Here is a 57,671-nt window from a genome sequence, read left to right as displayed (position 1 = left end):
CCGGCCGTGGCATACAACCCGACACCCCTGCCCCCGGATAACTCCTGACACGGCGCCAGGAACCATCAAGAGCGCGCGCGGGGATTGTGCTCCGCGAGGGGTCGATGCTCAACCTTGTGGTCATAGTGTTCGCCGCCTTCCGCACGGAACTTCCCGCTCCCGGGCGCTTACCGGCCATCTTTTCCATTCGCTGAGAACGCCTGTTGCCGCAACGCCGTGTTGTGAAGAGACTGTGTGCGCACCAACTCCGAGCAGACCCTCACACAGCTGTTCGCAGTGTTGGGTGTGCGGCCTTCCGCCAGAGGCAACGGAATTGACCGCATGACAAGTTTCCCTGCACGAAAGAAAAAGAGGGTCTTCATGACACCCAAGATTTCCGCCCGTGCCGTCGTACGCTGCCTCGGCGGCTTTTCACTGGAAATGATGGGCCGCCCCGTGAAGCGATGGCGGGCCGGCAAGGCACGCGAACTATTCCTCTACTTACTCATCAACCGGGGCCGGACGGTCGACCGCGACGAACTGTACGCCGCGCTCTGGCCCGACCGCGCATGGTCCGCGCGGTCCAGCTCCGTCAAGGTCGCCAAGCACGCGGTCCACCAGATACTCAGCGGTCAGGAGTCGGCAGGAGACCAGCCCGCTGCCGAGATCGTGTTCAACGAGTGCGGGTACACCCTCAAGGTCTACGACGCCTGGCTGGACTTCGAGGAGTTCGAGCGGCTCTGCAACGACGGACACAGGGCGGCGGCCCGCGGGGACCGACCGATCGCCACGGAGCAGTATCGCCGGGCGCTGGAACTGCACGTCGGGGACTTCCTGCACGGCGAGACCGCCGACTGGGTCCGGGAGCAGCAGGACTGGGCAAGATCCCTCGCCCTGGGAGCGGCGTACTACCTCCTCCAGGACGCCCTGTGCCGGGGCGACATGCCGGAGGTCATCGACCTGTGCCGCCGGACGCTGGACATCGACCCGTATCAGGAGGACATCTACCGGACCCTGATCCAGGTCCACGGAGAGCTCGGTCAGCTGGGCCAGGCGAAGTCCTGGTACGACCTGTGCAGCCGCCGGATGTCGGGTGATCTGGACATCGATGTCAGCCCCGGTACCCAGCACGTTTTCGAGCGGATGATGCGAGTCCGCGACGTCTCGGTCCGAGCCTCTGGCCAACGCGTAACCACTCCGTAACCGGCCTTCCTAGACTCAGGACCTCGCCTGGCCAAGGAGGTTGGTGTGACCGTGCTGGAGACGGAACCGGGTCCCGGTCCCTCCGCGGAGAAGCCCGACGGAGAGGCACCGCTCGACGGCGGCCCCCTGATCGTCGGCATGGGCGGCACGATCCGCCCCGGATCCTCGACGGAGCGGGCGGTCCGGGCCGCACTGGCGGCCGCCGCATCCGCCGGCGCCCGGACCGTGCTGCTCGGCGCCGCGGATCTGCAACTGCCCCTGTACTCCCCCGGGGAGCACCGGCGTACCGAGGCGGCCCGACGACTGATCGACACCATCACCCGCGCCGACGGCCTGGTGATCGGGACACCCGCGTACCACGGAGGCGTGTCCGGACTGGTGAAGAACGCCCTCGACTACATCGAGGACCTGCGGGAGGACCACCGGCCCTATCTCCACGGCCGAGCCGTCGGATGCGTCGTCACCGCCCGCGGTGCACAGGCCGCTTCGGCCCTCGCCGGGCTCCGTTCGGTGGTGCACGCCCTCCGTGGCTGGCCCACCCCGCTGGGCGTGACCGTGAACACGGAGGAGGTCACGCTCGCACCTGACGGCACCAGCACCGACGTGCGGGTCGCCGCGCAGCTGACCGCTGTCGGGCGGCAGGTGGTCGAGTTCGCCCGGATGCGGACCCAGACCGGCTGATACCCGGTCCTGACCCTCGGTCCTCTCCCCCGTCCCTTCTCCCCTACTCCCCTTCTTCGGACTCCCTGGTTCCGGCTGCCCTTTTCCGGACCGTCCGCATGTCCCCGACCGACCGTGATCCCGAATGGAGCACGCACATGGAAGACACCACGCTGTCCACAGAGCCCGAGTCGCAAGCGACCGCGGCCGCCGCCCCGCAGTCCGCTGCACGGACCGAGGACATGCCCGCCGACACCGGTGCACAGGACACCGAGGCGCAGGACGAGAACGCCCAGGACATGGAGGCCGAGGACACCGAACTGGAGGGACTCGACGACCTGGACGACGTCGACTTCGACCTGGACGAGGTCGAGAACAAGATCGCTCCCCTCGCCCTCGCAGCCACCGAGCCCGCTCGATGGTGACGCGGGCGGTCGACGCGGGCCCCGCCTCCGGCAGCGCCGTCCGGGTCGATGTGAACACAGGTCCCGCAGCCTCCTACACAGGTCTGCGGGAGAGCATCGGCGCGCTGCGCGCCGATGGCGCCGACTTCAGTGAACTGGCCACGCGCCACGCCGCGGAATGGGCCGAACTCTTCCCCTCCGAGGCCGTCTCCGGCGTCGTCCCGCTGGAGGAGATCGCCCTCGCGCCCTCCGAACGGCGTCTGCACCGGGAGAGCGAGCAGGTCTACCGAGTGCTGTCGGTGGCAGCTGCTGCCCTGTGCTCGGGAACGGCGCAGCTGGGCAGGCCACTTGTCGTCAGTGGGATCGGCGGCACCGATCTGTCCTCGCTGCGCGGCTTCATGCGGGCCGTGGAGCATGCCCAGGTCGTCGAAGGCGCAGAACTGCTGCTGCACGCACCGACATCGGTTCGCGCACCGGTCGGCCGGTACGCCGACTACCGCGGAGAGCGAGTGCGCTGCCTGCGCCGAATGGGGCTCCTGGTCACCGAGGACGATCTCGTCATGGACCTGGGACCGGCCCGGGACACCGGCTTCGTCCCCGTTTCGGAGGAGGGAGAGCTCTACCTGAGGATGCGGGACGCCGAGAGCTCCGCCGTCGACCGGGTGGCGGCGGCCCTGGCGTACTGTCGCAAGGCGTTCTTCTCCGCGAACTGGGAGGGCATGGCAGCCGTCGCCGACGAGGCGATCGGCCTGCTGGCCGGCATACCCGAGTCCCGGATTCCCGAACTGCTGGCCAAGGCCGAGCGGGAGAAGGAACTCGTCCACGCCATCGAGTTCGAGACGGCGATCCTGCGGAGCACCGCGGACGTACGCGGCTTCCTCCTCAAGGTGCTCGGCATCCAGGCCGGATTCCGCGGCGACCAGGACACGGCCGTCGCCTGCTTCCGCGCCATCCGGGAGGACGCCGAAGGGCTCTCCCCCGAAATCCGTGCCCAGTCGCATCTGTACTCCGCGCTCACCCTCTCCAAGCGCAAGCAGCGGCTGGCGGAGGCCGTCGCCGAGGTGGAGCAGGGGTTCGAAGTCGTCAAGGAACGCCCGGACGAGGCCGAGAGCGTACGCCGCGAACGCGGATGGCTGCACAATCTGCGCGGACTCACCCTCTTCTCCGAGCGTCGGCTCGTCCCGGCCTTCGAGCACGAGAAGCAGGCACTGGCCTGCATGGCCGGGCTGACGGACGCCAGCTCCGCCCATCTGCGCATCAATTTGTACTCCAACATCAGCGTGCTTCAGGAGAAGGCCGGCAAGCACGGCTCGGCTCTTGCGACCTGGGAGAAGTTCAAGCAGGCCACGGGCTCGTCGAACGCAGGGTTCCGCAAGCACCACGCCTACCGCAGCGCGGGGCTGCGTCTGCTGGTCGGGGAGCGGGAAGCCGCTCTGCAGGATCTGGACACCACGCTCGTCAACGCAGCGGATCTGGGTGACCTCTTCCACGAGAGCGAGGTTCGTCTCGAGCTCGGGATGCTGCACGCAACAGGCGGGGACACGGAGGCCGCCAACGAGCAGTACGAGCGGGCGGAGAGCGCAGCGCGGCTGCTGGGTGACCCGTACCGCATCGCGCTGGCGCAAGCGGGGCAGGTGATGGCGACCGGATCCGCGACCGCTGCCGAGGCCGTGGGCCCGACCGCCGCGCTGAGTCTCACCCGGCCCGGAGACGCGGACACGCTCGCCAAGACCGTCGCCGAAGGCGGTGAGCTGGGAGAGCTGCTGCCCAAGCCACGCACCAAGCTCAACCGTCCGTTCGACCTGATCAACTTTCAGGACTGAGGCCATGGCGGACGAAGCGACTGGATGGCAGCTGTACCCACGGCTGCTGCTACGGAGGGCGGGCTTCGGCATCGAGCTGCTGACCGCCCTGGGTGACGGTCCCGCCCTCACGGCGGCGGCGGAGTACCGGGAGGCGGCGGGGCGGTTCGAGGAGAGCCGTACCCGACTGCAGGAGGTGATCGCCAAGACCGTCGCACGTGCCGACCGCGAGACGGACCGGGCGCAGCTGCGTGAACTCTCGAAGCTGCGCAGCCGGGTGGGCCGCAGGCTGCTCGTGGAGCCGGGTCCGTCCACCGGCGGCCTCGCCTCGGCGGTCTCGGACTACCGTGCGGCGCACTCGATTCAGCAGGAGGCCGCTCGGCGCATGACGGGAGCGCTGTCCGAGGAGGCGCTGCGGCGACCGGAGCGGGTTCGTGACCTGCTTCGTGACGAGCGGGTGTGCGACGCCCTGTTGCAGCTGTCGCCCTCGTTCCACACCGAGGTGGTGCGCTGGATCGACGGCTGGGAGCAGCGGGACGCCCCTGCGGGCCGCAATCGCGCCAAGGACCGGTCCTTCTACCGCCGGGTCTATCTCTACGGTCAGCGGCTCGGGGCGAAGAACGAGACGACCAGCTACTTCGGGCCGCTGGTCCACGGCAGGATCGATCACGCGGCCGCAGGGACGGCCCTGGGGCCGGAGACCGATTCCGGGTTCCACTTCCTGGAGGCCCAGACCGCCTTCTGGGCCGTGTGCGAGCTGGCCAGGCTCATCGGCACCGATCCGGATGTCCGGGACCGTCCGCCCGTGATGTGGCTCCCTTCCTGTCACAGGGAGCCCGCAGCCACCGGTTCGGGAACGATCCGGACTGCTGATGGCCGTCGGATCGGATTGTCGGGCGCTCGGTGGCGGCTCGCCGAAGGGGTGGACGGCCTGCGGTCCGCCCAGGATCTGGCGGCGCTGGCGGACATCGGCCTCGTGGAGGCACGCCGCATCCTGGACCGCCTGCGGCAGGCCGGGGCCGTACGGCTCTGGCCGGAACCGCCGTCCACCGCGGCCCGCCCGCTGGACTGGCTGATCTCCTGGGCCGAGCGGTACGCGGACGGCACCGACTGGCCCGACCGCCTGCGCGAACTGCGTGACCTGGCCGATGCGTACGCCGCGGCCGGGGGCCATCGCGCCAGGGCCGCTGCCCTGGCGCGGGTGGAGGAGTGCTTCACCGCGCTCACCGAGGTCGACGCCCGTCGCGCCGGCGGCCGGATGTACGCCGACCGGCTCGTGGTGTCCCTGGACGCCAAGGGCGACCAGAGCCCCGTGGTGGTCGGCGGTGACGTGGCACGACGCTGGGAGGACCAGCTCGGGCCCGTGCTGAACGTGGCCGCGCGCTTCGGTGAACTCCAGCAGCATGCGGCGGCCGAGCTGTGTGCGCAGATCATGCGCGCGGCGGGTACGGACTCGATGCCTTACGACGAGCTGATCCGCCGCGTCCACACGTCCGTCGAAGCGGGCGGACTCGATGCCCTGGCCGGCCCGCTCACCGCATTCGAGCGGACCTTCACGGAGCTGGTGGAGGCCGGTGTGCACGGGCAGGAGGCCCGGCTCACCCCGGCCGAACTGGCGGATCTCGGGCCGGAACCGGGCCGGCACCGGTTCGTCAGCCCGGACCTCATGCTGGAGACCCGGCCCGACGGCACCGAGCTGCTGGTGCTCGGCGAGCTGCACCCGTACGTCTTCGCCTGGGGCTCGCAGGGGCTGTTCAACGACGAACAGGACCGAATGCTGGACGACTTCGCCACAGGACTGGAGCCGTGGGGCGGTCGGGAACGACTTGCCACGGTGATCCGCCGGAGACGCCACAAGGGCCTCGTCGCCGACTGGTTCCCCGGACGCTTCGTCGAAATCACGTCGGTGGCCACCGACGACAGGGACCGGACCGTGCCGCTCACCGAGCTGACGGCCGTCCTCGTCGACGGTACGCCCCGGCTGCGCACCCCGGACGGCGAACTGACCCTGTACGCGGGTGAGGACGACCATGTCCATCTGCGGGCCTTCGCCGCCCCGGGAGTGGCACTGCCGCTGGTCAGGTTCGGGAACTTCGCGCCACGGATCAGGGTCGGCGATCTGATCGTTCAGCGGGCCCGCTGGTGGTTCGACCGCGCAGACCTCGGTGTCGACGCCGTACGCGACCCTGCCGCCGCCTTCCTCGCCGTGCAGTCGCTGCGGGCACGGACCGGCCTGCCCCGGTTCTGCTTCGCGTCCCTGGCGCACGAGCCGAAGCCGGTCGGGATCGATCTGGACAACCCCTTGGCCATCGACGCGCTGGTGGCGATGGTGCTGGCCGGCGAGAGCCCGACGGTGTCACTGGCCGAGATGCGGCCCGCGCCGGACGCGCTGTGGCTGCGCCACGGCGGGACACCCGTGACCTCGGAGTTCCGGATTGCCATGAAGAGAGCGTCGTCGTGACTGAATTCCCTCGTTCCTCCGGCTCCTCCGGTTCTCCCTGCTCCCCCGGCTCGGCGGATTCCAGTGGTGCCGCCGACTCCACGGTTTCCGCCGGTACCGATGCAGCTGCGACTTCGGGGCACGGCTGGGACCTGCTGCCCACCGTTGTGCTCCGCAGCGCCGGGTTCCCCTGGCAGATGGTCGAGGGACTGGCCTACGAGCAGACCCGCCTGCTCCTCGACGAGCTGTTCGCACTCGAGGAGCAGGCGGCCGAGGTGGCGTCACGACTGCACCCCTCGGGGCGCCTCACCCGGGGTCAGCAGAGCAAGCTGCGCAATCTGCGCGAACTGCCGCCCTCGGACACGTTCCCCGCCGACTGGCTGGCCGAGTGGAACGCCACGGCCGAAAAGGTGACCGCGGCCCGTGCACGCATCTCCTCCACGGTCGAGGCCGACGCCACAACCGTGGAAGAGGCTCTTTCGGCCATCCGCACGGACCCGCGCGTGAACGATGCCATCGTCTGCTCCTCCCCCGCCGTCCACCGCGATCTGGTCAGGGGCGCGACAGGCGGCCGCATCCGCCGACAACTCGCCTCGTACGCACAGCGACTCGCGTCCAAGAGCGAGACGATGAGCTTCTTCGGACCCATCAACTACGGCCGGATCAGCCCCCGGTCCGATGCTCCGACGACGCTCGTCTGGGAAGGCCACAGAGAGATCCGGGTCCGCCAGGCCCACACCGCCGCGCGTGTCAACGATGGTGTGCAGGCGATGCTGCTGGGCGACGAAGCACTGGCCGGGCACCTTGTGCCGGTGCGCAAGACCACGTCGCGCACGCCCCGGGGTACGGGACTCTCCGCCGTGCTGGTCCGGGAGGCCGACGGCACACGCACCGTGGCCGACATCGCGACGGCGGCCGGCGCCGGAACGCAGGAGGCGGTTGAGGCGTTCGTCGCTGCGGTGGCGAAGGGGGTGCTGACGCACACGCTGTGCCCGCCGGCGACCGTGGTCGATCCGCTGCGCTGGACCCTGGAGCGCATCGACGCCTCCGATGCCGAGACAGCCGGCCGCGCCGCCGCGGTGAGGGCTCTGCTCGTCAAGGTGCTCGAACTGCTCGACGGCTACCCGTGGGCGCCACCCGAACGGAAACTGACCGTCCAGGCGGAACTGGAGTCGCTGCTGCCGGTCGGCGAAGGCCCGGCGAGCCGCAGTCGCTTCTACAACGACCGCGTCATCATCCACGAGGCCGCCGTCGGCACGGCCGAGCTGGACGTCCGTGGACGGCTCGCCCATGACATGTGCGACGCGGTCGCACCCGTCCTCGGTCTGCTGGCGCATGAGGCCGAACTGACCCGCGCACGCACCAACCGGGCGGTCGCTTCCCGGCTCGGACCGGGCAGGATCCCTCTCGTGCGCGCCCTGCGCGACTGCGCCGGGCTGTCCATCGAACCGGGCGGGGCGCTCGGCGCCGAGCTCGGCAGGGTCGTCGCCGCTGCCGGCGAGGACCTGGACGAACTCGACGTGGCGGGACTGCTGTCCGTTCCGCCCCCGCCCTCGGCCCCGGTCCTGTGCTCCATCGACGTCCTGATCGCCGCGCCCGATCTGGCGGGGTACGTCCCGGGGTCGACCCCGCTCGTGCTCGGTGACATCCACGACGCGGCGCTGCTCACTCCCTGGGCGCTGCAGTTCCATCCTGACTCCGCCGAACTGCTGGCCGGGCGGGACGCAGCTGTGCGCCGAGCACTCGGTGACCAGGTGGCCGTCAATGTGATCTCGCGGCGCACTACCGGTCTGCCGCCGCTGGAGTTCCCCGGTGTGGTACTGGAACTGGGCGGCACGGCCACCGCGGACCGGGAGCGCATCGGCCTGGACCAGCTGTGGCTGGACAGTGACGGGGAACGCGTCGTGCTGCGCAGCGACGCCCGTCCGGGGCAGAGCCTCCTGTTCCACAACGGTGAGCTCGACACCGCCGTTCACACCGCGCTCGCGCTCCCCCGGATCCGTCGTCCCGTGCTGCCCGATCTGCCGCACGTACCGCGGCTGCGCTGGGGCAACGTGGTGTTCTCCCGGCGCCGCTGGACACTGCCCAGCTCCGTGGTTCTCGACGCCCACAGCAGCCGGCGGGAAGACGACCGGCTGCTGGAGTCGGCCCGACTGGTGCGTGCGCGCGGCCTGCCCCGGCGCTTCTTCGTGAAGTCGCCGGCCGAGCGCAAGCCGGTGTACGTGGACACCGCGAGTCCCGAGTTGCTCAAGGGGCTGGCCCGGCTGGCGGGCACCGCCGAACAACTGGTGGTCTCCGAAGCCCTGCCCGCGCCCGAGGACGCCTGGCTCCGTGACGGTGAACTGCGTTTCGCCTCCGAGCTGCGCTGTGTGTACCTGCGGGCCGGAGGTGAGCAGTGATGCGGCATGTGGTGATCCCTCCACTGTTCGATCCGAGTCTTGAACCGGAAACGGAGCCGGGGGACGAACTGCTCGACCTGAACGCGGAGTTCATCGACCGCATCGCGGGCGTCGACAGCCTCCGGGCACTGGCCGACGCATACGGCCTGGAGCCGCGCGCCGAGGACGAGGCCGCCGGGAGCCGTACCAAAGCACTGTTCGCGCGGGCAGCCGCTGTGATCACGGCTCGTGGGAGCCATGACGCGGGCCGTCTGCGGGCCATGGGCATGGCACTGCGGCTGGCCGGTGAGAACGACCCTGCGCTGCGGCTCGCGGCGGACGACGTGGAGATCGTCGACGGCACCACCGAGTCGGGCGCGGATGTGGTGTCCGCCGCCGCGCGAACCGCGCTGCTGGGGGCCGAGACCGTGCGGGCCCGCGCCCTCGCACCCGGGCGCCGTGTCCATCTGCTGGTCGAGACGGATCAGCAACTTCCTGCCGCCGCAGCCCTCATGAAGGCCTTCGGCCCCGAACGAGTCGTGCTGTGCGGACGGTTCGCCGCCGAGCACCGGGAGGCACTGCGAGCTCTGGACCCGTTCTCAGCAGCCGCAGGTTTCGACGACTGGACCCCGTCATGGCGACTGCGCAAGCAGTGGTCCGGCGACGGCACTCCGGTCGGCTGGGTGCGCCGCGCCGCCGACTGGCGGGCCGAGGGGCCATGGGCGGGGTGGCTGGAGCCCGAGGAGGCCGCGCTGCTGCCGGAAGAGGCGTGGCGGGAGTGCCGTGGTGCGGCGCTGACAGTGGCCCGGCTGTCGTCCTGGGACGCGGTGACGGGTACGAACGGCACCCGCACCGACCTGCGGCGAGTCCTGGAAATGGCCCGGGAGGAGAGACTGGCCGTCGAACTGCTCGTCGGCGCCCCCGGTGTGGGCGCCGACGAGGCCGGGGCCACCGCCCGGTGGCTGCTGTCCGGCCCCGGCCCGCGGCCGGCAGGACTGAGCCCGTTCCGGTTGCGTGCGGCGCGGGGCCATGACGTCCCGGACACCTGGGACGGAGTCCCGCTGACCCGCATCGGCTCCCCGGGCCATGACCTGCCGCGCTGGGACCGGTTCAGCGCCCCGGGGTCGCTCGACTCCACCGATCGCACCACCACGATCGGCGCTCTCAACGCCGAACTCGGCACACGGACCGAGCTGTATCCGGGCCGCTTCGCCTGCTGCGTCCTCACTCCTGCGTCCGAGCCCCCCGTATGGGAGCCGTCGGCCGCCGTGGTGGCCGAGGAAGGGCAGGGTCCGGACGGCCAGGGGGCCGGTTCCTTCGTGGTGAATCTGAGGACCGGCAGCGCCTTCCGGCTCCATCCGAAACTGACGCCCGTGGTGGAGCGGCTGGCGTCCGGCGACACCGCCGTCCTGGACCGGCTGAGCGCTGCGGTCCGTACGAAACTGACCGGCCGGCTGATCCAGGCCGGTGCGATGCGGAGGGACCAGTGAGCCGACAGTGGCGTATCGGGCGGGAGTTCATCCTGCGCCATGCGGGCATGCCGTTCGACTGGCTGGAGGACCTGGGCGCGCCCGGCTCCCTGCTGGAGCTCGCCGACGAGGTCCTCGACCACGAGCGCACCGTGCTGGAACTCGTGGAGACACAGTTCAGCGGTCAGCGGGCGCAGGCCCTGCGGGCCGATGTGCTGCGAGGGCGCGTGCAGCAGCTGCCGGCATCCGGCGGGCCGGGCTGGAGCGCGGCGGTACGCGCCTGGGGTGACGCGCAGGGGCGCTATGCACTCGCCTACCGGCAGGCCGACGACCGGGCCGGCGAACAGCTGCGGCAGCTGCTGGCCACCCCGGGCATCTCCGAGGCCGTGTTCCTGTCCAACCCTGACGCGTACCGCAACATGCTGCTCCCGCTGCTGGCGCACGACGGGGCGCTGACCTCCCGCTGGCGCCGGGTGCGGCGGCAGATGTACACGTACGTGCAGCGGTTCTGCGCGAAGAACGAGACGGTGAGCTTCTTCGGGCCCATGGCCTACGGCTCGGTGGGTCCCGGCGACGGGGCCGAACTGCGCGAGGACGTGCCCCGCGCGCGGAAGGTCTTCTTCTCCCACTGGGCGGCGCGTGCGCTCACCACCGCCATTGCCCGAGACCCCAAGATCCTGCCGCATCTCGCGTTCCACGCCACCGGCCGGGGCGACCCATCGGCCGAGCCGCTGCTGTCCCTGATGGCACCGGGCGGCACCTTCTTCCGCGATCTGGTCCGTACGGATGGGCAGCCGGCCCGCGAGGTGGCGCGGACACTGATGCGGCTGGTGGCCACGGAGGCCGTCACCGTCGGCCTGGGCGGGGGCGACTACGATCTGGAGCCTCTCGCGACCTTGCACGGACAGCTCTCCGCGCTGCCCAACTCACCAGCGCGCGAGCGGTGGCTGGGCCGAATCGGCGAACTGATGGCTCTGCTGGGCGAATTGGCGGAGCAGCCGCTCGAGCGCAAGGCCGCCACGGTCACCGCGCTGGAGAAGCTGTTCACGGAGGTCACCGGCAGGCCCGCCCGCCGGGGTGCGGGCGCCGCGTATGCCGACCGAGCCGTCTTCTTCGAGGAGTGTGCCTCCCCCTTCTCCCTCACCCTCGGCGCCGGGCTGATCCGCCGCTGGGAGGAGCAGCTCGCACCCGTGATGGAGGTGTGCGCGGCGCACGGTCATGCGACACAGGCCGCTGCGGCCGGAGCGGTCCGTGCCGCCTTCATGGACGGGCCGGACGGGCCGGCCGTGGAGCTGGATCTCCTCGCGTACGCAACCCGGGCGGCCGTCAGCCGGTCGGACTCCACGAGTACGTTCCAGGCGACGCACGCCCCCGGTTACCCGGGCGCCGACTGGCGGGCCGAGGTCGAACGGCTGACCAAGGAGGCCGAGGCCCTCGACGGCGACCGGTACGCGGTGGTCGACCTGTGCCCGGGCGCGCGGGACGCCGACGGACTCGACGGCGCCCCGCTCGTTCTCTCCCGCGCACATCACCATCTGCTCGTTCGCAGCTGGCTGGGCACGATGCACCCGGATCCGGCGCGCCTCGGTGCGGATGCCGCCGAGTGGACGGCGGGACAGGAAGGGGCCGTCGTCGGACTCGACTTCGGCCGCCGCAACAAGGGCTACTACCGCTTCCCCGGCCGTGAGGTTGCGATGCGCCCGCTGACCTGGTCGGACCACGGCTCTGCGGATCTGCTGAAGCCCGAGGACCTGCGGGTCCGCATCGGGCCCGACGCGATCACCCTGAGCGATCCGGAAGGCCACCCGGTCACCGCCTACGTGCCGTTGAGCGACTTCGTCAAGTACGCGCCGATCGCTGCTCTTTCGCATCCCCAGGTGCTGCACCCCACTTTCACCGCCGACGGTGCACAGCCCGAAGTCGCTCTGGGGGGTGTGGTGTTGCAGCGCTCACGATGGCAGGTGCCGGCGGGGACGCTGGTGGCACCGGAGCCTTCCGCGCGCTTTCTGGGACTGCGGCGCCTGGCGCGTCACACCGGTGGCCGGTTCGTCTTCTGCCGCAGTGCACACGAACGCAAGCCGTATCTGATCGACCTGGCCTCCCCCCTGGCGGCCGACCTGATCGGCCATGTGGCGCGCGGCGCGGACCGGCTCGGCGTGGAGCGCATGGCGCCCGGGCCCGAGGATCTCTGGCTCCGTGACGCCGAAGGACGGCGGTACACCAGTGAGTTGCGGATGCAGATCATCGGCAGGAGCGAGCAGTCATGACGCACACCACCCTCTTCGCCGAGCACTCCCTGCGGCTGCGCGCCGATGTCCTGCCGGACGGCTCCACCACCACCGGGCGGTCCTCGGTCCGGGGCATGAGTGTCGAGAGGCATCTCGGCGACGGCTTCACCGAGCACCGCTTCGCCGACGACGACGCCCTGCTGGGCTCCGGATCCGCCGAGGCCGGCACCGAAGCCGCAAGAACCCTGCGCGAGGTCCAGACGCGGCCCGTGTTCGACCTGACGCCGGAGCTCCGTGCCGAACTCGCCGCGATCGCCGCCGAGACCGGCGCCGCGCTCACCCTCGGTGTGGCCCAGCAGCATGTCGCCGCGGGCAGCCCGGAGCGCATCAGCACCGCGGAACGGATCGTCACGACCCTGGAGGTACGGCTGACGGGCGGCGACGGCACCGCCCACTCCCGGTCCGTCCTGTGCGAGCAGGCGGGAGGGGGTCCACGGGGACTGCGGGAGACAGCCGTGCGTACGGCGGACGCGATACGCGGCCGGCTCGCGCTGCCGCGCGTGAGTGAACTGCCCGAAGGAGCCGACCTCGTGCTGCTTCCGGGCCTCGCCGGGGCGTTCTTCCACGAAATCGTGGGCCACCCCATGGAAGCCGATGTGGTCGCCTCGGGCACCAGCTATCTCGGGGCTCTGGCCGGTCAGGACGTGGCCCCCGCATGGCTGTCGGTGCTCGACGGCGGTCGGCAGTCCGGGCCCGGGTACCGCAGTCCGTTCGACGACGAGGGCACGGTCTGTCGCACGGTCCGGCTGATCGACCGGGGCACCGTGGGGCAGCCGATGACCGACCTGGCCCTCGCCGCCCGGCTCGGCACGCCAGGCTCGGGACACGGACGCAAGCAGAGCTACCGGCATCCGGCCATCCCTCGGATGACCCACACCGCCGCCGTGATCGAACCCGGTACCGATGTCGAGCCGCCCGCGGGCGACTGGATCGCTCCCTATGGGCTGCGACTGGAGATGATGAACATCGCGTCGGGCGCATTCGTCTTCCACGCCCCCTTCTCCCTGCTGCACCGCGCGGACGGCAGCGCCGCCCGGCTCGGCCCTCTCCGGGTGACGGGCAACGGGGCGCGGGTGCTTGCCGGGCTGCGTCCGTACGAGCACCGGACCGCCGCATATCTGCGTGCGACCGGAGGGTGCGGAAAGCTGGGGCAGTTCCCGGTTCTCGTGTCGTTCGCCAACGCGGGGTTCCGGCTTCCGGCGGGGCTGGTCGATCTGCGGGCGGTGGCCCATGCATGAGACACGTGTGCGCGCCTCCGGTCTTCTGACGCCCGCCCCCGGCGCGGACCGGCTGACCGTATCGCTCGACAGCGTGCGGCTGAAACGCGACGCATCGGGCCGGGTCACCGGCTCCCGGCGGCCGGCCGCGCCCCTCGCCGACGAGGTCGGCAAGGACGCGGGGCTGCTGCTGACCGAGGCCGCCGCCCGGGCCGCGTCCGAGGTCACAGGGCTGCAGAGCGCAGTGGCCACGGTCCACGAATGGCGCGACGACGACGGCCTGTTGGTGGCGCGGCGGGCCGAGCTCCTGGCCCGCGTGGAGACGTCCGGCGGGCCGGTGCTCCTCGGGACGAGCGGTTACGGGGATCCGACCGGGCTGGGGGCTGCGCTGCCGTGGAACGGACTCGCCGCGCTGCCGGAGCCGTTCGACGACGCCGGGCCGCCGGACGACTGGAGGGAGAGGCCACTGGTGCTCCGGCCCTCCCCCGCCGCAGTGGTCGTCGCCGGAGCCGCCTTCTCGCTCACCTCGCGCGGGGGCCGGGCCACCGCTGAACGGCTCTCCGGCCGGCGTGTGCTGCCACCACTGACGCTGCGCGATCTGCCGGCGGCTCCGCCCGGGTCCGCACGGGACGACCTCGGCAACCCGGCCGGCGCCACGACGCTCGTGGACGCCGGCAGGATCTGCCCGCCGTCTGCGCTCAGCGAGGGGATCCCGCTCGGTCGCGCCGTCTGGGACCACGACACCGCCGCGTTCGGTCCGCCGCAGCTGGCCCGGCTCGAACTCACCGGACCGGCAACCGGGATGCCACCGGAGGCGGTGGAACTCGTCTGGTGCGTCGAGGGCCTTCAGCGCTACCACGGCGACGGCACCGTTCGCCTTCAGTGCCTGGCCAGGACCGCGGACCGCCCCGACGCCTGGTTCTCCGTCGTGCTGCGGGGCAAACCCGTCCATCTGCTGCGCCAGGCCCGGGGCCTGGCCGGCCCGCCCATGGCTGTCCACAGCGACAGCGACGTGACCACCCGCTCGCTGGTACTCGCCGGCGCAGCCGAACTGGAAGGTGCAGGACATGCCGTCGTCACCGTCATCACCCCATGACTTCGCGCTCGTCGGCGGCGGGATCGTCGGGGCCTGCCTCGCGGAGGAACTGAGCAGCCGGGGTGCTTCGGTCCTCGTGCTCGACTCCGGCGAAGTGCCGGGGCACGCCACCAACCGGGCTGCCGGAGTGGCCGTACCCTCACTGCGCTACCTCGGTGACCGGGAGTTCTACGACTGGCTGCGGACGGCGAAGCAGGATCTGGACGCCGATGTCGCCCGGCTGGAGCCCGAGTACGGCGTGTTCAGCGTCGCCCGGCCCATCCTGCGCGCGCTGCGCGAGACCGATGTCGAGACGTACGGCGAAGTACTGGACGGCCTGGGCGTCGGTGCCTGGGTCGAGGGGGACGAGCTCACGGCCGTCACACCCGGGCTCAGGCTTCCCCCCAGCAGGCGCTATCTCCTCGACGAGAGCGGTCTGATGATCGACGGCCGCCGCTATCTGGAGGCCGTGCGCCGCCGCTGTGTCGACCAGGGCGTCGACTGGCGGCAGGGCAGCACGGTGCAGGACGTGCGGGAGGACGGCACGGGCGTCGCCGTCGTGACCGGCAAGGGGACGGTCCGTGCCGACCGGGTGGTGATCACCGCCGGGGCATGGAGCTCCGGCAAGGGTCTGGCCGAGGCCACCGGAGTCCGTCCGCAGCGGGGCCAGATGGCCGTACTGCGTACCGATGAGAAGCTGACCTGCATCCTCTCCTCCGCGTACTACCTCGCGCCCGGTGTCGGTGACGACGTGATCGTCGGGGCGACGGAGGAGGACGCCGGCTTCGCCGAGCACGTGACCACCCAGGGCATCGCACAGTTGCTGAGGTTCGCGACCACCGCCATGCCCGGGCTCGGGGATTCCGTTCCCGTGGAGCTGCGCGCCGGACTGCGGCCGGTGTCCGGTACCGGGCGGCCGCTGGCTGGGGCGCTGCCCGGAAGCGAGAGGATCTTCCTCTCTGCGGGCCACGCCGGGCACGGGCTGCTGTCCGCACGATGCACCGGGAAGGGCATGGCGGCCGGACTGATCGGCGACGACTGGGAAGCCCTCCCGTACAGCATGTGCCCCTCCCATGCACTGGGTGGTGCCGCGTGATGCGCATCGACCATGTGATCCTGGGCGCGCGGACCGTCGAGCCGCTGCGTGAACTGCTGTGGGAGCAGTATGGGTTCGGCATCACGGACGGCAGTCCCAACCCGGACGGCACGGCGAGCTGGGTGGTGCCCTTCGACACGCCGGACGTCCAGTATCTGGAGCTGCTCGTCACCGACGACGAGGAGAAGCTGGCCGGAAGCGACTTCGGGCGCCTGTTCCTCGAGCGGACCGCGAACGGCCCGGCCTTCCTCAACTGGGCTGCTCTCACCAGCGACATCGACTCCACCGCACATGAGGTGGAGCAGGTCACGGGGACGGATCCGGATCTGTTCCGCGGCGAGTCCGTCCGTGCGGACGGTGGACGCGTGCCGTGGGCGGAGGCGGCGTTCGACCTGTCGTGGCGCAGCCGGGTGCTGCCGTTCTTCCTCAGCTACGGCAATCCCGAGGCGCGCGCGGCACGGGTGGCGGGCGATCTCAAGGCCGCGGGACACCGGGTGTGCCCGAGGGCGCTGCGACGCCTTGAAACGGGTCCGGCGCAGGAACAGGGCTGGGCGGAGCGATGGCCCGGCCTCGGAACACTGCCCGTCACCGTCGACCGGGCCGCCGGGCCACGGATCTCCGCGGTGCACATCGACACCGCCGAGGGCGAGACCGTGGTGCGGCTGCCGTGAATCCCGGTCATTCCGATCGTCATCGGGACGAGGAGTCCCCGCCGACGCTGCCCGGCCGCGCAGGCCGTGGCGCGCGCGTCGCCGGCGACTCCCGGCGACGCGGGTTCTCCCGCCTGTGCGGCCATGGGCGGCCGGGGGCCGGCGCAGCGTCCCTATTCCGGTGCGCCTTGCGCCGGTGCCCCCTCCGCACCGAGGCGTTCCCGGTGCCCTGCCAGGAGCCGTTCCCTGGTGCGGTCGTCCTGGGCGGCCTGCGCCGCGGTCCAGGCGAGCGCGACGGCTCCCTGCAACAGTGCACGGTCGGCGCCGGGCGTCACGCACGCCGCGGCGAACTCGGGCTGATGGTTGACCGCGTCCCCGCAGTCGATGGCGATGCTCGGATGCACGCTGGGCAGGGTCCGGCTCACATTGCCCATGTCGGTGCTGCCGGTGGGCATGGTGCGCTCCTCCTCCCTGGACACCAGGGGGCGGCCCAGTTCGACGGCTGCCGCCCGATAGGCCTCCACCAGGAAGGGGTCGTGCACCAGTTCGGCGTACGCGGGCGTGGACAGGATCTCGTGCGTGCAGCCCGTGGCGACGGCCCCGGCCTCGAAGCAGGCCTTGATACGGGCCTCGAGGCGACTCAGCGATTCCATGTCGGCTGCGCGCAGGTTGTAGAGGGCGCTGGTGTGGGCGGGCACCACATTGGGCACCTCGCCGCCCCGGGTGACGATGCCGTGCACCTGCTGCCTCGGCTCGAAGTGCTGGCGGCCCACACCGACGGCGACCTCGGCGACGGTCAGGGCGTCCGCCGCGTTGATGCCCAGGTGCGGGGCGAGCGCGGAGTGCGACTCCCGGCCGGTGTAACGGACTTCGAGCTCGACCAGCGCGAGCGGACTGGGGGCGCAGTTGTCCTCGGGGGCGGGGTGCACGAGCATCGCCATCGACACCTCGTCGAAGACCCCGGCCTCCAGCAGCGTTATCTTTCCGCCGCCCTCCTCCTCGGCCGGGGTCCCCACCACCAGGACGGTGATGCCGAGTTCGTCGGCCACGTCACGCAGCGCCAGGGCCGCGCCCACCGAGGACGCGGCGATGATGTTGTGTCCACAGGCATGGCCGAGGCCCGGCAGGGCGTCGTACTCCGCACACAGTCCCACCGTCAGCGGACCACTTCCGAAGCGGGCGGTGAACGCGGTCTCCAGGCCCCCGACGCCGGCTTCGACCTCGAATCCTTCCTTCCGCAGCAGGCCGCTCACCTTGGCCGCGCTCCGATACTCCTGAAATGCCGTTTCCGGCTCGGCGTGAATACTCCTCGACAGGGCGATCAGCTTTTCCTCGGCGCGGTTCACCGTGTCGCCGCAACGACGCATTGTCCGAGGCGAAATCCTCATCTGCACTTTTTCCTCCGGAATACCGGTAACAGGCTCGCCGGCAACTGTGGGGCCGGCAGCTGTGCGAGTCATCTATTTCCTACCGGAGCTGCGGGCGAAAAGCGAGACCAGTCAGGAGATTTGACATGGCTTCACTGACGTGGAACGTGCGCGCGGGAAGCGGGGAACTTTCCGTCGAGACAATGCCCTGGTCGCTGCTGCGGGCGACGGGTTTTCCGGTCGGTCTCCTGGACGGGCTCGCCTCCGCGGAGCTGCTCGACACCGCGGCCGGGGTGCTGGCGGCGGAGGACGCCGTGGCCGCGGAGCGCATGCGCTTCCTGGACGATCTCTGGCCGGGGCTGCGTGAGGCCGTACGCGACGTGGAACCGCGACAGCGCTCGCTGCGGGCCCTGCAGAGCTGCCGTCGGCTGGTCGAGGAGGGTGCACCCCTGGACGAGCGGTGCGCGGGGATTCTCGCAGCGACCGGGAGGCCGGACTGGGCCTCTGGCTGGAACACACTTGTTGCCGCCCTCGGCGAGCAACTGGAAGGAGCCCGGGACGAGTTCGGCGCAGCGCTGCACCGGGCCCGGCTGCGTACGGCGCAGGCCGCCGGCCTCGATGCCTTCGGGCACGCCGTGTTCGTGTCGAATCCGGCGTTCTTCCGCACCGCGCTCGAAACCCCGCCACTGGCCCATCCGGGGTGGGCCGACGAGCAGAACGGGGCCGTCCTGCCACGTGCTCTGCGCCGACGGGTGGACACCCTGCACCGCTATCTGCGCCGTTTCGCCACCAAGTGCGAGACGGTGTCGTTCTTCGGCCCGGTGCTCTTCGGCCGGCTGCTGCCGGAACAGGAGCAGGCCGTGCTCGTCGGCCCGCCGGGCCGGGAGAAGGTCGTGGTGGAGGCGAGTGCCTGGCTCGTGGAGCAGCTGCGGGAGACGGCCGCCCGCGAAGTCCCGCTGACGCTCCAGCACGTCTGGCCGAGCCCGCTCTTCCGGCAGCCGGATTCCTCCCGGGTACTGGAACGGGCCGTGGACGGCCGCAGGTTCAAGGTCGCCGCTCCCGCGCTGGCCCTGTGGCGCGCTGCCGCGGCCGGGCCGGGAAGCCGTCTGGACGTGCTCCTGGTCGCGGCCGGAGTCGCTCCCGGGCCCGGGTCGGCCGAGGCATCCGGGGAGTACGCGGCGAAGCTGGTGAAGGCGCTGGGGCCGGCCCTGGTCGTCTCACCCTGGCGCCTCCCCGCGACCGAGCTGCACGCACTGACCAGGCTGGCCGCCGATCACCCCACGGCGACGATCACCGAACTCGCAGAAGCCCGCGACAAGTACGCGGAGGCCGGTTGGCCCCAGCGTGCCGGGCACCTGTCAGCGGCACAGGGCGCCTGCGAACAGGTCGGCGGGGACGTCTCCCGCAACAGCGGTCAGCACTACGCCGACCGTGAGCTGTTCCACGAGGACAGGTCGAGCCCGCTGAGCGAGCGGGTCGGCTTCGGTGCACCCGTCGTCGACCGGATCCGCCAGGTCACACAGGCCGTGTTCCCCCTCTCGTTCCTCGCGGCCCTGCTGGCGCGGGAGGACGCCCGCGACGCGTTGCGTGACACGCTCCGGGGCGCTCCCGCCTCGCTGGCGGCGCTGGCCACCCGTGAGATTCCCGCACGCACGGACCGGCGGGACCGGCTGGATGCCGTGCTCCGCCGTCTGGTCGCACAGGCGGCCGAGGCAGTCGGCAGGGACGGTGGCCGTCCGCCCCTCGTCGAGCTGAGCCGGAGCGCACTGGAGGAGGCACTGGCGCCGCTGTGGGACACCGTGTCCTACGGTCCCGAGGACGCGTGCCTGCCCAGCCCGGACCTGATGGCCGCGGGTCCGGACCCGGCCACTGCCACCTGGGTGCTCTCCGAGATGCACGACGACTGCAGCTCCGTCTTCGGCGGTCTGGAACGGCCGCTGCACAGCGACCCGGACGGGCTGTGGGCGGAGTTCACCGGGCGGGTGGAACGCATCGTCCCCCCGGGGACGGCCGCGACCATCGTCTCCCGCCGGCGCAGCGCCCATGTGACCCCCGAACTGCCCGGCGTTGCCATTGAGTTGAGTGGTCTGTCGGACAAGGACCGTAGCGAGGTGGTGCCGATCGCCGAGGCCGTCGTCCCCGCCTCGGCGGACTCGGTGCTGGTCGGTGGACGGCGGCGGCTGCTGTACCCGGGGGATCTGTCGTCCACGCTGCACCGGGCCGTGTCCCGGCCCGCGCTGGTGCCGGTTCCGGTGGACCTCGGAACGTACACCCCGAGAATCGTGGCGGAAGGGGTCGTGCTGCAACGTGCGCGCTGGCGTGTGCCCATCCCGGAAAGAGCAGGCGACACGTTTGCGCAGTGGCTGGCCGTGCAGCGGCTTCGGACCTTCCACGGCATTCCCCGCCACGCCTATGTCAAGCACCCGGCCGAACCGAAGCCGCTTTACGTCGATTTCGCCGATCCGCTGTCGGTTCTCGACATCGCCCGGCTTCCCGAGGGGGAAGTCGTCGTATCCGAAATGCTGCCCACACCGGATGAGTTGTGGTGGCGGGTGGACGGCATGCCACATTGTGCCGAATTCCGTGTCGGCTGCCTTGTGCAGCCGACGGCGAACAATCCACTGAATCAAGAAGAGAGCGCATCATGACTGAGGACATCCGCATCACCTCCCTGGTGAGGGACGCCTACGACAAGTCCGCCGAGCAGTACGAGTCGGCAGGCCAGATGATCTTCCATCCGCTCGGCAAGATGGTGGCCGACCTGCTGGATCTGAAGCCGGGCGAGCGGGTGCTCGACATCGGCTGCGGGCGCGGCGCCTGTCTGTTCCCGATCGCCCATCAGGTCGGCCCCGACGGCCTGGTCCTCGGCATCGACCAGGCCCAGGGCATGGTCGACGCATGCGCCGCGGACATCAGTGCCCGCGGAGTGTCGGGCTGGGCCCGTACCGAGCTCGGCAACGCCCAGGACTTCGCCTTCGATGAGCACTTCGACGCGGCGAGCGCGGGCATGGTCCTCTTCCTGCTGCCGGAGCCGGAGAAGGCACTGGCCTGCGCCGCTGCCGCGCTCAGGCCCGGGGGCCGGTTCGCGGCCACGACGTTCCCCACCGAGAACGGCGGACTCGCCGCGGGCTGGGAGTCCGCGGAGATCCTCGCCGGGGTGCTGGCCGGGTACCTCCCCGAGGGCGTCGAGGACCCGTGGAAGGTCGTCCTCGGGCTCGGTGGCCCGCTGGTCTCGGAGGAGTCCACTGCGGCGGCCTTCCTGGACAGCGGCTTCAGCGACGTCCGGATACGTCATGTCCCGGCGAAGTCCCGCTTCGAGACGATCGACGACTACCTCGACTGGACCTGGACGGTCACCACGCGCATGCAGTGGGACCTGGTGCCCTCGGAGCGGGTGGCCGAGGCGACCGACGAAGCGCGCGAGGCACTGAGGGTCCTCGCAGGCCCCGACGGCTCCCTGGAGTTCTCCTGCCCGACCAGGACCGTTCTCGCCGTCCGCTGACGGCACGGCCACAACTGCCGACCAAGCACTGAGCACAAAGCCGAGAGGTGCGTTGACATGCCTACTGAGATGATCCGGCCGCTGTCCGAGCTGCTGGGTGGACACGCCGGCCGGATCGGGGACAAGGTCGCCTTCACCGACGCCCGACGCAGCGTCAGCTACCGCGAACTGGACCTGCGGACCTCTCGGCTCGCCGGGCATCTGGCCGCCCTGGGGCTGGAGAAGGGCGGTCGTGCGGCTGTCCTGATGGGCAACAGCGTCGAGGCTGTGGAGAGCTGTCTCGCCGTCATCCGGGCGGGCGGCGTCACAGTGCCGCTCAACCCGCAGGCGTCCGACGCCGAGCTGGACCATTTCCTGGACGACAGCGGGGCGTCGGTGGTGCTGTGCGATCCGGCGCGGCTGGATCAGCTGCTGCGCGTGCTGCCCGGCCGCCCCCGGCTGCGGATCGTGCTCACCGGTGATGCCCCACCACCGGAGCACGCGCCCCTGGACGTCGCCGGATACGAGGAACTGGCGACCGCCGAGCCGGAGGGACCGGCCCCCGAGGAGAATCCGCTCGACGCCCCCGCGTGGATGCTCTACACCTCGGGCACCACAGGCCGGCCCAAGGGCGTCCTCTACTCCCTGCGCAGCTCTCTGTGGCTGGTGGCGTCGTGCCATGTACAGGTCCTCGGGATGACGCAGGACGACCGGCTGCTGTGGCCGATGCCGCTCTTCCACGGGCTGGGCCAGAACCTGTGCGTCATGGGTGTGACGGCCGTGGGTGCCAGTGCGCGGCTCATGAGCGGTTTCGCCTCCTCCGAGGTGCTGGACGCGCTGCGCGAGGACGGGGTGACGTTCCTCGCCGGTGTGCCCACGACGTACCACTATCTGCTGGACCGCTCGCGCGAGGAGGACACCGCTCTCCCGGCGCTGCGGCTCGGATTCGTGGCGGGCTCGGCCGGCGGTGCTTCCCTGGGCACCCGCTTCGAAGCGGCCTTCGGAGTCCCCCTCGTGGACCAGTACGGCTCGACCGAGACCGGCGCGATCACCTCCAACGCACCGGCCGGTGCCCGGGTCGCCGGATCGGCCGGACCTCCCGTTCCGGGTGTGGGCATTCGTCTCGTCGATGCCAGGTCCGGCCGGGACGTGCCCACCGGGGAGGAGGGCGAGGTCTGGGTCAGCGGGCCCAACCTGATGCTGGGCTATCACGGACAGCCCGATGCCACCGCCGAGGTGCTGCGCGACGGCTGGTACCGCACGGGCGACCTGGCCCGCCGGGACGCCCTGGGGCATGTGACCCTGACCGGCCGGATCAAGGAGCTGATCATCCGGGGCGGCGAGAACATCCACCCCGTCGAGATCGAGGAAGTACTGCTCGGTGCGGCGGGCGTGGCCGACGTGGCAGTGGGCGGCGAGCCGCACGACGTCCTCGGCGAGGTGCCCGTCGCCTATGTGGTGCCGGGCCCCGAGGGCGTGGACGCGGAGGCGTTGTTCGCACACTGCCGCGGGCGTCTGTCGTTCTTCAAAGTGCCGGAGAAGCTGTACGCCGTCGAGCGCGTGCCCCGGACCGCCTCCGGGAAGATCACCCGGCATCTGCTGGCGGACGCGGGCCCCCGGCTGCTCGGTGTGGCAGCCGGTGCCGCGCCCTCCACGCAGTCCGGTGACGCGGACGAGGGTGACCCGGGCGAGTGGGCGCGGCGGCTGTCCGCCATGACGGCAGCCGAGCGGACCCGCACGGTCCTCGAACTGGTCCGCACCGAAGTGGCCGGCGCCCTCGGCATCGAGTCGTACGAACAGATCGCCCCCGCACGGCCCTTCGTCGACCTCGGGCTCGGCTCACTGGCCGTCGTGGCGGTGGGGCAGAGGCTGTGCGCCGCGACCGGGCTCCGGCTCCCGGCGACGGCTGTGTTCGACCACCCGACGCCGGCTGCGTTCGCGGACCGGCTGGTCGCGGAGCTGAACACCGCATCCGGCACCCGCTCGACCACAGCCGCTCCCTTGGCCACCGGCGTCGCCCGGTCCACGGACGAGGACGAGCCGATCGCGATCGTCGGCATGGCCTGCCGGTTCCCCGGCGGGGCGGAGTCACCGGAACAGCTGTGGGAGCTGATCGCCGAGGGACGGGACGTCACCTCGGACTTCCCGGACGACCGGGGGTGGCCGCTGGACACCCTGATCGACCCCGACCCCGACCGGCCGGGAACCAGCTATGCGTCCCGCGGTGGCTTCCTGACCGACCCGTCCGCTTTCGATGCAGGATTCTTCGGCATCAGCCCTCGTGAGGCCACCGCGATGGATCCGCAGCAGCGACTGCTGCTGGAGGTGGCGTGGGAGGCCTTCGAGCGGGCGGGCATCGATCCGACCCGACTCGCCGGCTCACAGACCGGCGTCTTCGTCGGTACCAAGGGTCAGACCTACAGCACGCTCGCCGCGCCCGGGTCCGAGTACGAGGGCTATCTCGGCTTCGCCACATCGGGCAGTGTGATGTCGGGCCGGGTGTCCTACACCCTGGGCCTTCAGGGCCCCGCGATCACCGTGGACACGGCCTGCTCCGCCTCGTTGGTGGCCCTGCACCTGGCCTGCCGTTCCCTGCGCTCCGGCGAGTCACGGCTCGCGCTCACGGGCGGTGTCACGGTGATGGCCACCCCGGACGACATGATCACGTTCAGCAGGCAGCGCGGCCTGGCCCCGGACGGCCGGGTGAAGGCCTTCGCCGAGGCGGCGGACGGGACGGCCTTCGGAGAGGGGGCGGGCGTCCTGCTGCTGGAACGGCTCTCGGACGCGCACCGGGCCGGCCACCAGGTGCTTGCGGTGATCAGGGGCAGCGCCGTGAACCAGGACGGCGCGTCCAACGGGCTCACCGCGCCCAACGGCCGCGCGCAGCAGCGGGTGATCCGCCAGGCTCTCGCCGATGCGCGTGTGGCCGCCACGGAGGTCGACCTCGTCGAGGCCCACGGCACGGGCACCACGCTCGGCGACCCGATCGAGGCCGAGGCGATCCTCGCCACATACGGGCAGGGCCGGTCCTCGGAGCGGCCGCTCTGGCTGGGGTCCGTCAAGTCGAACATCGCGCACACCCAGGCCGCGGCGGGCGTCGCGGGCGTCATCAAACTGGTGCAGGCGATGCGGCACGCGGTACTCCCGGCGACCCTCAATGTCGACCGGCCCTCCCCTCACGTCGACTGGACGTCGGGAGAGGTACGTCTGCTGACCGAGGCACGAGCCTGGGCGGCCGACGGGGCACGCCCGCGGCGCGCCGGCGTGTCCTCCTTCGCCATCAGCGGCACCAACGCCCATGTCGTCCTGGAGGAAGCGCCGCCCTCACCCGCCGCCCCGGACGAGGGTGTTCCCCCACGCCCCCACGCCGCCGTGCCGTGGCTGCTGTCCGCCAAATCGCCCGCCGCGCTGCGCGAACAGGCCCGCCGCCTGGAGTCCTTCCTGCGGGCAGCGCCCGAGTTCCGCCCCGCGGACGTGGGCCGGACCCTGGCGCTTTCCCGGGCCGGCCTGGAGCACCGGGCCGCCGTGGTCGCCGACGACCCGGAAGGGCTGCTGCGCGGCCTGGGCGCGCTCGCCTCCGGCAAGCCTGCGGCCGGGCTGACCGCGGCGCTCGCGGGGGCCGGCCGGACCACCGCGTTTCTCTTCACGGGTCAGGGTTCCCAGCGGACGGGCATGGGCCGCGGACTGTACGAGGCGTTCCCCGTGTTCGCCGACGCGCTGGACACCGTGTGCGAGCATCTCGCCCCGGAGGTGAGGGAGCTGCTGCTCGCCCCTGCCGGGGCGGCGGACGACGGCCGTATCCACCGCACCGCGTTCGCCCAGCCGGCTCTGTTCGCCCTGGAGGTGGCCCAGTTCGGGCTGCTGCGGTCCTGGGGGGTGCGCCCCGACGCGCTCGCCGGTCACTCCATCGGCGAACTGGCCGCGGCGCATGTGGCCGGAGTGCTCTCGCTGCCCGATGCCGCCGGGCTGGTCACCGCCCGCGGCGAGCTGATGCAGGCGCTGCCCGGGGGCGGTGCCATGGTCGCCCTGGAGGCCACCGAGGAGGAGGTGCTGCCGCTGCTCGCAGGGCAGGAGTCCCGGATGGGGATCGCCGCCGTCAACGGGCCGCGGTCGGTCGTGGTCTCGGGCGACGAGGACGCCGTCTCCGGGCTCGCCGACACACTGACCGCCCGGGGCCGCAGGACCGGGCGCCTGACGGTCAGTCATGCCTTCCATTCACCGCGTATGGACGCCGTGCTGGAGGAGTTCCGGTCCGTCGCTCGTACGCTCGCCTTCCGTGCTCCGGCCGTTCCGATCGTCTCCACGGTCACCGGGGCGCCCGCGGGCGGGGAGCTGCTGACACCCGAGTACTGGGTCGGGCAGCTGCGCTCGACCGTCCGTTTCGCCCCCGCGGTACGGACCTTGCGCGACCAGGGCACGGACACCTTCGTCGAGTTGGGTCCCGACGGCGTACTGACGGCGCTGGTGCGCGACATCCTCGGCGACGACGATCACCACGCGCTGCCGCTCTCCCGTCGTGACCGGCCGGACGCCGGCACCGCGGTCGGCGTCGCCGCCGCGCTGCACACTCTCGGTGCCCCTGTCGACTGGGAGAAGTTCTTCGAGGGAACCGGCGCCGAGCACGTCACGCTGCCGACCTATGCGTTCCAGCGCAGGCGCCACTGGCTGCCGGTGACCACCGCCCCCGCCGCCGTGGCCGCACCGGCAGCCGTGGCGGAGCCGGCGACCCTCGGGGAGGCGGATCCGGCCGGGCCGGCACTCAAGCCCGGCCAGCAGCCGGCCGTTGCCGCCGCCCTCGCCGCCGGTCTCGCCGGGCTGGACGGGGAGAAGCAGCTCCTCCACATGATGGAGCAGGTGGCGGCCCGGGTGGCGGCCGTCCTCGGTCACGCCGACGCGGGCGAGATCGATCCCGATGTGCCGTTCCTGGACATGGGCGTCGATTCCCTGATGGCTGTGGAAATGCGCAACCAGATCAGCGACTTCTGCGGCGTCAGCCTGCGCCCGACCCTCGTTTTCGAGCATCCGACCCTGGCAGTCCTGGCCGACCATCTGCTGGCCAAGGTCCTCAGCGAGGCGTCCGCCGCAGCGGGTGCCGACGACGACACGGTGGACTTCGCCGCCGAGGTCGCACTCGCCGACGACATCGTCCCCGCCGACGAGATCATCCGGGTCTCGGACGACCCCCGGGAGGTGTTCCTCACCGGCGCGACGGGATTCCTCGGCGCCTTCCTGCTGCGCGATCTCCTGCGCACGACCCGTGCCACCGTGCACTGCCTGGTGCGCGGGGCCGATGAGGCGGAAGCACACGAGCGGCTGCGCAACAACCTGGAGTGGTACGAGTTCTGGGACGGCATCGACACCTCGCGGCTGTCCGTGGTCGTCGGCGACCTCACCCGGCCCCGGCTGGGTCTGAGCCCGGAACGCTTCGACGCCCTCGCCCGCAGCGTCGACGCCGTCTACCACGCGGCTGCGACCGTCAACGGTCTGTACCCCTACTCGGCGCTGAAGGCTGCGAACGTCTCGGGCACCGAGGAGATCCTGCGGCTGGCCGCCCGTCACCGGACCGTCCCCGTCCACCATGTCTCGTCCACGGGCGTGTTCGCCGCGGAGGCCGTGCCGGGGGTGGCCCTGAAGGTGTCCGATCCGCCCGGCCCGGCCGAGGCGTTGTCCTCCGGATACCGGCAGACGAAGCTGGTGGCGGAGCAGATCGTCGGCCTCGCCAGGGACCGGGGCCTGCCGGTCTCGGTCTACCGGGTCGACGAGATCTCGGGCGATTCGGAACGTGGCTTCTGCCAGACCCATGATTTCGTCTGGCTCAGTATGAAGGGCATCGTTCAGGCCGGAGCCGTACCCGCCGACCCTGCGGGCATCTTCCATCTGGTGCCGGTCGACCACGTGAGCGCGGCGATCCTGCGGCTGTCCCGCGACGCCTCCGCCGCGGGGCGCAACCATCACCTCGCGAACCGGAGTCATCTGCCGTTCTCCGAGATGACGGCCTCCCTGAGGTCCCTCGGCTACCGTCTTGACGAACTGCGCTGGGACGCCTGGGTCGAACGCATCCGGGCCGGCCGCGACAATGCGATGATCCCCATGATCGACGCGTTCGAGTCGACCATCCACAGCGGCCGCAACCACTATCTGACCGTCGACACCACCGAGACGCGGGAACTGCTGGCGGGAACCGGCATCGACTGCCCGCCGATGACGCGTGAACTCTTCGAGAAGTACGTGGAGTTCTTCGTCCGCGTCGGCTACTTCCCGCAGCCGGGCAGTGCGCCGGACGACGGCGGCGGAGCAGCCCCACGCGTGAGGGAGGCGACCCAGGACGACCTGCCACGGATGGCCGGCATCTGCTTCGACGCCTTCAACTCGCTGAACGCGTCACTGGGCCTTCCGCCCGAGTGGACCTCGGTGGATGCGGTGGCGGAGATGTTCCGGGACCGGCTCGCCGCACCCGGCTGTATCGCCCTGGTGGCGGTCGACGGCACGAACGCCGTGATGGGCTCCAACTTCCTCGTCCTGGGTGAGTCCGTGGCCGCCTTCGGCCCGCTCAGTGTGGCGCCCGCTGCACAGAGCGGCGGGGTGGGGCGGCTGCTGATGGACGAGGTGATCGCGGCGGCCGACCGTCTCGGCCGGGAGTCCGTCCGGGCCGTGCAGGTGACCAACAACCTGAGTGCCTACCGGCTGTACACGTCGCTCGGATTCGTACCCTGCGAGCAGCTCTCCGTGGTCGTCGGCTACGCACCGCCCACGCCCGGGAACATGGCGGGCCACGAGGTCCGTGCGATGACCGAGGCGGATGTCTCCGCATGCCAGGAGCTGTACCGGAGGGTCACCGGCCATACGCGGGACGGGGAGATCCATATGGCCGCCAAGCGGGCCTTCGCATGGTCGGCCCCGTACGTCGTCGTGGACCGTACGACCGGCGAGGTCTCCGGTTACACGACGGGACTGTCCGACCTGGGCCATCTGACGGCCGTCTCGGAGGCCGCGGTTCGCGCCCTGTACACGGGCGCCGGTGAACTGATGCGCAGGGACGCTCCGCACGGCCCCGCCCCTCGGCTGCGCATACCGGGCCGGCTGATTCCCGGAACGCTGAGCTGGGCCGTCCGGACACGGGGCATTTCACTGGAGCGGCTGGAGACGCTCGTCGCACGCGGCACGTACACGGCGCCGGAGGGCGGGGTGTACTGCCCGGGGCTGTCCTATTAGAACCGCATCGGGCCTCGTTCGCCCTGCTGCAGTGTGTTGCGTCCGGCGGCGCGTGAGCCGCGCGTACGCAGACACAGACAGCAGGGCGGCTGGGACCCGGCCGCACCTGACCATCCGTTTCGCACGTTCCGACGGCATGCACTCGCTGCTTGCTCTTCATCACCACGGCAACGGCACGGCAACGGCACGGCCATCGGCATGAACCGGCGGCCCGGGCTTCGTCGACGACGAGGCCCGGGCAGTCCCCTCGCGATGTGACGACCTGCCCGCATCGCGCATCGGCCCTGGCCACAACCGTCCCATTGGCCGGGCACGCGGTGGCGTGCGCGTTCCGTCGGATGATGCAGCCGCGGCTCGGCCGCACGGCGGTGGCCGCCCACGGTGCGCAGACCGAGAGTTCCGGCCCCGCACCGCGTCGACCGGAACGTGCCACGTCGACCGGAAACGGGTTGCGCAGGGCGCTCACCCGACCCGTTGGGCAGCCCCCGGCGTGCCGGAGAGGACACAGGGGCCCGGCCACCGTCCACGGTGGCCGGGCCCCGCGCAGTCCCGGTGCGTCAGACTGCCCCCACCGGCACGTCGTCCCGCGTGGAACGGTCGGTCCTGGGGACGGCCAGCAGGGTGATCACCACGCCGAGCAGGGCGAATCCGGCTCCGACGGCGAATGCCAGCCGGAAGCCCTCCGTCATCGCGTCCGCCGTGGCGGCCGCGTCGGGCCGCCTGCCTTCCAGGAGTTCGCCGATGCGGGCGTTGGCCACCGAGGAGAGCACCGCGAGACCGAGCGCACCACCGATCTGCTGCGTCGTGTTGATGAGACCCGAGGCAAGGCCCGACTCCTGCGGTGTCACACCGGCGACGGCGACGATCGTCACGGGCACGAAGGAGAACCCGAGTCCCAGCGCCGCGACGACCGAGGGAAGCAGAACGTCCCCGGCGAATGTGCCGTCGGCCGGGATACGGGTGAACAGCAGCAGCCCTGCCGCGGTGAGCACCAGGCCGGCGAGGAGGATCGGCCTGGGCCCGACCTTCGTCACCAGCTGCGAGGCCACACCGGCAGCGATGATGCTCGCCACCGAGAAGGGAAGGTAGGAGAGCCCCGCCTCCAGGGCGGAGAAGCCGAGGACCTGCTGGAGGTAGAGCGAGATGAAGAAGAACATCGACAGCAGCGCGGCACCCACCAGCAGGGAGACCATGTTGGCGCTGGAGAGATTGCGGTTGCGGAAGATGCGCAGCGGCATCACCGGGTGCTTCACGACACGCAGTTCGACCACAGCGAAGGCCAGCAGCAGGGCGACGGACAGCACCAGCAGGCCGATGGTCCGGGTGGAGCCCCAACCTGCCCGCTCGGCATCCACGAGGGCGTAGACGAGCACGCTGAGGCCGCCGGTCACCAGTGCGGCACCGGCGAAGTCCACCCCGGTGCGTTCGTGACCACGGCTCTCGCGGACCAGCCGCGGGGTGAGGGCGGCCGCCGCGACACAGATCGGTACGTTGACGAACATCACCCACTCCCAGCCCGCCCACTGGGTGAGCACGCCTCCGAGCAGTACGCCGATGGCGCCGCCCGCACCGGCGAGCGCACCCCAGATACCGAGGGCCTTGTTGCGCTCGGCGCCTTCGGTGAAGGTCGTGGTGACGATGGACAGCGCCGCCGGCGCGATGATCGCGGCGCCGAGGCCCTGGCCGGCGCGTGCGGCGATCAGCCAGCCCGCAGTGGGTGCAAGGCCTCCGAGCAGCGACGCCACGGAGAACAGGCCGAGGCCGGTCATGAACACCCGGCGCCGCCCGAGCAGATCGGCGGTCCGGCCGCCCAGCAGCAGGAAGCCGCCGAAGGCGAGGGCGTAGGCGTTGACGATCCACTGGACGTCGGAGTCGCCGAAGTGCAGGTCCCGCTGGATCGAAGGCAGGGCGACATTCACGATCGAGGCGTCGAGGACCACCGTCAACTGGGCTGCGGCCAGGACGACAAGCGCCTTCCAGCGCAGAGGATCCGGCGATAACGCCGAAGTGGGAGGCGTGGCCATGGTAGGGATACGCTCCTGTGGGTTAAAGTGGTAAGCGGAATCGGATGTCCGATTCCGGAACGACGATACGGAAGCGCGGTTCCCCTTGTCAAACACCCCACCCCCTTCCAGGACACCGGCCGGCGGCAAACTGCGTTCCGACGCCGCCCGCAACCGGCTCAAGGTGCTCGACGCGGCACGGGCCGCGTTCTCCGAGTCGGGCCGGGACGCACAGATGGGCGACATCGCCCGCCGGGCGGGAGTCGGCGTCGGAACGGTCTACCGCCACTTCCCGACCAAGGAGTCGCTGGCGGAAGCGATCGTGGAGCACCGCTTCCAGCAGACCGTGGACTTCCTGCGGGACGAGGTCCTTCCCGACCCGGACCCCTGGCACGGCCTCACCCGCTCACTGGAATTCTGCGCGCTCATGCAGGAGCAGGACCGCGGTTACGCGGAGACCGTCACGGCGATGGTCGGCGGCAGCACGTTCGACGAGAAGGCGATCGCCGAACTCAACGAACTCACCGGCAAGGTGCTGGGGCGCGCCCAGGCCGAGGGCTCGGTGCGCGCGGATCTCACCGTGGCGGACATGTCACCGCTGTACATCGGCCTCTGCCATGTCGTGCAGGCGGGTGTCGTCGACTGGCGCCGCTATCTGCGCATCATCCTCGACGGCCTGCGCCCACAGCCGGACCGGGCGTCCTGAAGCAGGACGGACCGACTACCGGTCGAGTTGGCGTATAAGCCGATGGGTCACGATGTCGACGCTGGTTGCAGGTGCCGCGTCCCTGCGCCCGCGCCGGACAGGAATTCGCGAGCCCCGCGCAGCCTGGTTCGGAGCAGGTGCTGGGTTCCGCTGCTGTCCAGGCGTACGTCCAGTGGTCCGGGGACGCGCGCGTCCGCCCGTCGGCCGGCAGACAGAGTCGAGGTGTCGAGGCCGTCGCGGCGGGCGATCAGGATCGAGGCCGCATTGATCACCACACGGGGCTGCACTTCGTCGAGGACCGAGGCGATCCCGTCGCGATGGCGGAGGTCAAGAGACAGCCAATTGACCCCGGGGAAGCGACCGGGGTCCCTCGCGAAGGTCCCGGCAACGGAGTACCCGGAAGCGGTTGCTCGTCCTACGACTTCCCCGCCGAGGAAGCCGCCGGCGCCAATGATGAGCAAGGTCATGACCCGCCACACCATGCCGGGAAGGTTCACCCACCAGGGCGGGACCGTCGGGCAGTGTCCGTGATGTCCAGTACTCCGGCTGGAGCCCCCCGGCGCGACCTCGCGTCACGGCAACGAGCGTGTGAGCCAGACCACTTCACCGTTGTCTTCCGTGGAGACGTGATCCCGCTCGAACCCGAGCTTCTCAAGGACACGGAGCGACGGTGTGTTCCAGGCGCCGACGGTCGACCAGAGCCGTTTCCGCCCGGTCGCGGCAGCGGCATCGAGCACCGCACCGGCCGCCTCGGTGGCGTAGCCACGCCCATGCACGCGCTGGAACAGCTCATACGCGATTTCAGGCTCCTCCACGGTGGAGCGGCCGATGATCAGCCCGCAGTAGCCGATGAAGTCGCCTTCGTCACGGCGCTGGATGGGCAACAGGGCGATCCCCGTAGTCGCCGTCGCGGTGAGCAGCTCCGCGATGGACGTCCGGATGTGCTCAACCGTGGGCGTCCCCTTGCCGCGTTCAGACAGGAGGGCGCAGAACTCGGCGGCGTCCGACTCGGCCCACGGCCGCATTGTCAGCCGCTCGGTCTCAAGGTGGAACTGCATCGTCTCGTATGTGGACACGCCCCTACTCTGCCCCACGGGTCACCACGAACCACTGCTGGGGTATCAAGGGCTGCACAATTCCTCAACTCCTTGTGGCCCGGCGCGCGGCGTCGGATGCATGGGGTCTCCCCGGGCCCGCCAGGGCCGAGGGGAAGCATCGCAAGGCGGAGGTCGCCCTCGTACCGGGCGCATTCGGGCGACCCGACAACGCGGCGAGACGCCACAGCTGTCGTCGTGCGCCCGCCGGGCGACTGCGGAACAGCCCCTGGCTGTTGGGAGTGCTCGGCCGGGTCGTCACCGCGCTCGGGCGCGGCGGGGACGTCTGCGTCGCGCAGGGCGAAATCAGGCGGGACGGGATCGCCCGCGGATCCGCGTACCGAACTCGGCCGCCCTGCCTGCGACCCGGGGCCCGCACCGCCGGGGGTATCGGCGTTCTGCGGCCGGCGGTACGGACCGACTGGGGTGTCAGGCCCACGTCTGGGAGTAGTAGTCCCGGTAGTTCCTGCGGCCCTGGGCCGACTGGATCCAGCGGCTGGCGATCAGCAGGAGCAGACTGGCCGCGACCACGGCGAGGCCCGGTCCGACGGCTCCCAGGGGGCCGAGCCCGTCCGCGATGTCGGTAACGATTCCGGGCCCGGCAGCCTCTGCCGGCGGGGCGGGCGCGCCGGGGTCCCCGGGCCCTCCGGGCTGGGCTGCGGACGACGGCGGATCCGCCGGAGCTTCCGGCTGCCGGCTCGCACCGGAGCCGTCTCCTCCGGGTGAAGGCCTGCCGATCAGGCTCACACCGAGTTCCCCCATCGCCTTGACGGCCGGCTGGAAGAACGTGACACCGCCGGTCGTGCAGTCGCCGTTGCCCCCCGAGGTGACACCGAGCGCCAGTCCTTGTGCGAACAACGGGCCTCCACTGTCCCCGGGTTCTGCACAGACCGTGGTCTCGATCAGTCCGGTGACCGTGCCCTCCGGATAGTTGACCGTCGCATTCAGCGCGGTCACCTGCCCCGAACGGAACCCCGTTGTGCTGCCGCTGCGGAAGACCTGCTGCCCGACCACGGCATCGGCTGCGCCGACGATCCGCACCCCTCGGCCGCCGCCGATCGTCACGACGTCGGCACCTTCGAGGGACTGGCCCTCGTCGTACTGCACAAGAGAGAAGTCCTGGCCCGGGAAACTGGAGGCGACGGTCGTGCCCACCCGGCCGTCCCTCTGGCGGTTGCCGAACCACGGGGTGCCGACGGAGCCGCAGTGGCCGGCCGTCAGGATGAAGGAGTTGCTTCCGTCGGTCACGTTGAAGCCCGCGGAGCAGCGGCTGTTGCCTGCGAACAACGGGGCGGCCGCGTTCAGCCGTGTGGTGAAGGTGCCCTTGGTCCGTTCCATCTGCACATAGCCGCCGATCCGCTCGGCGACGTCGGACAGGCGTGACCAGTCCGCTGCGGACACCGTGCTGTCGGCCCGCACCACGACCTTGTTCGACGCGTAGTCGACCGCCCAGGCGGTCCCACTCACGCGCGGCTCCGCGCCCAGGGCTGTCGTGGCCGAGCGGAGCCTGTCCATGCTCTGGTTCACGACTTTGACCTTGGCTCCGGTCCGCCGTACCTGCTCCGCCGCGTCCGTGTCGGTCACCGCGACGACGCGGCGGCCGTCATCCCCCGTCCAGCTGCCCGCGGTCCGGGCCGTGCCGAGCCGTGAGACGAGTCGCGTGATCGGATCGTCGGCCTGTGGGCTGCCGACGGCAACCGGGCCTGGAGTCGTCGGTTCACCCGCCATCGCGTCGGAGACCATCAGCGAGCCGAACACCAGCCCGCCGACCGCCGCGAGCCGGACGATCCGCTGGAGGTTCCGTCGTGCGTGCCTCATCCGCGGCCCCAAGGTTGTACTGACACGGTGTCACCAGCTGTGCGGGGCCCCGGAAACCAGGGCCCCGACTTCTATACGCGCCGGCGCTCCGTGCTGTTCATCCGGCGCCGCACCCGGCAGGGGCGGGCAGGCCGGAAGGGGGATGCGTTCGGGGGACTCACTCGACGGTCGTCGACCGGGGGACTCACTCGACGGTCGTCGAACTGAGCACCGGACTGGGCGACGGGTAGCAGGACGTCGGCACATTGACCGGGAAGAACACGACGGTCACACCGGCGGTGAAGGTGAGACCGGGGTCGCTGTAGCTGCTGCCGGCGAGCTGCGTCGTGACGGTCGTACCGGCCGCTCCGGCCTTCAGGTCCAGGTGGACTGCGGGCAGCGTGAAGGTGCTCCCGCCCTTGATCGGGCCGGGCACGGTCATGACGATGGTGCTGCCCGTCACCGCGATGCTCGGTACGCCGGAGCCGATCCCGGACCCGCCCGAGAGCGACTGCCCCGTCAGGGTCGCATGGGCAGGTACCGGCATGCTCAGTTTGATGTTGCTGATGGATTTGACCGCGTACCCGCTGACCGAGCCGGGCACGGTGATCGCGGAAGGAGCGAGAGTGGCCTTGAAGTCGCTGCCCGCGGCCACCGACTCGGGGGCTGTGGCGTTGACGCCGGTGGCGACGTCGAGACTCTGCGGACCACCGATGGGCGGGGTGGCCTGACAGGCGAATGTGAGGGGCGTTTCGGCAGCCGAGGCGGGGCCCCCGGCGATGCCGACGAGCGCCAGACCGGCGGCCAGTGCCATGGGTAATCGCGTGCGTGTGAAGGCTGATCTCATTCTCACCCTCCTGGGGCGTCATGAGTCCGATCCGGCTGCCCTCGGCGGACCGGGCACCCGGGATCCTGAATTCGCCGCATGAAGTGCGTTTCCGGGAGACTGCCCGAACCGGCAGATCAACGGTTCCGAGCGCTCCCGCTTCGCGCGCGGAGTTGACAGATGCATGTCACCACGCGGTGGTTCCGAAGTCCAGGGGCATGCACGGCCCGTCCGAGGGCCGGGAAGCGACGGGCGAAGCCCGCACATCTGAAACGGGGCGGGCCGGCCTCCCAGCGGCACGCCGAGCCGATTCCGGGACCGGCCGGAAGTCAGCGACCAGGGCGTTCCAGGAGGCCGGGCAGGTCCGCGAAGGAATCCAGGACGTGGTCCGGCGTACCGGAGGCCGCCCGGTGCGTCTCGGGCCGGTACTTGCCCGTCCGGACAAGGACGCCGGTGAGCCCGTTGTGCTGGGCGGCGAGCACGTCGGACTCGATGTCGTCGCCCACCATCAGCGTCTGCGCGGGCTCGGCACCGAGCCGGCCCAGGGCGGCGGCGAAGAAGGGCGCGGCGGGCTTGCCGGTCACCTCGGCCTCGACGCGGGCAGCGCGTTCCAGTCCGGGCAGAAAGGCCCCGGTATCGAGCTGGAGCCCGGCCTCCGTACGCCAGTACAGATTGCGGTGCATGGCGACCAGGTGCGCGCCACGCTGAAGATGGGCGAAAGCGCGGTTGAGGGTCGCGTACCCGAACTCCGGCCCTGCGCCCCCGATGACGACCACGTCCGCCGCCACGTCGTCATCGGGGTCCATGAGGGTGACGCCCTCGAGGTCCTCGTCGATGTCGCCGCTGTTGATCAGCAGGCACCGCGCACCGGGATGGTGCTCGGTGAGATACGCGGCGGTCACGGCGGGCGCAGTCAGGATGTCGTCGACGGAGACGGGGAAACCGGCCTCCGCCAGGACCGTCGCGATGGAGGCCCGGGTCCGCGACGTGGTGTTGGTGAGCAGCGCCAGCGGAATGCCCGCCTCCCGCAACCACCCGACCGCCTCGACGGCACCGGGCAGCGGTTTCCAGGACACCGTGAGCACCCCGTCGATGTCGATCAGGACAGCGCCGACCTGTTTCATGAGGTGACCGTACCGAGGGGCGGCGGCAGGACAAAGCAGCACCGGCCGGTACGGGGAGCGGACGGGCCCGCTCCCGGATTCACGGATACGATCGTAACGGGTCGATTCACGCCCCCATGCGCGCAGAATTCGCTTCCCTGTGAACAGGAGAGCGGTGATCGCAGATGAAGAGACCCCTGTCGCCTCCGCGTGAGGGGACCACGTCCGCCTGGGTGGTCGAGCGCCCGGCTCCGGTCTCCTCCTCCGCGCCACTGCGCCTCGTGGAGCGCCCGACCCCGGAGCCAGGGCCGCACGAGCTGCTGCTGCGCATCCGCGCATGCGGGGTCTGCCGCACGGATCTGCATCTGGCCGAGGGAGACCTGCCGCCTCGCAGACCGCGCTGTACACCGGGCCACGAGATCGTCGGCGAGGTGGTCGCGACCGGGACGTGCGTACAGGACACGGCCGTTGGCGACCGGGTGGGAGCGGCCTGGCTGGCTGGCACGTGCGGTGAGTGCCGCCACTGCCGCACCGGACGGGAGAATCTGTGCCCGGGCTCGCGTTACACGGGCTGGGACGTCCATGGCGGTTTCGCCGACCGCACCCTCGTGGATGCACGCTATTCCTACCGCCTCCCGGACGGATGGAGCGACGAGGACGCGGCACCGCTGCTGTGCGCCGGCATCATCGGCCACAGGGCGCTCCAGCGGGCCGATCTGCCGGCCGGCGGCACGCTGGGCATCTACGGATTCGGAGCCTCCGCGCATCTGACGGCTCAACTCGCCATCGCCCGGGGCGCCCGCGTCCATGTCGTCACCCGCTCACCCCGGGCCCAGGAACTGGCACGTGAGCTCGGCGCGGCGACCGCCGGAGCCGGCGCACCCCCGGACCCGTTGGATGCCGCGATCCTCTTCGCACCGGCGGGAGGCCTGGTTCCGGCGGCGCTCGAGGCCCTGGACCGAGGCGGCACCCTCGCCATCGCGGGGATCCATCTGAGTGCCATGCCCCCGCTCGACTACGCACGGCATCTGTTCCAGGAACGGACCCTCCGCAGCGTCACCGCCAACACCCGTGCGGACGGCCGCGCCTTCCTCGCCGAAGCGGAACTGCTGCGCCCCACCGTGCGGGTGACGCGCTACCCCATGCGGCGGGCGGATCACGCCCTGGCCGATCTGGCGGCCGGACGGATCACCGGCGTGGCCGTGCTCGTCGCACAGTGATAACCGCCGACCGGCCGAAGCGCCCGGCGCCGAAGGGGCATTTCCGGAGAGGTTCCGGAGAGGCGCACGCATTCCCGGGAACGCGCCATCGAATTCTCCATGACGCGACATCCGGCCGGCCGACGGTGACCCCGACGAGACGGGCCGGCTCCACCGGAGCCGGCCCTGTCGCCTACCGCGCCCGTGGGGCAGCTGCCCACTACCAGCGGTACCAGCGCCCCCGCCGCCCCCCGTGCCCCACGGGGCGCACGACGAATCCGAGCAGCCACAGAACGAGAACGCATACGGCTATCCACCACAGGGCCTTGAGCGCAAAACCGGCGCCGAAAAGAATCAGCGCGAGAAGAAGAACGAGCAACAAGGGGACCACAATTACCCACCTCCGAGAATTCGTGTGACCTTCGTGTGCCCTGAGTCGGGGAATTCATACGCACCCCGCATCCGGCACGACCTGTACGCGCATCACCCGCACCGGTCCGCACCCGCCGGACGTCGACCCCGCCGGTGGACGCGGCGGCCGCGCACCCTCCGGCCCGCCCCATCCGCCACTGTTGCCTGCACTCGACTCCTCGTACGGCGAGGTCCGGGAACTCCCCCGTGCCCGGCGCCTGCAGGCCCGGCGCGCAGGGGGCGCCACGCTCGAAGCCGCGGTTGCCCCGGCTCGGGGAGGGGCCACTTCGTCCCATCGGGACTTCCCGGCTCACCTCGTCCGTTCCCGGTGAATGCACCGCCCGACCGGCCTCCTGGGCCACGGGGAGGCCGGATTCGGGGATGCCGTGTCCGACCGGCTCCGCGCCCGGCCGTCGCTGTCCGGGCGCCGCCCATCACTCGCGCACCTGCTGGGCATCAGGGCACCCTCGACCCCTGGTTCGGGCGTGGCCCGAACCAGGGGTCGAGGGTGGAGGAGAGGCCGCCTCAGCCCGAGCGAACACGCACACAGGGTTCCGCTGGACGAGGCCCCGGAGTCCGACGGCGGATCAGGCGGTCTCGAGCATGCCTTCCCGCAGTTTCCTGATGATGCGGGCAAGCAGCCGGGAAACATGCATCTGGGAGACGCCCAGGCGCTTGCCGATCTCCGCCTGGCTGAGTTCGTCGACGAACCGCAGATGGATGATCAGGCGTTCGCGCTCGTCGAGCCGGGTGATCAGCGGGGCCAGATCATGGAAGTCCTCGACGAGTTCCAGCCCCGGTTCCTCCTGGCCGATGAAGTCGGCCAGGACGGCTTCCCCGTCGGTGCTGTCGTCACCGCTCAGGGCCGCGTCGAGGGAGGCGGAGTGGTAGCCGTTGGAGGCCTTGCGGGCCTCGATCACGTCTTCCTCCGACAGACTCATCAGTTCCGACAGCTCCCGGACCGTCGGCATGCGACCCAGCCGGGTCCGCAGTTCCTCGGTGGCCTTCGCCAGTTCGACCCGTGCTTCCTGAAGACGTCGTGGCACATGGACGGCCCACGTGGTGTCACGGAAGAACCGCTTGATCTCCCCGACGATGTACGGGACGGCGAAGGAGGTGAACTCGACCTCCCGGGACAGTTCGAACCTGTCGATGGCCTTGATCAGCCCGATGGTGCCGACCTGGACGATGTCCTCCATCTCACCGCTGCCGCGGTGCCGGAACCGGGAAGCCGCGTATTTCACCAGCGACAGATTGATCTCGATGAGGGTGTTGCGCACGTACTGGTACTCGTGCGTTCCCTCCTCCAGCTGGGCCAGGCGGTGGAAGAAGTCGCGCGAAATGCCCCGGGCGTCCGCCGGTTCGACGGTGCGGGGGTCCGCGATCCGAGGCAGTTCGGACCCGCATCCGGTGACAGAAGTCCGAGTCGCGTCCGTTGCCTTCGCTCGTGCCGTCGTCGCTACCGTCACGGCTGCCATGCTGCGCCCACCCCATCTCGTTCGGGCCCGCAATGCGCGGGTAACCCGCGACTACCCCCGTTCCGCCACTGCATGCATCGAAGGTACGTTGACTCCGCGTCAGACTTCTCTGCGACGTCACCGGACCACATCCGCCACACCCGACCACCTTCACCGACCGGCCTGTTGATGGTGATGAATGCGGTCTTCTGGGTAAACGGTGGTGAAGACCGGTGACCGCGGTGACCCTGCCCGCAGGCCGTCACGCGTTGCCGGAGTTGGAGACGCTGCGCACGGCGTTGGCCGTGTGGGGACGGCCGCCACCGGGCCGTCGTGGATGCGTGTACGGGGGTGAACGTGTCGCCGAACGATGTTGCGGACGAGGAGCAGCGGCCGTCCCTGCTGTCGGTGCCGTCGTGTGCGGCCGATGCCCGTGACCGGGTCGAACAGCTTCTGCACGAGCATTTCGGTCAGGGGTCAGGAGCCGGTCGCGCCGGCGCGGCGCTCACCGACGCGCTGCTCGTCACCTCCGAGCTGGTGACCAACGCCATCCGCCACGGCGGTGGCGTCCTGGACTTCTCCGTCCGTGTGACGGACGGCGGGCTCCTTCTCTCGGTCAGCGACCACAGTGACCGGGCGCCGGTCGCACGGCGGCATGCGAGCGCCCCCGACTTCCCGCTCGGCGGCTATGGGTGGCCTCTGGTCCAACGTCTCGCCTTGAGGGTCGACATCACACCCCGGCGCGGCGGTGGAAAGACCATCAGCGTCCTGCTTCCCCTGGACTGACCGCAACGAGACGGCCGGACCACGCCCCTGAGGCGCCCGATGCCGGAACGACACGGTCCGGATGCTGCACAGGGTTTCTGCCCGGGCCGGGGCTCTCCGGCCCGGGCCCTCCTGTGCCCCGGGGCATGACCGGGCATACTCCCTCCATGGACGTGAGCCCTGAAGATCAGTCCCCGTTCACCCACGGAACCGGACGGACCACCGTCGGACCGGCCGTCGCCCGGTATGCGCTCGGCGGACTCCAGGTGATCTCCGCGCGCGGCGATCTTGACCTCAGTACCCTCACCCCGCTCACGGAGGCCCTCACCGAAGCGTCCGCAGCGCATCCCACAGTGATCCTGGACGCGTCCGGCATCTCCTTCGCGGACTCGAGCTTCCTCAATCTGGTGCTGCGCATCCACCAGCGCACCGATCTGCGCATCGCCGCCCCTCAGGCACAGCTGCTGCGACTGCTCGAGATCACCGGGGGCGACATGGTCCTCGACGTGCGGCCGACGGTGGATGCCGCGGCCGCCGCCTGAGCCGCCCCGGACGGAAGGGCCGTGGGACGCATGCCACAGGTTTGACACGGGCCGGAACGGTCAGGCGAAAGACCACGGACCCGTCGCAAACGATGACGCGATTGCCGGGCCCGCTGCCCTCCCTCCGCGGCGGGCCCGCGGTTCTTGAACAGCCCGGAGAGACGCCCGGGCGGCCGACAGAGACGGACGCAGAGGTGTTGGAGTGTGTCTACTGGTGAACTGAACGTACCTGTGCGCATGGAGATACCCGTCCCGAGCAGCCCGGCACAGGCACGCAAGCGAGTGGAGATTCTGCTGTACGACGAGTCGGGGTCACCGCGTGCAGCCGTCGCGCACAGCACCCCGGTGGGCGATGCCCTGCTCGTCACGTCCGAGCTGGTGACGAATGCCTTCCGGCACGGCGGCGGCATCACGAATTTCGAGGCCGAGGTGACGGACGAGGGACTCCGCGTGAGCGTCGGGGACCGCAGCGACGAGTTGCCGCGGCTGCCGGACCGCGCCGACGGGGGCGACCGGCTCCGCGTAGGCGGTCACGGCTGGCGCCTGGTCCTCGCCCTCGCACAGAGCATCGCGATCACCCGGAATGCCCACGGCGGCAAACGCATCACCGCTCTTGTGTCACTGAGCTGAGCCGGCTGAGCACGGCGACGTGTCGTACCCCTCGGGAATGCAGTTCGGGGTGTTCCCGAGGGGTACGGCTCTGCAAGTGGCTCCTACGGTGTCGGCGCCGTGGCCGCGGTGAAGCCCGGTGGCACACGCCTGGTCCGGGGGCTCGACGACCCCACCGGGCCGCCGTACCCGGCGCGCCCGGTCCGTCAGCGGTGCTCGGCGCTCAGGCCTGAAGCGGCGAGTCGTCCTCGGGCAGGGCCCCGGACGGCAGCCGGTGGCGAGCAGCGGTGAGGGCTGCGTCGACGTCACGCGTGCCGGTGGATACGCACAGGGTGTAGGCGATGTCGTTCATACGGCGCCGGACTTCGGGGCTCCCGGCCTCGGCATGCAGCACATGAAGGGTTTCGTACTGCTCGACGAGATTCCTCAGAACCGCGGGGTGAGCCATCAGCACCAAGGGGCTCCTTTCGCTCCGGGGATTTCAGGTTTCCTGTGTGTCGGACGCTGGCCCTGTTACCCGCATTTCTCCTCGGCACACAACCCGGTCCCGAAATTCCTGACCGCGGGCAGGAATGAGGCCGGGAACGAGGAGGAAAGGGCCGGGAGCTTCCGGATCTCGCGGAACGCGGTCCCACCGGCGATATTGACGGTGGGACCGCAGCGCATCACTGCTCCGCATCGATTCCGGTGATGACCGGATCTCCGAGAGGTGCCTCCGCCGCCGAGAGGCCCGCGGACCGGAGTGCCTCCACCGCCAGATCACGGGCCTTGCCCTCGGCCGACGCATTGTCGTCCGCCTCGACCTCGAGGCGGAGACTGAATGCGGACGAGTCCCCGTAGAAGGTGAGAATGTCAAGATCCTCCGCGGCACCGAAATCGGTGCCCCGTGGATCTGCCGGCTTGAGCGCGCGGACAAGCTCGGTGCGGGCCTCTGCGGTCAGCTCCCTGAGAAGGGTGCCGGGAATGGTGACGACATAGACGGTCATGGATGATGAGCCTGCCCGATCGTGGCCGGAACACGCATCAGGCGGGCGGGCCTCCCACCCCAGCGGCGCACGCTCGGGCGCGACTCCCGGCCGAAATCCGCCGACGACGGGCTTCCGCCCTGCACGGCAGCAAGCCCTCAGGGTTGGCGCGGTGGCGGGATAGGGTTGTTGTGCGGCGAAGACCGCGACCACGGACTCGTCTGCACGGCAGCCGGTCGCCGACTGCAGAAGCCGGGCGCTCCGGATGTCCGGGGCCACCGGCCGGTGAACAGGCGGCCGGAGCGGTTGCCGCGACGTGCTGCGGACGACGGGTACGAAGGGAGTCCAGCAGGCCATGCGCACCTACCACGTACAGAACACGTTTCACCGAGGCTGTCGATGCCGCACCGCTTTCCGGACCGGTCCGGACGTGAGCGGTCGGTGCGGTCGTACTCCGCCGGCCGCAGACTTCTGAACCGGGGTGCGTCTGCCATGGGTGCGAACTCCGACTCCGCGTCTCCCCGGCGCCGGCCGTGCAAGTCGCCGGAACGGGCACAGGACCTCATAGAACTTCTGGAATTGCTGTGGGAACGCGGCCGGGACATGGTGCCGTCGTCGCCCGTGTCCGCTTCCCAGCTTCGTGTGCTGTACAGCCTGGATCGCGTGGAGGGAATCAACCTGCGAACCCTCACCGAGCTGTTGGGCTCCACGCCACCCTCGGTCAGCAGGCTGTGCGACCGTCTCGAGGCGCTGGGGTTCGTCCGGCGGCGCCCGAGCCAGGTGAGCCGACGTGAGTTGCAACTGCATCTCACGAGCAAGGGCAGGACCTATCTGGCCGAGCTCCGGTCCAAGCGCGAGCACGCGCTGCTCGAGGTCGTCGCCACGATGACGCCGTCCGCCCGCGCAGCTCTGCTGAAAGGGCTGGCAGGGTTCCACGACGCAGTGGGCAGCACCGGGGAGCAGCCCGGTCGCCCCGCGCCCGAGAGACGAAGACGCTCGGCCTGACATCGCCCCGGCCTTCGGGGATACGCACCGACCGACGCAACTGCGCCGTTCCGTCCGTCCGCCGGGTACCGTCCGTCGAACCCGGCCGGCAGAGTGCTGTGCTCACCGAAGGGGGCAGGCGCGAGGAGGCTATGGTTGCCGTGCGGGGCCGGCCGCACGGCAGGAGTGAGAGGCCGGCACCGACAGCACCGATTCGGAGTGGCAGAGACATGAGCGCGGACCCGACTGCCTCACCGCGATGGTCCGGCGAGGCCGCCGAAGCCGCTTGCGAGGCCGTGGAGCTGCTCGAGGTGCTGTGGGAGAGGGGCCGTGAGATCGCGTCGTCGCCTCCGGTTTCCCCGTCTCAGCTGCGCGTTCTGTACAGCCTTGAACGCGATGAGGGCATCAATCTTCGGGCGCTCGGCGATCGGCTGGGTTCCGCCCCTTCGTCGGTCAGCCGCCTCTGCGACCGGCTGGAGTCGGTCGGCTTCCTGGAGCGCACACCGAGCCCGGTGAGCCGACGGGAGCTGGTGCTGCGGCTGACCGCCCGGGGAAGGTCGTACCTCCTGCAACTGCGGGCTCAGCGGGAGGAGGTCCTGCTGGCGGCGATCGAGGCCATGAGCCCCGCTGCCCGTGCGGAACTCCTCGAGGGCCTCGCGGGATTCCGCGAGGCGGTGGACCGGCGGCAAGAGGACTGCACTCGCGACGGAGCACCGGGCCGCTCGACACCGCCCGACTGACGGATCCGGGGCAGGCCGCCGCGGGGAGCCCGGCATGGACGGCGTCCGTGAGATGACAACCATGGTCCGAGGCCATTCGGGGGCCCTGCGGATTCGGTTCAGTGCGCGCCGTCGGCCGGGGGCACACCGTCTTGAGGGCCAGGCCGCCCGTTCCAGTCGAGGCACACCACCAGTGCGTCGTCGTCCAGGGGCGCCTCGCCGTGATATTCGGCGAGTTCACGCAGGACCGCGTCCGGTACCTGTGCGGGCGGAAGCAGTCTGGTCGCACCGAGCGCCCGTGACAGTGCCCGTTCGCCGTATCTTTCGCCGCCCGGCGACGCCGCGTCGTACACACCGTCGCTGCCGAACAGCAGTCGGTCGCCGGGGTGCAGGGTGAAGCGCTCGGGCACGTAGACCGTGTCCTCGAACATGCCCAGGGGCAGTTGGGCCTCGAAGGAGATGGGGTCGACCGAGCCGTCACGCATGCGCCACGCCCGTGGTGATCCCGCATCCACCACTTCCCCCTCACCCGTGGCGAGGTCGAACCGCAGCAGCAGCACGGACACATGGGCACGCCCCTGGTAGTGGGCGTACACCGCCTGATCCGCGAGCATGGCCTGCCCGGCGAGATCGAGCCCGGCCCGGCGGGCGTTGCGCAGGGCGTTGACGGCGAGATTGGTCAGCAGAGCGGCTTCGATGCCCTCGCCCATGCCATTGGTCACGGTCAGTGTCAGATGGTCTGCCGACGCGGACCAGTCGTAGTTGTCGCCGAAGATCGCGTAGGCGGGCTCGAGGTGCGCACCGAGTGCGAATTCGGCGCGGGCGCACGAGTGTCCCGGAAGCAGTTGCCACTGCATCTCGGCCGCAAGAGTCAGCCGGGTCGCACGGCGCGCCTGCACATACAGATCCGTGTCGCGCTCGGCGACGAGGATCTCATGGCCCAGAGCCTCACAGATGTACTGCAGGCGCGGCAGCAGGGCCTCCGCGTCACGCCCGTCGGGCAGGCCCACCGACAGAACACCCATCCGGTCCCCCCGGACGGTGACCGGCACATGGATCACCGCTTCCCCGGAGCCGGCGTCCCGCGCCACGTACGGCTCCTGGGATCCGAAGGCCCGTCCCTGCGGGCTGCCGTGGACCGGTACGGAGGGTGTCGTGAACGGTACGTTCTCGACGGCCTGCAAGGAGCGCATCCCGTAGTCGGCGAGTCGCAACTCGACGCGGCTCGCTCCGCACTGCTCCATGAGTGCCGTGGTCACCACACTCAGCAGATCATCCGGGGCGGCGCTGCGCAGGGCCCGCTCAACAGCGGCGAATTCGTCCACGTGGGTCTCCGGTGGGTCTGTCTGCCGTGTCAGGAGCGCGGGAGCCGCACGACGGTGACGAAGAAGTCGTCGATCTTCCGGATCGCCGCGATGAACTGCTCCAGGTCCACCGGCTTGGTCACATAGGCGCTGGCATGCAGACGGTAGCTGCGGAGGATGTCCTCCTCGGCCGCGGACGTGGTCAGGACGACGACGGGAATGTGGGTGAGCTCCTCGTCGGACTTGATGCGCTCCAGGACCTGCCGGCCGTCGTACTTGGGAAGGTTGAGGTCGAGGAGGATGAGGTCCGGGCGCGGCGCTGCCGTGTGCTCACCCTTTCGGTAGAGGAAGTCGAGTGCCTCCTGCCCGTCGCGGACCACATGAAGGGTGTTGCCGATCCTGTTGTCCTCGAATGCCTCGCGGGTCATCAGCTCGTCACCCGGGTCGTCCTCGACGAGGAGGACCTCGATGGGCTGGGTGGCGGCGTTCATGCGTGATCTCCTGTGCTCAGGGGCGTGTGCTCGCTACGGACGGTGGGGACGCCGGGCGGCTCCGCTCGTCCGGGTTCGGGCCGGTGGCGGGCCGCGGACAGGGCGGGCAGGGTGAACTGGATCCGGGTGCCGCCGGTATGGGCGGTGTCGATCCAGATGCGGCCGCCGTGGTGCTCGACGATCTTCTTGCACAGGGCAAGGCCCATGCCGGTGCCGGTGTAGACGTCACGGCCGTGCAGGCGCTGGAAGATCACGAAGACCTTTTCCGCGAATTCCTCCGGGATCCCGATGCCGTTGTCGGTCACGGAGTAGCGCCAGGCGGGTTGTCCGTCGCTGTCGTCGGGCTCGACGGTGATGCGTACGGCAGGCGCGCGGTCGGCTGCCCGGAACTTGACGGCGTTCCCGAGGAGGTTCTGCCAGAGCATGGTGAGCAGGGTGGGATCGCCCGTGACCGGGTGCAGTCGTTCCGGCCGCTCGATCGACGCCTCTGCTTCCTCCGTTGCCGTCCCGAGGTTGACCAGCGCCTTGTCCACCATGGCGTCGAGCTCCACCTGCTCCCTGGCGTCGTCGACCCGTCCCACTCGGGAGTAGGTGAGCAGATCGTTGATGAGGATCTGCATCCGCTTGGCGCCGTCGACGGCGAAGTCGATGTACTGCTTGGCCCGCGCGTCCAGCTGTTGGCCGTAGCGCTTCTCGAGGAGCTGGCAGAAGGACGCCACCTTCCTCAGTGGCTCCTGCAGATCGTGCGAGGCGACGTAGGCGAACTGCTCCAGCTCGGCGTTGGAGCGCCGGAGCTCCACCGCCTGTTCGTCGAGGTCGGCCGTTCGCTGAGCAAGCAGCTGCTCGCGTGCATGGGAGGCATCCAGCGCTGCGATCACACGGACGCGCATCGCCTCCACCGAGGCCGCGAGCTGTCGGACGTCCGCCGGACCCCTGGCCGCGATGCGATGTCCGAAGTCGCCGTCGGCGACCTGCTGGGACGCCACGCGCAAGGCCCGGAGCGGGCGTCCGACGGCCACGTGCAGCAGAAATCCCAGAGCGCCGGCGATGGCCAGGAATGCGGCGAGCATGCCTGCGAACAGCCAGTTGTGGTGGGCTCGTGTGCGGTGCATCTCGGCTCTCGCAGCTGCCCGCTGCGCCAGCAGGTCCTGGTTCAGCCGGTCGAACCGGTCGCGCAGCCCGTCGAACGCGAGTTTGCTCTGCTGGAGTTCAGCCGTCGCCCCCGGGGGCACCCGTCCCTGGCGGGCCCGTTCCACGAGAGGCTCGGCCCGGTTGTTCCGCCACTCCTCGGCCGCGCTCTCGAGGTCCTTGAGAGCGGAGAGCAGCTCGGGATCGCGCGCCAGGGCCGACCGCAGACTCCGGGCGGCCGAGTCCGCCTCCTTCCGGCCCTGGGTGTAGGGCTCCAGCCAGCGCGCGTCCCGGCTGAGGACGAATCCCCGCACACCCGTCTCCTGGTCGAGCAGCGCCTTCTGCAGACGGTAGGCATCCGCTCTGGCCGGCTGGATGCGGTCAACGAGGGCATCGGACTTCGTCGTGGCCTGCGCCAGCATCTGCGCACCGACCACGGCGAATCCGCACACGACGGCCAGGATGGCGATGAAGGCGAGTCCGAACCACATCGGTACCGTCAGACGCGCACGTCGCACGCTCGCCGAGCGGTCGCGGCCGCGGTGCTGCGGAGCGCCTGAGTTGCTCACTTCTGCTGCTTCCATTCGAGGTGGAGGAGCGCGACGTCGTCGCTGTGGCCGCCGTGATCGGCCGAGAGTGCATGCGTCTGCGAGATCAGTGCCGCAACGAACTCGTCCGCCGGCTTCCCGGCATGGGCTCCGGCCAGTGCGAGCAGGCCGTCCTCTCCCAGGCGGCGGCCGTCCGCGCTGACCCGGCCTTCGAAGAGGCCGTCGGTGAAGAGCGCCAGCGCCCCGGTCGCCGGCAGCTCCAGATGATCCTCGCGCCAGACGCAGGGGTCGTCCGGCAGTAGGCCGAGAGCCGGCCCGACGGCCGTCTCGACGAGCCGCACACCATCGGGCTCGCGCAACAGCAGGGGCGGATGGCCGGCGCGCACGATCGTCGCCCTGGTCATGTCCCGGGGCAGTTCGACCGTCGTCACCGTGGCGAAGATCTCGGATCCGGTGCGTTCCGCGACGAGGACCTTCTGCATCAACGAGCACACGCCGGTGCCTGTGACACCCGCCAGCGTGAAGGAGCGCCAGGCCACGCGCAGACAGACGCCCAGTGCCGCCTCGTCGGGTCCGTGTCCCGACACATCGCCGATGACGGCGTGGACGGTTCCGTCCGGCGTCTCCACCACATCGTAGAAATCACCGCTGAGCAGGCCCAGGGTCCGGCTCGGTTCATAGCGGGAGACCACGCTCACCGAGCCGCCCTGCAGCAACGGGGAGGGCAGCAGGCCCCGCTCCAGCCGCGCGTTCTCCTGAGCTCGCATGCGGCTCGCCTCCAGGGCGACGGCCGCGTGCTCGATCTGGCGGCGCTGGACGGCGTACCGGATCGAACGTTCCAGGACCATGGGCTCGAAGACGCCCTTGGTCAAGTAGTCCTGGGCTCCCGCAGCCACGGCGGAGAGGCCTGCATCCTCCTCGGCGAGGCCCGTCAGGACGACGACAGCGGCGCCGGGGGCCGCGGCCAGTACCTGCTGAACGACGTCGAGGCCGTTGGCATCGGGGAGATGAAGATCGAGGAGCACACATCGCGCCGGCGCTTCGTTCGCACCGCTCAGCTGCTCCCGTGCCTCCGCCAGCGAGCGGGCCCGGGTCAGACGAGCCGTCAGGCCACTGTCCTGGAGGGTCTCCTCCACAAGAAGAGCATCACCGTCGTCGTCCTCGACCAGCAGGATCATCAGGGACGAATCGGCGCCCGCCCTGAGCTCGGACGGGGAGACCCGGGTCACGGGCACCCGGGGAGCCGATGTCGGCGGCACCGGTGCCTCTGAACCCTGAGCACCGACAGTGCCCTTCACAGCCCACCACCCCTTCCCCCTCGACCGCACGCGGGCCACGGGGCGCAAGAAGAATACTTGCCGTCCGCCAATATTTGCACTCGCGCCGCTCCTTGCCGTGGATGCCCTGCCGAACAGCGGAAATGTGGTGTGAGTTACGGACATGGCACCCGTTGACGCGCATTCGGGGGGCCGGGGAGGGGCCGTGTGCCACTACGTCGCCGGACGAACCTCACCAGGCCCGGGGCACCGGGCCGTTGATGGAACCACGAAACGGGGCGGCGGCCGTTACGGCCGCCGCCCCACTGCTCTGGACGTGAATCCGCGTCTCGCGCGGTGCGCTGACAGCACGTTCATCGCCTGAACGCGTCCCTGACCTTGTGCACGGCCGCACGGATGTCGGCCTTCGCCCGCGTGGACCGCCCGTCGGTGGTCATCCGCTCGTTCCCCACCAAACGGCCTACTGCCTCTTTCACCGCACCCACCGCCTGCTCGGCCCGGGCGGGTGTCTTCCTCGTTCCGTCCATGGTCCAGCGCTCCCTTGCGAGTTGAGCCTTTTCCTGGGCACCGGCCGGGTACCCGGCAGTCCCGTGGTCAAACCGGGAGCGCCATCCCCGTCGAACGTCCGCGTTTGCACCCGTCCGAACGCGGTAACGAGTGGGTAACGGAACCTCTCCAAGGAGAAATCCCCGGTCAAAGGAGGAAGTCGTGTCCGTCAGTGCACTTGCCATCCTCGGGGTGGCCGCGGCCATCATCCTCGCTCTCGTACTCGCGCGTCCGGTGCGACGGACCGGGGTCGCCGGTCTTCGGGCGCGCATCGGTCTCGCAAAGCTGAAGCCTCTCGGCGAGGGGGATCGGGAGCAGTACGTGGCCCTGTGGACGGGAATCCAGGAGCAGTTCGTGGATGCCCCCGGGGTGGCGACGACCAAGGCCGACGAACTGCTGCACCGTCTGGCCGTCGACCGCGGCCTTCCGTCCGAATCCCCCGAACTCCGGGTCCGGGCCCTTTCCGTACTTTTCCCGGTGGAGGGCAAGGGCGCCGGCCGGCTGCACCAGGCCTCCCTGGCGGCGGCCGAGGGTGACAGCGACATCGAGTCGATGCGTCAGGCGATGGTCGCGGGCCGCGCCCTCTTCGAGGCACTGGTCATGGCCGGCCCGCAGGATCGTGCAGCGTCCGCCGACCCCGGCCGCCGCAATCGACCGCTCAGCCGACGGGTTCCCTCGCAGCGCGCGGCGCATCACACGCATCTGTGAACCGGTGACGGTCGTCCCGCTCCGGACGTGAAGGGCGGTCAGCGAGCAGTGCACGCCCCCTAAGGGCTGCATCGGTGAGCGGGTTCCGGTGCGTGCGATCGCAAGGCGGAGGAAGGAGCCCACGCGGAGCGTGGGCTCCTTCCTCCAACGACCACGCTGCGAACGTGCGTGCCGGGGCACGCGAGCCCGGCAAGACCCAAACGAAAGACCCTAGTTGCCGGCGGCCGGGAACCGCCGGCAACTCGGTGTGCGCGACGGCCTGCCCGGCCGTCGTCGTCATCCACCCCTCGTGGAGCAGTGGATGACGAGGGGCGCGGACATGTCCGCTCGTCACAGCGGGGCCGAGTGGACCCACCGAAAGGTCCGGACCGCTCGCCGAAAGATCTGGACCTTACGGTGCGTAGCAACTGGCCAGAAGTCGCCCCCGCTGGTGTGATCGGAAGCGACCGCCTCGGTGGGCGCCGTCGTCCCGGCCTCTTGGCCCGGACGGCTTCCGCCACCGGGCAGGTTCCGACCCCGGCGGGGCCACCGTCGCCGGAAGCCCCTTCGCCACGGGCCTTGCGGAACCACCCTTCACACCACGGGGGAACACGATGATGTACACGGATCGAGAAACCGGCCGCCCCGGGCGGCCTCACAGCACCCGCCCCGGCGGCGTGCGCCGCCCGCCCTCGCCCGGCGGCACGGCAACAGCAGTGCCGGCGCGGCCGGTCTCCCGGGCACCGGTTCCCGGGCCGTCGTTCCAGCCGTCCCCCGCCGATACGCCGGTCCGGCCCCGCCGCCCGGCACGGAAGTTGCTCCGCGGCGTCCTCTGGACCATCGCCGCGACCCTCGCTGCCGGTACGGCGGTCCTCGTCTGGGCCACGCTCCTCGTCGGCGGCGGTCCGGCTCTTCTGGGCGTGGCTGCCGTCCTGGCCATGCCGTGGACCACCGTCCACCTGCTCGCCCGTCACCGACGGTCCGCCCGGCCCTAGTGCTGTGACCGGATAGGTTTGCCGGGAAGCTCGCGGCGTCCGGTGCATGGGGTCTCCCCCGGCCCCTTGGGGCCGCGGGGACGCATCGCAAGGCGGAGTATCGCCCTCGTACTGGATGTACTCGGGTGATTCGACAACGCAGCGTGGGGGCGCCTCCCGGCGAAGCCAGGGGGAGTGCCGTGCAGGGCGTCGCGAGCCGGTGAACCTATCCGGTCACAGCACTAGCAGCGCTGCGCCGCCGCGCGGGAAGCAGATGCGCAAACCGTCGGCCCGGCCCCGCGGGAAGTCGGACCCGGCCCCATTGCCCCGCCCCGTACCTCTCCCGGCCGGCTGGCGGGCCGGTCGGGAGAGTCTGCCTCCGCCTGGACGACACACACCCGTTCACGGCATCAGCCGCTCGCAGTGCTGCGAGCGGCACCTCGAGCCGCCGCCTCGGCCCGCCTCCCCCAGGGCCGGGGCGGCTCATCCCTGCACGCGTCCGCCATGAGCACCACCGCCGGACGCCCCGCCCGCCCGCCGAGGAGAGAGGACGGCCGTCGTGGTTGCCGGTTCCCCGGCGCTGACGGCCGGCTCAGCCCAGTGCCTCGGCCAATTCCCGGCGCCCCTTGATCCCGAGCTTGGCGTAGGCGTGGGTGAGGTGGATCTCCACGGTCCGCAGGCCGACGAAGAGGTGCTCGGCGATCTCCCTGTTGGTCTTTCCGCCCGCCGCCAGATCGGCGACCCGGCGCTCGGTCGGGGTGAGCGCGTCCACACCGTGGAACGTGCGGGTGCGGGGCCGGTCGCCGAGTGCCCGCAGTTCACCCAGCGCGGCCTCCGCGACCACGGCGGCACTGCACTCATGGGCGAGGCTCACCGCTTCCTGAAGGTCGACGCGGCCTTCCTGGGTCCGGCCGCAGCGGACGGCCAGGGTCCCGCGGTCCGCCAGTGCCTGGGCGTACCGGAAGCGGGCGGGTGACGCCTCCAGGATGCGAACGGACTCGTCGAGCGTCCGCAGCCCTTCCGGCCCGCCGGTGACAAGTCCCAGGCCCCGCAGTGCGACACCGGTCATCTCCGGCACGTCCCAGCGCCGTGCGAGCGCCACCTCCTCCTCGGCGAGCCGGACCGCCTCCTGCGCGCGGCCCAGCCGGGCGTGGATCAGTGCCGCCTCGGACCGCCAGGGGTAGAAACCGGGTCCGGGCATCTTGCGGGCCGCGGTGCGGGAGCCGCAGGTGAGGAAGTCGGTGAGGGCCTCATCCAGTCGGCCCTGCCCGGTGCGCAGCCAGCCCCGTGCGAGCAACGGATAGTCGTTGATCCAGTACGGCTGGAGCTGCCCGTCCATCCCGCTGCGCTCCAGCAGCGACTGTGCCTCCTCGGTCCTGCCCTGCCGCGTCAACGCCTCGACGAGGGTGGCGACGGCGAACACCGTATGGCTGGCCCCCAGCGGTATCCCGACCTCCAGCAGCGCTTCCAGGGCGGCTTCCGCGTCGGCCTGGCACTCCAGGGTGCGGCCCAGCCGGGCATGGGCGTTGCCCCGGGTGCTGATCGCGTGTGAGTACTGGAGGGCCGCACCGCGGGCGCGAGCGTCCTCGATGGCCGCTTCGGCGTAGTCATGGGCGAGATCGGGCCGGCCTGCGGCGCCCAGGGCAAGGACGGCGCAGTGGTAGACCACCGACTCGTCGTCCGCCGGTGACAAGCCGTGGGTCAGTGCCAGCCGGGCCAGCCGGACCACCTCGTCCGAGTCCTCCCCCACCATTGCTCCGCGCAGGCTGAGCAGCGCGGCCAGGGGCCGCTCGACGGCGGCTGCCGACGCCTCCGTCATGGCAAGGGACATCAGCCGCGGATAGGAACGGGCGGCGGAGGCGACTTCGACCAGGCTGACGAAGAGGAAGTCGATCTCCAGTCGGAGCGCGTACGCGGGATCGACCGGACGGATGGCAGCACTGGTGCTCTCCAGTACGTCCAGGGCGTCGAGGTAGCGGTCGACGGCGAACAGCGCCCCGGCCAGCCGGCGGGCGGCCGAGGTCTGCTCACCGGGGTGGTTGCTGAGCTGAAGGCTGCGGCGCAACTCCTCGACGGCCGTGGGGACGCTGGATTCCAGTTCCGCCTCGCCGAGCAGCGAGAGCACCGCGGCCCGCTCCTGCTCCGCCAGCGGCTCGCGCAGGGCGCAGCGCAGATAGCCGGCGGCTCGCTCGGGGGCGCCGGCGTCGGTGGCCTCGGCCGCGGCCCTCCGCAACACCTCGGCCGCCGCCGGCTGCCCTGGCGTACAGCGCAGGAGATGGTGGGCGACGCGCTCGGGCGGGGCGGCACGTTCGAGGAGGAACCGGACGGCGCGAGCGTGGAGTTCCTGGCGCCGGCTGGGCGGGACGGAATGTTCCACGGCGGCGGAGAGCAATGAGGCAGCAGTGCCGACACCCTGGTCCGAGCGGTGCAGAAGGCCGGCGCGCACGAGGACGTGTACGGCGTCCTCCACGATGGGCTGTGGCACATCGGCGACTTCGGAGACCAGCTCCACCGACTGGACGTCGCCAAGGACCGCCATCGCGAGTGCCACGGTCGCACCGTGGGGTCCGGCGCCCCTGAGTACCGGCTGCGCGGCGGATGCGAGTTCGGGCAGCAGTGCGCCGAGCGCGCCGGAGACCGCCTGCTCGCACAGGGCGGTCGCATCTCTCAGGTCCGGCGGTTCGGTGGCCAGGACGCCGAGAAGGGAACGGAGCAGAAAGTGGTTGCCGCCCGTGCTCTGCCGACAGGCCTCGGCGAACGCCTCGCCGGGAGCGTGACCGAGAACCGGGCCGAGCACGGTGCGGACGGCGTCGGAGCCGAGCGGGGCGAGGCTGATCTGTTCACGGAACAGGGGCAGGGTGGCGGCGAGTTCGTCCTCGTCGGACGCCTCGCCAGGACCGAGGGCGGCGACGACTGCGGGCAGAGCGCCGTCGGCGCGGCGCATGAGCCGTCGGAGCCGGCGGAGCGATGCGGCATCTGCCCACTGGAGGTCGTCCACGCACAGCAGCGGCGGCCCGGCCGGGCCCTCGCCGGCGGCGAGCCCGGCAACCAGGATGTCCAGGCTCCGTGCGATGGCGTCACCCTCCTGCGGTTCGCCGGAGCCGCGCACCGTGGCGTCGAAGGGGGCGGATTCCAGCAACTGGCTCAGCACTGCGTGGTCTTCCGGGCCCTCGGCGGGGTCGGCGCAGGCAGTGAGCACGGCCCGGCCCTCGGCTCGCGCCTCGTCGATCAGGGTCCGCAGGAGGGCGCTCTTGCCACTGCCGTAGCCGCCCCGTACGAGAACGAACGCCTGGTCGCTGTCGGTAATCGTCCTGCGCCCTCCGGCGGCGTCGGCTCCTGTGATCGCGCCGATACCGAACAGGGTGCGCAGCTCGCCGAGTTCATCCTCGCGCCCGACCGAATCGGGTATCAGACCCGGCACTCCCGGGATCGCCTCAGGTGTCACAGCGCACCGGCCTGCCCAGGTCCGGCGGCTGAATGTGCTGCATACGGCATGGTCGTGCGCTTCCTCTCACCCCTGATCGGCGGCCCGGCGCCGCTCCCCGATTGTGGCACCGGGGCCCGGGGGGACCTACCGAAAGAACCGGCACCGCCGCCGAAAGATCTAGACCTTACGGTGCGTAATCCCTGGCCAGAGCCGAACACCCGGTGATGAGATCGGGATCGCTCAGGTGAACGTCGTTGTCCCAGGTGCCCGGCGCCGGGCACCGGGCGCGTTCACCAGCGGGCAGGTCCCCAGCCGGGAAGGCGCGACACCGCCGCCCAGGAAGCCTCCGGGGAGAGGCCGGAGTGACCGCCCCTCAGACCACGGGGAGAACACCATGACGAACACACCGCCCTCTGCCACCGCCGAGGAGCCACCCCCGACGGCAACGGCCCCGCCCGTGCCGATCGCGGCACCGGCCGGTGCGAGCCCGACGGAGCCGTGCCGGGCGGCCTGGCCCTGCCCGCCGCCCGCACGCCCGGAACGGAACGGCGCCGGGAGTGCCGTCATCGTCGTGCTCTCCTGCGCATTGCTGCTCAGCCTGTGCAGCCTGTACATCACGGCCTACCGCGCCCCGTCGAGCGAGCCGGCACCGGTCACCGGTCCGCCCACCGATTGCAGGCCGGTCCCTCAGCCGCCCTCCCTGCCGCCCGACGACTCCGAAGCCTGGGTGTCCGCGGTCCGCGGCCACGCAGCACCCGCCGCCCACGGATGACATCCGGCGATGCCGTCCGCCGGCACGCATAGTTTCTCACCCTGACCAGCACGTACGGAGACCAATGTCCAGCCCGATCGAACCGCCCGAGACATCGCAGTACACGGAGATACGCGAGACCGAGACCTTCGCCGAACTCCGCACCCGTTTCCGACGGTTCGCCTTTTCGATGACCGGGGCCTTCCTGCTCTTCTATGTGTCCTACGTCCTTCTGTGCACCTATGCACCGGACGTGGTGGCCGCCAAGGTGATGGGGAACGTGAACGTCGCCCTGCTGCTGGGGCTGGCGCAGTTCGCGTCCACCTTCCTGATCGCCTGGCTCTACACCCGTTACGCCAAGTCCCGGCTCGACCCACTGGCCGATTCGCTGCGGTTCGCCGCCCAGCCGGTCACCGACGGCCTCCCGTCGGCTCTCACCTCCGTGCGAGGTGAGGCGTGAACGGCACCGCACTCCTCGGGGCGAGCACACTGGCCTCGTCCAGCGCCTCGCAGAACCGCACCATCACCGTCGCCCTCTTCCTCGTCTTCGTGGCGGTCACCCTCGGCATCACCGTCTGGGCCGGAAGGAAGAACAGCAACACCACCGACTTCTATGCAGGAGGACGGTCGTTCAGCGGTTTCCAGAACGGCCTGGCCATCTCCGGCGACTACATGTCCGCGGCCTCGTTCCTCGGCATCACCGGGTCCATCGCCCTGTTCGGCTACGACGGCTTCCTCTATTCCGTGGGATTCCTCGTGGCCTGGCTGGTGGCGCTGCTGCTCGTCGCCGAACCGCTGCGCAACAGCGGCCGGTTCACCATGGCGGACATCCTGGCGTTCCGGATGCGGCAGCGGCCGGTCCGTACCGCCGCCGGTGTCTCCACCATCGTGGTCTCGATCGTCTATCTGCTGGCCCAGATGGTGGGCGCGGGCTCTCTGGTCGCGCTGTTGCTCGGAGTCTCCGGTGACGGCGCCAAGAAGTGGATCATTCTGGGCGTGGGTGCACTGATGATCCTCTACGTCACCGTCGGCGGGATGAAGGGCACCACCTGGGTGCAGATCATCAAGGCCGGCCTGCTCATGGCCGGTGCGCTGCTGCTGACCGTACTGGTGATGAACCGCTTCGGCTGGAACCTGTCCGCACTGCTCGGCTCGGCGGCCGACGCAAGTGGCAAGGGTGACGCCTTCCTCGAACCGGGACTCAAGTACGGCGTCAGTTCCCTCACCCGGCTCGATTTCGTCAGCCTCGGTCTGGCCCTCGTTCTGGGCACCGCGGGACTTCCGCACATCCTGGTCCGCTTCTACACCGTGCCCACCGCCCGTGCCGCCCGGACCTCGGTGAACTGGGCCATCGCGGTCATCGGCGCCTTCTATCTGATGACCATCGCCCTCGGTTTCGGCGCCGCGGCGCTCATCGGACCGGATGCGATCACGGCGTCCAACCCGGCCGGGACGACCTCTGCTCTGATGCTCGCCGAGGAACTGGGCGGCGGCCCGGGGAGCACCACAGGAGCGCTGCTGCTCGCGGTCGTCTCGGCGGTCGCCTTTGCGACGATCCTCGCCGTCGTGGCCGGCCTGACCCTGGCTTCCTCGGCCTCGTTCGCCCATGACCTGTACGCCCATGTCATCCGCAGGGGCAGGGCGAGCGAGCAGCAGGAGGTGCGGGTGGCCCGCTGGTCGGCGGTGGCGATCGGGGCGGTCGCGGTCGCTTTGAGTATGTTCGCGGACAAGCTCAACACCGCTGCCCTCGTGGCGCTGGCCTTCGCGATCGCGGCGTCCGCCAATGTGCCGACCATCGTCTACAGCCTCTTCTGGAAGCGGTTCACCACCAGGGGCGCACTGTGGGGCATCTACGGCGGCCTGGCCTCCTCCGTGCTGCTTGTGCTCTTCTCGCCCGTGGTCTCCGGCAAGCCGACCTCCATGTTCCCGAGCACGGACTTCCATCTCTTCCCGCTCGAGAACCCCGGGCTGGTCTCCATTCCCCTGGGCTTCCTGCTGGGCTGGCTGGGCACGGTGCTGTCGAGGCCCGAGGAGCACGGCGAGGAGAAGCACGCCGAGCTGGAGACCCGTTCACTCACGGGCATAGGCGCCAGCTGATCCGTCGGTCACCCGTGTCGATTCCCTGTACTGCCTTTTCAGGCCTTTCAAGCAACACCCATGAGGAGCAAGCAAGTTGAGTAGAGAGAGCCTGGCCAATTTGCTCAAGGAGGAGCGGCGGTTTGCGCCGCCTGCCGAGGTGGCTGCGGATGCGAATGTGACGGCTGCGGCGTATGAGCGGGCCGGGGAGGACCGGTTGGGGTTCTGGGCCGAGCAGGCCCGGCGGCTGTCCTGGGCCAGGGAGCCGTCCGAGGTCCTCGACTGGTCGAATCCGCCGTTTGCGAAGTGGTTTGCCGATGGCCGGCTGAACGTGGCCTACAACTGTGTGGACCGCCATGTCGAGGCCGGGCACGGCGACCGGGTCGCCATCCACTTCGAGGGCGAGCCCGGCGACAGCCGCACCCTCACCTACGCCGACCTCAAGGACCAGGTCTGCCAGACCGCGCACGCCCTGACCGAGCTGGGCGTGGGCAAGGGCGACCGGGTCGCCGTCTACCTGCCGATGATCCCCGAGGCCGCGATCGCGATGCTGGCCTGCGC

At 70.7% G+C, this 57,671-nt stretch carries 45 protein-coding genes; 27 read left to right on the top strand and 18 right to left on the bottom strand.

Annotation, left to right across the window (positions count from 1 at the left end; all coding sequences use genetic code 11):
• The first annotated feature begins 360 nt into the window (after positions 1-360).
• From AC068D_RS26610 to AC068D_RS26555, 12 genes are all read left to right on the top strand, one after another.
• Entirely contained in the window at positions 361-1,182 is an 822-nt protein-coding gene (locus AC068D_RS26610) for an AfsR/SARP family transcriptional regulator (RefSeq protein WP_478825597.1), read from the top strand.
• 45 nt (positions 1,183-1,227) lie between these two features.
• Positions 1,228-1,863: an NADPH-dependent FMN reductase gene (locus AC068D_RS26605; RefSeq protein ID WP_478825596.1), complete on the top strand. Its 636-nt coding sequence runs from the start codon at positions 1,228-1,230 to the stop codon at positions 1,861-1,863.
• Positions 1,864-2,000: 137 nt separating this feature from the next.
• Positions 2,001-2,267, top strand: a complete 267-nt coding sequence (locus AC068D_RS26600) for an ammosamide/lymphostin RiPP family protein (RefSeq protein ID WP_478825595.1) — start codon at positions 2,001-2,003, stop codon at positions 2,265-2,267.
• Positions 2,261-4,069, top strand: coding sequence for a hypothetical protein (locus tag AC068D_RS26595; protein ID WP_478825594.1), 1,809 nt, complete (start codon positions 2,261-2,263; stop codon positions 4,067-4,069). Before AC068D_RS26600 ends, AC068D_RS26595 begins: the two co-directional genes overlap by 7 nt.
• A 4-nt stretch (positions 4,070-4,073) precedes the next feature.
• Positions 4,074-6,509 carry a lantibiotic dehydratase family protein gene (locus AC068D_RS26590; protein WP_478825593.1) on the top strand — a complete coding sequence of 812 codons (2,436 nt, stop codon included), beginning with the start codon at positions 4,074-4,076 and terminating at the stop codon, positions 6,507-6,509.
• Positions 6,506-8,887 (top strand): lantibiotic dehydratase family protein, encoded by a 2,382-nt coding sequence (locus AC068D_RS26585; protein ID WP_478825592.1) that lies wholly within the window; start codon positions 6,506-6,508, stop codon positions 8,885-8,887. Before AC068D_RS26590 ends, AC068D_RS26585 begins: the two co-directional genes overlap by 4 nt.
• On the top strand, positions 8,887-10,356 hold the full coding sequence (locus AC068D_RS26580; protein WP_478825591.1) for a hypothetical protein: 1,470 nt from the start codon (positions 8,887-8,889) through the stop codon (positions 10,354-10,356). The genes AC068D_RS26585 and AC068D_RS26580 overlap by 1 nt, the downstream gene beginning before the upstream one ends.
• The gene (locus tag AC068D_RS26575) at positions 10,353-12,602 is read left to right on the top strand and encodes a lantibiotic dehydratase (RefSeq protein WP_478825590.1); all 2,250 of its coding nucleotides are present in this window, start codon (positions 10,353-10,355) and stop codon (positions 12,600-12,602) included. The genes AC068D_RS26580 and AC068D_RS26575 overlap by 4 nt, the downstream gene beginning before the upstream one ends.
• A complete protein-coding gene (locus tag AC068D_RS26570) occupies positions 12,599-13,861 on the top strand; it encodes a metallopeptidase TldD-related protein (RefSeq protein WP_478825589.1) in 1,263 nt (420 codons plus the stop codon). The genes AC068D_RS26575 and AC068D_RS26570 overlap by 4 nt, the downstream gene beginning before the upstream one ends.
• Positions 13,854-14,936, top strand: a complete 1,083-nt coding sequence (locus AC068D_RS26565) for a hypothetical protein (RefSeq protein ID WP_478825588.1) — start codon at positions 13,854-13,856, stop codon at positions 14,934-14,936. Before AC068D_RS26570 ends, AC068D_RS26565 begins: the two co-directional genes overlap by 8 nt.
• A complete protein-coding gene (locus AC068D_RS26560; protein WP_478825587.1) occupies positions 14,908-16,011 on the top strand; it encodes an NAD(P)/FAD-dependent oxidoreductase in 1,104 nt (367 codons plus the stop codon). Before AC068D_RS26565 ends, AC068D_RS26560 begins: the two co-directional genes overlap by 29 nt.
• Positions 16,011-16,682: a VOC family protein gene (locus tag AC068D_RS26555; RefSeq protein WP_478825586.1), complete on the top strand. Its 672-nt coding sequence runs from the start codon at positions 16,011-16,013 to the stop codon at positions 16,680-16,682. The genes AC068D_RS26560 and AC068D_RS26555 overlap by 1 nt, the downstream gene beginning before the upstream one ends.
• 152 nt (positions 16,683-16,834) lie before the next feature.
• Here the strand turns inward: AC068D_RS26555 and AC068D_RS26550 are convergent, their stop codons facing one another.
• Positions 16,835-18,049: a M20 family metallopeptidase gene (locus AC068D_RS26550; protein WP_478825585.1), complete on the bottom strand. Its 1,215-nt coding sequence runs from the start codon at positions 18,047-18,049 to the stop codon at positions 16,835-16,837.
• A gap of 125 nt (positions 18,050-18,174) precedes the next feature.
• Between AC068D_RS26550 and AC068D_RS26545 the strand changes: the two genes are divergently transcribed.
• The 3 genes from AC068D_RS26545 to AC068D_RS26535 are packed head-to-tail and all read left to right on the top strand — an operon-like array spanning position 18,175 to position 28,721.
• A complete protein-coding gene (locus tag AC068D_RS26545; RefSeq protein WP_478825584.1) occupies positions 18,175-20,676 on the top strand; it encodes a hypothetical protein in 2,502 nt (833 codons plus the stop codon).
• Entirely contained in the window at positions 20,673-21,530 is an 858-nt protein-coding gene (locus AC068D_RS26540; RefSeq protein WP_478825583.1) for a class I SAM-dependent methyltransferase, read from the top strand. The genes AC068D_RS26545 and AC068D_RS26540 overlap by 4 nt, the downstream gene beginning before the upstream one ends.
• Positions 21,531-21,587: 57 nt before the next feature.
• Positions 21,588-28,721 carry a thioester reductase domain-containing protein gene (locus AC068D_RS26535; protein ID WP_478825582.1) on the top strand — a complete coding sequence of 2,378 codons (7,134 nt, stop codon included), beginning with the start codon at positions 21,588-21,590 and terminating at the stop codon, positions 28,719-28,721.
• Positions 28,722-29,278: 557 nt separating this feature from the next.
• Here the strand turns inward: AC068D_RS26535 and AC068D_RS26530 are convergent.
• A complete protein-coding gene (locus AC068D_RS26530; RefSeq protein WP_478825581.1) occupies positions 29,279-30,745 on the bottom strand; it encodes an MFS transporter in 1,467 nt (488 codons plus the stop codon).
• Between the two features lie 85 nt (positions 30,746-30,830).
• Between AC068D_RS26530 and AC068D_RS26525 the strand changes: the two genes are divergently transcribed.
• On the top strand, positions 30,831-31,430 hold the full coding sequence (locus AC068D_RS26525) for a TetR/AcrR family transcriptional regulator (RefSeq protein ID WP_478825580.1): 600 nt from the start codon (positions 30,831-30,833) through the stop codon (positions 31,428-31,430).
• Positions 31,431-31,477: 47 nt separating this feature from the next.
• Here AC068D_RS26525 and AC068D_RS26520 read toward each other — a convergent pair whose 3' ends face one another.
• The 5 genes from AC068D_RS26520 to AC068D_RS26500 form a co-directional block, all read right to left on the bottom strand.
• Positions 31,478-31,897, bottom strand: coding sequence for a sugar nucleotide-binding protein (locus tag AC068D_RS26520; protein ID WP_478825579.1), 420 nt, complete (start codon positions 31,895-31,897; stop codon positions 31,478-31,480).
• Positions 31,898-32,002: 105 nt separating this feature from the next.
• Positions 32,003-32,506: a GNAT family N-acetyltransferase gene (locus tag AC068D_RS26515; RefSeq protein ID WP_478825578.1), complete on the bottom strand. Its 504-nt coding sequence runs from the start codon at positions 32,504-32,506 to the stop codon at positions 32,003-32,005.
• A 447-nt stretch (positions 32,507-32,953) separates the two neighbouring features.
• On the bottom strand, positions 32,954-34,342 hold the full coding sequence (locus AC068D_RS26510) for a S1 family peptidase (protein WP_478825577.1): 1,389 nt from the start codon (positions 34,340-34,342) through the stop codon (positions 32,954-32,956).
• A 184-nt stretch (positions 34,343-34,526) separates the two neighbouring features.
• The gene (locus AC068D_RS26505) at positions 34,527-35,168 is read right to left on the bottom strand and encodes a cyclase (protein ID WP_478825576.1); all 642 of its coding nucleotides are present in this window, start codon (positions 35,166-35,168) and stop codon (positions 34,527-34,529) included.
• 308 nt (positions 35,169-35,476) lie between these two features.
• Positions 35,477-36,271, bottom strand: a complete 795-nt coding sequence (locus AC068D_RS26500) for an HAD-IIA family hydrolase (RefSeq protein ID WP_478825575.1) — start codon at positions 36,269-36,271, stop codon at positions 35,477-35,479.
• A gap of 164 nt (positions 36,272-36,435) precedes the next feature.
• Between AC068D_RS26500 and AC068D_RS26495 the strand changes: the two genes are divergently transcribed.
• Complete coding sequence (locus tag AC068D_RS26495; protein WP_478825574.1) at positions 36,436-37,470, top strand: zinc-binding alcohol dehydrogenase family protein; 1,035 nt, start codon at positions 36,436-36,438, stop codon at positions 37,468-37,470.
• Positions 37,471-37,669: 199 nt separating this feature from the next.
• On the opposite strand, the gene AC068D_RS26490 is transcribed toward AC068D_RS26495, so the two are convergent.
• Together AC068D_RS26490 and AC068D_RS26485 are read right to left on the bottom strand one after the other, a co-directional pair.
• Positions 37,670-37,840 carry a hydrophobic protein gene (locus tag AC068D_RS26490; RefSeq protein WP_478825573.1) on the bottom strand — a complete coding sequence of 57 codons (171 nt, stop codon included), beginning with the start codon at positions 37,838-37,840 and terminating at the stop codon, positions 37,670-37,672.
• A 607-nt stretch (positions 37,841-38,447) separates the two neighbouring features.
• Positions 38,448-39,338 (bottom strand): RNA polymerase sigma factor SigF, encoded by an 891-nt coding sequence (locus AC068D_RS26485; RefSeq protein WP_478825572.1) that lies wholly within the window; start codon positions 39,336-39,338, stop codon positions 38,448-38,450.
• A gap of 336 nt (positions 39,339-39,674) precedes the next feature.
• On the opposite strand from AC068D_RS26485, the gene AC068D_RS26480 reads away from it, so the two are divergent.
• From AC068D_RS26480 to AC068D_RS26470, 3 genes are all read left to right on the top strand, one after another.
• Positions 39,675-40,103 (top strand): ATP-binding protein, encoded by a 429-nt coding sequence (locus tag AC068D_RS26480; protein WP_478825571.1) that lies wholly within the window; start codon positions 39,675-39,677, stop codon positions 40,101-40,103.
• A gap of 146 nt (positions 40,104-40,249) precedes the next feature.
• The gene (locus AC068D_RS26475; protein WP_478825570.1) at positions 40,250-40,624 is read left to right on the top strand and encodes an STAS domain-containing protein; all 375 of its coding nucleotides are present in this window, start codon (positions 40,250-40,252) and stop codon (positions 40,622-40,624) included.
• A gap of 204 nt (positions 40,625-40,828) precedes the next feature.
• A complete protein-coding gene (locus AC068D_RS26470) occupies positions 40,829-41,254 on the top strand; it encodes an ATP-binding protein (protein ID WP_478825569.1) in 426 nt (141 codons plus the stop codon).
• A 202-nt stretch (positions 41,255-41,456) separates the two neighbouring features.
• Here AC068D_RS26470 and AC068D_RS26465 read toward each other — a convergent pair whose 3' ends face one another.
• Both AC068D_RS26465 and AC068D_RS26460 read right to left on the bottom strand, forming a co-directional pair.
• Positions 41,457-41,687, bottom strand: a complete 231-nt coding sequence (locus AC068D_RS26465; RefSeq protein WP_478825568.1) for a DUF5133 domain-containing protein — start codon at positions 41,685-41,687, stop codon at positions 41,457-41,459.
• Positions 41,688-41,898: 211 nt separating this feature from the next.
• Complete coding sequence (locus AC068D_RS26460) at positions 41,899-42,219, bottom strand: hypothetical protein (RefSeq protein ID WP_478825567.1); 321 nt, start codon at positions 42,217-42,219, stop codon at positions 41,899-41,901.
• 471 nt (positions 42,220-42,690) lie between these two features.
• On the opposite strand from AC068D_RS26460, the gene AC068D_RS26455 reads away from it, so the two are divergent.
• On the top strand, positions 42,691-43,203 hold the full coding sequence (locus tag AC068D_RS26455; protein ID WP_478825566.1) for a MarR family winged helix-turn-helix transcriptional regulator: 513 nt from the start codon (positions 42,691-42,693) through the stop codon (positions 43,201-43,203).
• Positions 43,204-43,412: 209 nt separating this feature from the next.
• Positions 43,413-43,922, top strand: a complete 510-nt coding sequence (locus AC068D_RS26450) for a MarR family winged helix-turn-helix transcriptional regulator (protein WP_478825565.1) — start codon at positions 43,413-43,415, stop codon at positions 43,920-43,922.
• 98 nt (positions 43,923-44,020) lie between these two features.
• Here AC068D_RS26450 and AC068D_RS26445 read toward each other — a convergent pair whose 3' ends face one another.
• From AC068D_RS26445 to AC068D_RS26425, 5 genes are all read right to left on the bottom strand, one after another.
• Entirely contained in the window at positions 44,021-45,226 is a 1,206-nt protein-coding gene (locus tag AC068D_RS26445; protein ID WP_478825564.1) for a PP2C family protein-serine/threonine phosphatase, read from the bottom strand.
• Positions 45,227-45,255: 29 nt separating this feature from the next.
• Positions 45,256-45,696, bottom strand: coding sequence for a response regulator (locus tag AC068D_RS26440; protein ID WP_478825563.1), 441 nt, complete (start codon positions 45,694-45,696; stop codon positions 45,256-45,258).
• Positions 45,693-47,315, bottom strand: coding sequence for a sensor histidine kinase (locus AC068D_RS26435; protein ID WP_478825776.1), 1,623 nt, complete (start codon positions 47,313-47,315; stop codon positions 45,693-45,695). Before AC068D_RS26435 ends, AC068D_RS26440 begins: the two co-directional genes overlap by 4 nt.
• A 74-nt stretch (positions 47,316-47,389) precedes the next feature.
• A complete protein-coding gene (locus AC068D_RS26430) occupies positions 47,390-48,607 on the bottom strand; it encodes a PP2C family protein-serine/threonine phosphatase (protein ID WP_478825562.1) in 1,218 nt (405 codons plus the stop codon).
• Between the two features lie 395 nt (positions 48,608-49,002).
• Positions 49,003-49,176, bottom strand: coding sequence for a CsbD family protein (locus AC068D_RS26425; RefSeq protein ID WP_478825561.1), 174 nt, complete (start codon positions 49,174-49,176; stop codon positions 49,003-49,005).
• A 181-nt stretch (positions 49,177-49,357) separates the two neighbouring features.
• On the opposite strand from AC068D_RS26425, the gene AC068D_RS26420 reads away from it, so the two are divergent.
• Positions 49,358-49,903 (top strand): hypothetical protein, encoded by a 546-nt coding sequence (locus tag AC068D_RS26420; RefSeq protein WP_478825560.1) that lies wholly within the window; start codon positions 49,358-49,360, stop codon positions 49,901-49,903.
• A gap of 794 nt (positions 49,904-50,697) precedes the next feature.
• On the top strand, positions 50,698-50,877 hold the full coding sequence (locus tag AC068D_RS26415) for a hypothetical protein (protein WP_478825559.1): 180 nt from the start codon (positions 50,698-50,700) through the stop codon (positions 50,875-50,877).
• 571 nt (positions 50,878-51,448) lie between these two features.
• On the opposite strand, the gene AC068D_RS26410 is transcribed toward AC068D_RS26415, so the two are convergent.
• Together AC068D_RS26410 and AC068D_RS26405 are read right to left on the bottom strand one after the other, a co-directional pair.
• Positions 51,449-54,301, bottom strand: coding sequence for a helix-turn-helix transcriptional regulator (locus tag AC068D_RS26410; protein ID WP_478825558.1), 2,853 nt, complete (start codon positions 54,299-54,301; stop codon positions 51,449-51,451).
• Positions 54,302-54,523: 222 nt separating this feature from the next.
• Positions 54,524-54,850 carry a hypothetical protein gene (locus tag AC068D_RS26405; RefSeq protein WP_478825557.1) on the bottom strand — a complete coding sequence of 109 codons (327 nt, stop codon included), beginning with the start codon at positions 54,848-54,850 and terminating at the stop codon, positions 54,524-54,526.
• Between the two features lie 269 nt (positions 54,851-55,119).
• On the opposite strand from AC068D_RS26405, the gene AC068D_RS26400 reads away from it, so the two are divergent.
• The 3 genes from AC068D_RS26400 to AC068D_RS26390 form a co-directional block, all read left to right on the top strand.
• Positions 55,120-55,494: a DUF485 domain-containing protein gene (locus tag AC068D_RS26400; RefSeq protein WP_478825556.1), complete on the top strand. Its 375-nt coding sequence runs from the start codon at positions 55,120-55,122 to the stop codon at positions 55,492-55,494.
• A 29-nt stretch (positions 55,495-55,523) separates the two neighbouring features.
• Positions 55,524-57,131 carry a solute symporter family protein gene (locus AC068D_RS26395; protein WP_478825775.1) on the top strand — a complete coding sequence of 536 codons (1,608 nt, stop codon included), beginning with the start codon at positions 55,524-55,526 and terminating at the stop codon, positions 57,129-57,131.
• Between the two features lie 76 nt (positions 57,132-57,207).
• On the top strand, positions 57,208-57,671 hold a 464-nt coding region (locus AC068D_RS26390), incomplete at its 3' end, for an acetyl-coenzyme A synthetase N-terminal domain-containing protein (RefSeq protein ID WP_478825555.1).

The organism is Streptomyces sp. NPDC043861, from assembly GCF_056435905.1.
This window is presented reverse-complemented; position numbering and strand designations above follow the sequence as displayed.

Bases quoted from the DNA above. Each gene is read 5' to 3' on its own strand.
- AC068D_RS26610 (WP_478825597.1), top strand. From the start codon at position 361: ATGACACCCAAGATTTCCGCCCGTGCCGTCGTACGCTGCCTCGGCGGC.
- AC068D_RS26600 (WP_478825595.1), top strand. From the start codon at position 2,001: ATGGAAGACACCACGCTGTCCACAGAGCCCGAGTCGCAAGCGACCGCG.
- AC068D_RS26595 (WP_478825594.1), top strand. From the start codon at position 2,261: ATGGTGACGCGGGCGGTCGACGCGGGCCCCGCCTCCGGCAGCGCCGTC.
- AC068D_RS26590 (WP_478825593.1), top strand. From the start codon at position 4,074: ATGGCGGACGAAGCGACTGGATGGCAGCTGTACCCACGGCTGCTGCTA.
- AC068D_RS26580 (WP_478825591.1), top strand. From the start codon at position 8,887: ATGCGGCATGTGGTGATCCCTCCACTGTTCGATCCGAGTCTTGAACCG.
- AC068D_RS26570 (WP_478825589.1), top strand. From the start codon at position 12,599: ATGACGCACACCACCCTCTTCGCCGAGCACTCCCTGCGGCTGCGCGCC.
- AC068D_RS26565 (WP_478825588.1), top strand. From the start codon at position 13,854: ATGCATGAGACACGTGTGCGCGCCTCCGGTCTTCTGACGCCCGCCCCC.
- AC068D_RS26560 (WP_478825587.1), top strand. From the start codon at position 14,908: ATGCCGTCGTCACCGTCATCACCCCATGACTTCGCGCTCGTCGGCGGC.
- AC068D_RS26555 (WP_478825586.1), top strand. From the start codon at position 16,011: ATGCGCATCGACCATGTGATCCTGGGCGCGCGGACCGTCGAGCCGCTG.
- AC068D_RS26550 (WP_478825585.1), bottom strand. From the start codon at position 18,049: ATGAGGATTTCGCCTCGGACAATGCGTCGTTGCGGCGACACGGTGAAC.
- AC068D_RS26545 (WP_478825584.1), top strand. From the start codon at position 18,175: ATGGCTTCACTGACGTGGAACGTGCGCGCGGGAAGCGGGGAACTTTCC.
- AC068D_RS26540 (WP_478825583.1), top strand. From the start codon at position 20,673: ATGACTGAGGACATCCGCATCACCTCCCTGGTGAGGGACGCCTACGAC.
- AC068D_RS26535 (WP_478825582.1), top strand. From the start codon at position 21,588: ATGCCTACTGAGATGATCCGGCCGCTGTCCGAGCTGCTGGGTGGACAC.
- AC068D_RS26530 (WP_478825581.1), bottom strand. From the start codon at position 30,745: ATGGCCACGCCTCCCACTTCGGCGTTATCGCCGGATCCTCTGCGCTGG.
- AC068D_RS26520 (WP_478825579.1), bottom strand. From the start codon at position 31,897: ATGACCTTGCTCATCATTGGCGCCGGCGGCTTCCTCGGCGGGGAAGTC.
- AC068D_RS26510 (WP_478825577.1), bottom strand. From the start codon at position 34,342: ATGAGGCACGCACGACGGAACCTCCAGCGGATCGTCCGGCTCGCGGCG.
- AC068D_RS26505 (WP_478825576.1), bottom strand. From the start codon at position 35,168: ATGAGATCAGCCTTCACACGCACGCGATTACCCATGGCACTGGCCGCC.
- AC068D_RS26500 (WP_478825575.1), bottom strand. From the start codon at position 36,271: ATGAAACAGGTCGGCGCTGTCCTGATCGACATCGACGGGGTGCTCACG.
- AC068D_RS26495 (WP_478825574.1), top strand. From the start codon at position 36,436: ATGAAGAGACCCCTGTCGCCTCCGCGTGAGGGGACCACGTCCGCCTGG.
- AC068D_RS26485 (WP_478825572.1), bottom strand. From the start codon at position 39,338: ATGGCAGCCGTGACGGTAGCGACGACGGCACGAGCGAAGGCAACGGAC.
- AC068D_RS26475 (WP_478825570.1), top strand. From the start codon at position 40,250: ATGGACGTGAGCCCTGAAGATCAGTCCCCGTTCACCCACGGAACCGGA.
- AC068D_RS26460 (WP_478825567.1), bottom strand. From the start codon at position 42,219: ATGACCGTCTATGTCGTCACCATTCCCGGCACCCTTCTCAGGGAGCTG.
- AC068D_RS26455 (WP_478825566.1), top strand. From the start codon at position 42,691: ATGGGTGCGAACTCCGACTCCGCGTCTCCCCGGCGCCGGCCGTGCAAG.
- AC068D_RS26450 (WP_478825565.1), top strand. From the start codon at position 43,413: ATGAGCGCGGACCCGACTGCCTCACCGCGATGGTCCGGCGAGGCCGCC.
- AC068D_RS26440 (WP_478825563.1), bottom strand. From the start codon at position 45,696: ATGAACGCCGCCACCCAGCCCATCGAGGTCCTCCTCGTCGAGGACGAC.
- AC068D_RS26435 (WP_478825776.1), bottom strand. From the start codon at position 47,315: ATGTGGTTCGGACTCGCCTTCATCGCCATCCTGGCCGTCGTGTGCGGA.
- AC068D_RS26425 (WP_478825561.1), bottom strand. From the start codon at position 49,176: ATGGACGGAACGAGGAAGACACCCGCCCGGGCCGAGCAGGCGGTGGGT.
- AC068D_RS26405 (WP_478825557.1), bottom strand. From the start codon at position 54,850: ATGACGGCACTCCCGGCGCCGTTCCGTTCCGGGCGTGCGGGCGGCGGG.
- AC068D_RS26400 (WP_478825556.1), top strand. From the start codon at position 55,120: ATGTCCAGCCCGATCGAACCGCCCGAGACATCGCAGTACACGGAGATA.